Origin of the sequence: Erythrobacter ani (genome assembly GCF_019204025.1) — a bacterium.
Lineage (GTDB): Bacteria > Pseudomonadota > Alphaproteobacteria > Sphingomonadales > Sphingomonadaceae > Erythrobacter > Erythrobacter ani.
In genome coordinates this window covers 1023794-1079916 of sequence record NZ_JAGSPB010000002.1, presented here as the reverse complement: position 1 = coordinate 1079916, position 56123 = coordinate 1023794, and the positions used below count along the sequence as shown (strand labels likewise).

Annotated in this window: 55 protein-coding genes (2 of these 55 running past the window's edge); 16 read left to right on the top strand and 39 right to left on the bottom strand. The window is 60.2% G+C overall.

Features of this window, described 5'->3' with window-relative positions:
• On the bottom strand, window positions 1–284 hold the 5' portion of the coding sequence (locus tag KCG45_RS12225; RefSeq protein WP_218317476.1) for an SDR family NAD(P)-dependent oxidoreductase. Its footprint begins 463 nt before the window's first position; only the first 284 of its 747 coding nucleotides appear in the window; its start codon is at window positions 282–284; its stop codon lies beyond the left edge, outside the window.
• A 224-nt stretch (window positions 285–508) separates the two neighbouring features.
• On the opposite strand from KCG45_RS12225, the gene KCG45_RS12220 reads away from it, so the two are divergent.
• From KCG45_RS12220 to zapE, 3 genes are read left to right on the top strand one after another with little or no spacing between them, the layout of a single operon-like run.
• Entirely contained in the window at window positions 509–1291 is a 783-nt protein-coding gene (locus KCG45_RS12220; protein WP_218317475.1) for a succinate dehydrogenase iron-sulfur subunit, read from the top strand.
• Window positions 1292–1313: 22 nt separating this feature from the next.
• Window positions 1314–1802, top strand: a complete 489-nt coding sequence (locus KCG45_RS12215) for a PaaI family thioesterase (RefSeq protein WP_218317474.1) — start codon at window positions 1314–1316, stop codon at window positions 1800–1802.
• Window positions 1799–2914, top strand: a complete 1116-nt coding sequence (gene zapE, locus KCG45_RS12210) for a cell division protein ZapE (RefSeq protein WP_218317473.1) — start codon at window positions 1799–1801, stop codon at window positions 2912–2914. The genes KCG45_RS12215 and zapE overlap by 4 nt, the downstream gene beginning before the upstream one ends.
• Window positions 2915–2918: 4 nt before the next feature.
• Here zapE and KCG45_RS12205 read toward each other — a convergent pair whose 3' ends face one another.
• The 4 genes from KCG45_RS12205 to KCG45_RS12190 all read right to left on the bottom strand — a co-directional run bounded on the left by KCG45_RS12205 (window position 2919) and on the right by KCG45_RS12190 (window position 8099).
• Window positions 2919–3842, bottom strand: a complete 924-nt coding sequence (locus KCG45_RS12205) for a crotonase/enoyl-CoA hydratase family protein (RefSeq protein WP_218317472.1) — start codon at window positions 3840–3842, stop codon at window positions 2919–2921.
• A 222-nt stretch (window positions 3843–4064) separates the two neighbouring features.
• Window positions 4065–5177: an ExeA family protein gene (locus KCG45_RS12200; RefSeq protein ID WP_218317471.1), complete on the bottom strand. Its 1113-nt coding sequence runs from the start codon at window positions 5175–5177 to the stop codon at window positions 4065–4067.
• A gap of 136 nt (window positions 5178–5313) precedes the next feature.
• Complete coding sequence (locus KCG45_RS12195) at window positions 5314–6546, bottom strand: pyridoxal-dependent decarboxylase, exosortase A system-associated (protein WP_218317470.1); 1233 nt, start codon at window positions 6544–6546, stop codon at window positions 5314–5316.
• Window positions 6543–8099: an acyl-CoA ligase (AMP-forming), exosortase A system-associated gene (locus KCG45_RS12190; RefSeq protein ID WP_218317469.1), complete on the bottom strand. Its 1557-nt coding sequence runs from the start codon at window positions 8097–8099 to the stop codon at window positions 6543–6545. Before KCG45_RS12190 ends, KCG45_RS12195 begins: the two co-directional genes overlap by 4 nt.
• A 331-nt stretch (window positions 8100–8430) precedes the next feature.
• On the opposite strand from KCG45_RS12190, the gene KCG45_RS12185 reads away from it, so the two are divergent.
• Window positions 8431–8703 (top strand): phosphopantetheine-binding protein, encoded by a 273-nt coding sequence (locus KCG45_RS12185; RefSeq protein WP_439648927.1) that lies wholly within the window; start codon window positions 8431–8433, stop codon window positions 8701–8703.
• Between the two features lie 32 nt (window positions 8704–8735).
• On the opposite strand, the gene KCG45_RS12180 is transcribed toward KCG45_RS12185, so the two are convergent.
• From KCG45_RS12180 to KCG45_RS12155, 6 genes are read right to left on the bottom strand one after another with little or no spacing between them, the layout of a single operon-like run.
• The gene (locus KCG45_RS12180) at window positions 8736–9947 is read right to left on the bottom strand and encodes a class I SAM-dependent RNA methyltransferase (RefSeq protein WP_218317467.1); all 1212 of its coding nucleotides are present in this window, start codon (window positions 9945–9947) and stop codon (window positions 8736–8738) included.
• A complete protein-coding gene (locus KCG45_RS12175) occupies window positions 9944–11332 on the bottom strand; it encodes an NAD(P)H-hydrate epimerase (protein WP_218317466.1) in 1389 nt (462 codons plus the stop codon). Before KCG45_RS12175 ends, KCG45_RS12180 begins: the two co-directional genes overlap by 4 nt.
• 24 nt (window positions 11333–11356) lie before the next feature.
• Entirely contained in the window at window positions 11357–13078 is a 1722-nt protein-coding gene (gene ilvD / locus KCG45_RS12170) for a dihydroxy-acid dehydratase (protein ID WP_218317465.1), read from the bottom strand.
• A 41-nt stretch (window positions 13079–13119) separates the two neighbouring features.
• Window positions 13120–13845 (bottom strand): N-formylglutamate amidohydrolase, encoded by a 726-nt coding sequence (locus KCG45_RS12165; RefSeq protein ID WP_218317464.1) that lies wholly within the window; start codon window positions 13843–13845, stop codon window positions 13120–13122.
• Entirely contained in the window at window positions 13842–14654 is an 813-nt protein-coding gene (locus tag KCG45_RS12160) for a 4-(cytidine 5'-diphospho)-2-C-methyl-D-erythritol kinase (protein ID WP_218317463.1), read from the bottom strand. Before KCG45_RS12160 ends, KCG45_RS12165 begins: the two co-directional genes overlap by 4 nt.
• An 8-nt stretch (window positions 14655–14662) precedes the next feature.
• On the bottom strand, window positions 14663–16309 hold the full coding sequence (locus tag KCG45_RS12155; RefSeq protein WP_218317462.1) for an electron transfer flavoprotein-ubiquinone oxidoreductase: 1647 nt from the start codon (window positions 16307–16309) through the stop codon (window positions 14663–14665).
• 88 nt (window positions 16310–16397) lie between these two features.
• Here KCG45_RS12155 and KCG45_RS12150 point away from each other — a divergent pair, with 88 nt between their 5' ends.
• The 4 genes from KCG45_RS12150 to KCG45_RS12135 are packed head-to-tail and all read left to right on the top strand — an operon-like array spanning window position 16398 to window position 20638.
• Window positions 16398–17183 carry a uracil-DNA glycosylase family protein gene (locus tag KCG45_RS12150; RefSeq protein ID WP_218317461.1) on the top strand — a complete coding sequence of 262 codons (786 nt, stop codon included), beginning with the start codon at window positions 16398–16400 and terminating at the stop codon, window positions 17181–17183.
• On the top strand, window positions 17165–18946 hold the full coding sequence (locus KCG45_RS12145; RefSeq protein ID WP_255548156.1) for a lytic transglycosylase domain-containing protein: 1782 nt from the start codon (window positions 17165–17167) through the stop codon (window positions 18944–18946). Before KCG45_RS12150 ends, KCG45_RS12145 begins: the two co-directional genes overlap by 19 nt.
• A 12-nt stretch (window positions 18947–18958) precedes the next feature.
• Window positions 18959–19489 (top strand): molybdenum cofactor biosynthesis protein B, encoded by a 531-nt coding sequence (gene moaB, locus KCG45_RS12140; protein WP_218317460.1) that lies wholly within the window; start codon window positions 18959–18961, stop codon window positions 19487–19489.
• Between the two features lie 39 nt (window positions 19490–19528).
• Complete coding sequence (locus tag KCG45_RS12135) at window positions 19529–20638, top strand: PA0069 family radical SAM protein (RefSeq protein WP_369410785.1); 1110 nt, start codon at window positions 19529–19531, stop codon at window positions 20636–20638.
• Between the two features lie 10 nt (window positions 20639–20648).
• Here the strand turns inward: KCG45_RS12135 and KCG45_RS12130 are convergent, their stop codons facing one another.
• The 12 genes from KCG45_RS12130 to KCG45_RS12075 form a co-directional block, all read right to left on the bottom strand.
• On the bottom strand, window positions 20649–21098 hold the full coding sequence (locus KCG45_RS12130) for a hypothetical protein (RefSeq protein WP_218317458.1): 450 nt from the start codon (window positions 21096–21098) through the stop codon (window positions 20649–20651).
• A 97-nt stretch (window positions 21099–21195) separates the two neighbouring features.
• Window positions 21196–21633, bottom strand: a complete 438-nt coding sequence (locus KCG45_RS12125; RefSeq protein ID WP_218317457.1) for a DUF1330 domain-containing protein — start codon at window positions 21631–21633, stop codon at window positions 21196–21198.
• A complete protein-coding gene (locus KCG45_RS12120) occupies window positions 21630–22160 on the bottom strand; it encodes a GNAT family N-acetyltransferase (RefSeq protein ID WP_255548155.1) in 531 nt (176 codons plus the stop codon). The genes KCG45_RS12125 and KCG45_RS12120 overlap by 4 nt, the downstream gene beginning before the upstream one ends.
• Window positions 22135–23733: a long-chain fatty acid--CoA ligase gene (locus tag KCG45_RS12115; RefSeq protein ID WP_218317456.1), complete on the bottom strand. Its 1599-nt coding sequence runs from the start codon at window positions 23731–23733 to the stop codon at window positions 22135–22137. Before KCG45_RS12115 ends, KCG45_RS12120 begins: the two co-directional genes overlap by 26 nt.
• 165 nt (window positions 23734–23898) lie before the next feature.
• Entirely contained in the window at window positions 23899–24705 is an 807-nt protein-coding gene (locus tag KCG45_RS12110) for a helix-turn-helix domain-containing protein (RefSeq protein WP_218317455.1), read from the bottom strand.
• On the bottom strand, window positions 24705–28208 hold the full coding sequence (gene dnaE / locus KCG45_RS12105) for a DNA polymerase III subunit alpha (protein ID WP_218317454.1): 3504 nt from the start codon (window positions 28206–28208) through the stop codon (window positions 24705–24707). The genes KCG45_RS12110 and dnaE overlap by 1 nt, the downstream gene beginning before the upstream one ends.
• A 44-nt stretch (window positions 28209–28252) precedes the next feature.
• Window positions 28253–28606, bottom strand: coding sequence for a hypothetical protein (locus KCG45_RS12100; protein WP_255548154.1), 354 nt, complete (start codon window positions 28604–28606; stop codon window positions 28253–28255).
• Between the two features lie 44 nt (window positions 28607–28650).
• Window positions 28651–29130, bottom strand: coding sequence for a glutathione peroxidase (locus tag KCG45_RS12095; protein ID WP_218317453.1), 480 nt, complete (start codon window positions 29128–29130; stop codon window positions 28651–28653).
• Between the two features lie 18 nt (window positions 29131–29148).
• Window positions 29149–29673 carry a hypothetical protein gene (locus tag KCG45_RS12090; RefSeq protein WP_218317452.1) on the bottom strand — a complete coding sequence of 175 codons (525 nt, stop codon included), beginning with the start codon at window positions 29671–29673 and terminating at the stop codon, window positions 29149–29151.
• Window positions 29674–29785: 112 nt separating this feature from the next.
• Complete coding sequence (locus tag KCG45_RS12085; protein WP_218317451.1) at window positions 29786–30067, bottom strand: hypothetical protein; 282 nt, start codon at window positions 30065–30067, stop codon at window positions 29786–29788.
• 49 nt (window positions 30068–30116) lie between these two features.
• Window positions 30117–30797, bottom strand: coding sequence for an ABC transporter ATP-binding protein (locus KCG45_RS12080; protein ID WP_218317450.1), 681 nt, complete (start codon window positions 30795–30797; stop codon window positions 30117–30119).
• Window positions 30790–32028, bottom strand: coding sequence for a lipoprotein-releasing ABC transporter permease subunit (locus KCG45_RS12075; RefSeq protein ID WP_218317449.1), 1239 nt, complete (start codon window positions 32026–32028; stop codon window positions 30790–30792). Before KCG45_RS12075 ends, KCG45_RS12080 begins: the two co-directional genes overlap by 8 nt.
• A gap of 228 nt (window positions 32029–32256) precedes the next feature.
• Between KCG45_RS12075 and purF the strand changes: the two genes are divergently transcribed.
• The 3 genes from purF to KCG45_RS12060 all read left to right on the top strand — a co-directional run bounded on the left by purF (window position 32257) and on the right by KCG45_RS12060 (window position 34985).
• Window positions 32257–33744 (top strand): amidophosphoribosyltransferase, encoded by a 1488-nt coding sequence (gene purF / locus KCG45_RS12070; protein WP_218317676.1) that lies wholly within the window; start codon window positions 32257–32259, stop codon window positions 33742–33744.
• 3 nt (window positions 33745–33747) lie between these two features.
• The gene (locus KCG45_RS12065; RefSeq protein WP_218317448.1) at window positions 33748–34464 is read left to right on the top strand and encodes an SDR family NAD(P)-dependent oxidoreductase; all 717 of its coding nucleotides are present in this window, start codon (window positions 33748–33750) and stop codon (window positions 34462–34464) included.
• Window positions 34465–34637: 173 nt separating this feature from the next.
• Window positions 34638–34985 (top strand): PilZ domain-containing protein, encoded by a 348-nt coding sequence (locus tag KCG45_RS12060; RefSeq protein WP_218317447.1) that lies wholly within the window; start codon window positions 34638–34640, stop codon window positions 34983–34985.
• A gap of 21 nt (window positions 34986–35006) precedes the next feature.
• On the opposite strand, the gene KCG45_RS12055 is transcribed toward KCG45_RS12060, so the two are convergent.
• The 4 genes from KCG45_RS12055 to KCG45_RS12040 are packed head-to-tail and all read right to left on the bottom strand — an operon-like array spanning window position 35007 to window position 39829.
• Entirely contained in the window at window positions 35007–36203 is a 1197-nt protein-coding gene (locus KCG45_RS12055) for a serine hydrolase domain-containing protein (RefSeq protein WP_218317446.1), read from the bottom strand.
• A gap of 27 nt (window positions 36204–36230) precedes the next feature.
• Window positions 36231–37466, bottom strand: coding sequence for an SAM-dependent methyltransferase (locus KCG45_RS12050; RefSeq protein WP_218317445.1), 1236 nt, complete (start codon window positions 37464–37466; stop codon window positions 36231–36233).
• 53 nt (window positions 37467–37519) lie between these two features.
• Window positions 37520–38905: a cryptochrome/photolyase family protein gene (locus KCG45_RS12045; protein WP_218317444.1), complete on the bottom strand. Its 1386-nt coding sequence runs from the start codon at window positions 38903–38905 to the stop codon at window positions 37520–37522.
• A gap of 15 nt (window positions 38906–38920) precedes the next feature.
• Window positions 38921–39829 carry a metal-dependent hydrolase gene (locus KCG45_RS12040; RefSeq protein WP_218317443.1) on the bottom strand — a complete coding sequence of 303 codons (909 nt, stop codon included), beginning with the start codon at window positions 39827–39829 and terminating at the stop codon, window positions 38921–38923.
• Between the two features lie 97 nt (window positions 39830–39926).
• Here KCG45_RS12040 and KCG45_RS12035 point away from each other — a divergent pair, with 97 nt between their 5' ends.
• Together KCG45_RS12035 and KCG45_RS12030 are read left to right on the top strand one after the other, a co-directional pair.
• The gene (locus tag KCG45_RS12035) at window positions 39927–40874 is read left to right on the top strand and encodes an alpha/beta hydrolase (RefSeq protein WP_255548153.1); all 948 of its coding nucleotides are present in this window, start codon (window positions 39927–39929) and stop codon (window positions 40872–40874) included.
• Window positions 40867–41361 (top strand): RNA pyrophosphohydrolase, encoded by a 495-nt coding sequence (locus tag KCG45_RS12030; protein ID WP_218317442.1) that lies wholly within the window; start codon window positions 40867–40869, stop codon window positions 41359–41361. Before KCG45_RS12035 ends, KCG45_RS12030 begins: the two co-directional genes overlap by 8 nt.
• Window positions 41362–41370: 9 nt before the next feature.
• Here the strand turns inward: KCG45_RS12030 and KCG45_RS12025 are convergent, their stop codons facing one another.
• From KCG45_RS12025 to KCG45_RS11995, 7 genes are all read right to left on the bottom strand, one after another.
• A complete protein-coding gene (locus KCG45_RS12025; protein ID WP_218317441.1) occupies window positions 41371–42051 on the bottom strand; it encodes a glutathione S-transferase family protein in 681 nt (226 codons plus the stop codon).
• Between the two features lie 25 nt (window positions 42052–42076).
• Window positions 42077–42571, bottom strand: coding sequence for a tetratricopeptide repeat protein (locus KCG45_RS12020; RefSeq protein ID WP_255548152.1), 495 nt, complete (start codon window positions 42569–42571; stop codon window positions 42077–42079).
• Between the two features lie 62 nt (window positions 42572–42633).
• Complete coding sequence (locus KCG45_RS12015; protein WP_218317439.1) at window positions 42634–43812, bottom strand: RsmB/NOP family class I SAM-dependent RNA methyltransferase; 1179 nt, start codon at window positions 43810–43812, stop codon at window positions 42634–42636.
• Window positions 43809–44084 carry a hypothetical protein gene (locus KCG45_RS12010; RefSeq protein WP_218317438.1) on the bottom strand — a complete coding sequence of 92 codons (276 nt, stop codon included), beginning with the start codon at window positions 44082–44084 and terminating at the stop codon, window positions 43809–43811. Before KCG45_RS12010 ends, KCG45_RS12015 begins: the two co-directional genes overlap by 4 nt.
• Window positions 44085–44087: 3 nt before the next feature.
• On the bottom strand, window positions 44088–45542 hold the full coding sequence (gene guaB, locus KCG45_RS12005; RefSeq protein WP_218317437.1) for an IMP dehydrogenase: 1455 nt from the start codon (window positions 45540–45542) through the stop codon (window positions 44088–44090).
• A 109-nt stretch (window positions 45543–45651) separates the two neighbouring features.
• On the bottom strand, window positions 45652–47136 hold the full coding sequence (locus KCG45_RS12000) for a M28 family peptidase (protein ID WP_218317436.1): 1485 nt from the start codon (window positions 47134–47136) through the stop codon (window positions 45652–45654).
• Window positions 47133–47888 carry a 3-hydroxybutyrate dehydrogenase gene (locus KCG45_RS11995; RefSeq protein WP_218317435.1) on the bottom strand — a complete coding sequence of 252 codons (756 nt, stop codon included), beginning with the start codon at window positions 47886–47888 and terminating at the stop codon, window positions 47133–47135. Before KCG45_RS11995 ends, KCG45_RS12000 begins: the two co-directional genes overlap by 4 nt.
• A gap of 131 nt (window positions 47889–48019) precedes the next feature.
• On the opposite strand from KCG45_RS11995, the gene ypfJ reads away from it, so the two are divergent.
• Window positions 48020–48886, top strand: coding sequence for a KPN_02809 family neutral zinc metallopeptidase (gene ypfJ, locus KCG45_RS11990; protein ID WP_218317434.1), 867 nt, complete (start codon window positions 48020–48022; stop codon window positions 48884–48886).
• Window positions 48849–49385: a hypothetical protein gene (locus tag KCG45_RS11985; RefSeq protein ID WP_255548151.1), complete on the top strand. Its 537-nt coding sequence runs from the start codon at window positions 48849–48851 to the stop codon at window positions 49383–49385. Before ypfJ ends, KCG45_RS11985 begins: the two co-directional genes overlap by 38 nt.
• A 60-nt stretch (window positions 49386–49445) precedes the next feature.
• On the opposite strand, the gene KCG45_RS11980 is transcribed toward KCG45_RS11985, so the two are convergent.
• Both KCG45_RS11980 and KCG45_RS11975 read right to left on the bottom strand, forming a co-directional pair.
• Window positions 49446–51107, bottom strand: coding sequence for a M56 family metallopeptidase (locus KCG45_RS11980; RefSeq protein ID WP_218317433.1), 1662 nt, complete (start codon window positions 51105–51107; stop codon window positions 49446–49448).
• A complete protein-coding gene (locus tag KCG45_RS11975; protein ID WP_218317432.1) occupies window positions 51104–51508 on the bottom strand; it encodes a BlaI/MecI/CopY family transcriptional regulator in 405 nt (134 codons plus the stop codon). The genes KCG45_RS11980 and KCG45_RS11975 overlap by 4 nt, the downstream gene beginning before the upstream one ends.
• 123 nt (window positions 51509–51631) lie before the next feature.
• Between KCG45_RS11975 and KCG45_RS11970 the strand changes: the two genes are divergently transcribed.
• Window positions 51632–53182, top strand: a complete 1551-nt coding sequence (locus KCG45_RS11970; RefSeq protein WP_218317431.1) for an esterase-like activity of phytase family protein — start codon at window positions 51632–51634, stop codon at window positions 53180–53182.
• A gap of 2 nt (window positions 53183–53184) precedes the next feature.
• Here the strand turns inward: KCG45_RS11970 and KCG45_RS11965 are convergent, their stop codons facing one another.
• The 3 genes in view from KCG45_RS11965 to sdhD are tightly spaced (at most 60 nt apart) and all read right to left on the bottom strand, a layout consistent with a single transcriptional unit that may run on beyond the window.
• Entirely contained in the window at window positions 53185–54168 is a 984-nt protein-coding gene (locus tag KCG45_RS11965) for a C13 family peptidase (protein WP_218317430.1), read from the bottom strand.
• A gap of 60 nt (window positions 54169–54228) precedes the next feature.
• A complete protein-coding gene (gene sdhA, locus KCG45_RS11960) occupies window positions 54229–56070 on the bottom strand; it encodes a succinate dehydrogenase flavoprotein subunit (protein WP_218317429.1) in 1842 nt (613 codons plus the stop codon).
• Window positions 56070–56123, bottom strand: partial view of a succinate dehydrogenase, hydrophobic membrane anchor protein gene (sdhD, locus tag KCG45_RS11955; RefSeq protein WP_218317428.1) — the 3' end only. Its footprint extends 333 nt past the window's final position; 54 of the gene's 387 nt are visible here — the last part of the coding sequence; the start codon falls outside the window, past its right edge; it ends in the stop codon at window positions 56070–56072. Before sdhD ends, sdhA begins: the two co-directional genes overlap by 1 nt.

Genomic DNA, 56123 nt, shown 5'->3' with positions numbered 1-56123 from the left:
CCGCTTTCCAGCGTCAATACCCCAGTAGCGACAATGATCCATTCGGGCGGATCATCCTTCATCGATAGCGCGGCGGCCTCGATCGAGGATTCGTTGGTCAGATCGAATGCGAAAGGAGCGGCGCCGGATACACCGATGTCGGCACCGGAACGCGATCCGGCATGGATCGTCTCGCAGCCGCGATCCGCCAGTTCCTGGCACAGCGCCCTTCCTATCCCACCGGTGCTACCGAACACGGCGGCGCTGAGCGGCACCGCATTTCCCGATTTTCCTACTCGTTCCATGCTGGCTAGAGCGGGGCAATGCCCGCAAGGTTCCCCGAATACCTTTCTGCCCAGGACCGTGTAACATGCGGTCCATGTCTCACGCACCGCCGCGTTCATAGCTCAAAGCAAGGTGGGTGATGAGGATGCGTCAACCGCTGTCCCGAACGACGCAACACAGCGTCCCTTGCCTCGCGCACGCAAGGCGTTAGATAGGTTTCAAGCAAACACGGGATTACACTGACATGGCGACCTTCACCCTCCCCAAGAACTCGAAGATCAGCAAGGATGGCAATGTCCACAAGGCGGCGGATGCCAAGCGGGTCAAGAGCTTCAAGGTGTATCGCTACGATCCCGACACGGGGAAGAATCCCCGATACGACAAGTTCGAAATCGATCTCGAAGAATGCGGCCCCATGGTCCTCGACGCGCTCTTCAAGATCAAGAACGAGGTCGATCCGACCCTGACATTCCGGCGGTCCTGCCGTGAGGGGATCTGCGGTTCGTGCGCGATGAACATGAACGGCAAGAACGGCCTAGCCTGCACTACCGCTATCGAAGACCTCAAGGGCGAAATCCGGATCACGCCGCTGCCGCACATGGACGTGATCAAGGACCTGGTGCCGGATTTCACGCACTTCTATGCGCAATACGCCTCGATCCGTCCGTGGCTGCAAACCGTCACCCCGACCCCTTCAGGCAAGGAACGGTTGCAGACGCCGGAACAGCGCGAGCAGCTGGACGGCCTATACGAATGCATCTTGTGTGCCTGCTGTTCGACTGCCTGCCCTTCCTATTGGTGGAATTCGGACAAGTTCCTCGGTCCAGCAATCCTCCTTCAGGCTTATCGATGGCTGGCCGACAGCCGCGATGAAATGACCGGAGAGCGGCTCGATGCGCTGGAGGACCCGTTCCGCCTGTATCGCTGCCACACGATCATGAACTGCGCCAATGTTTGCCCCAAGGGGCTCAGCCCGGCCAAGGCGATTGCCGAGACCAAGAAGATGATGGCCGAACGCGCAATCTGATCGCAACGCGAGGCGTGGCAGGATGAGCGACCACGGCGCTCCCTTCGATTACCATCCGCTGACCGAGGCCGAGGCCGACGGAGAGAGCGGTTGGTACAGCTGGAACCTGGTCGACCGGACGCGGTACAACACTGCGGTACTCGGCGAATTGCGAGTCCGCGGTGAAGGCGAAAGGTGTAGGCTTCGCATGTTCCCGGAGCGCCGCCATACCAATCTCGGGGACAACATCCACGGCGCCGCCACGTTAGGCCTGATCGACATCGCGCTCTTCGCCACGATGCACGTCATCGGCAGCGGCAATGCCGGACCGTCGGTGACGGTCGAGCTTTCAACGCAGTTCGTCGGCGCAGGAGACCCGGAGCGCCCGCTCGACGCGGTGACAGAGATTGTACGCGAAACGGGCCGCATGCTCTTCCTGCGCGGTGAATGCGTCCAAGGCGATGACGTCGTGACGAGCTATTCCGGTATCGTGCGCAAGATGAAGCCGCGCCCGGTCGGGAAGCCGGAATGACCGGGCTGTTGGCACGCTATGAACAGCTGATTGCCTCTGACGAGCTACGTCCCGATCCGGATCAACGAAAGGCAGCAATACGGCTCGACACGCTTCAAAAAGAGCTTGAGGCGGAAGCGCCGGGCGGATTGCTCGGCCAGTTCTTCGGCCGCAAGAAAGAGCGGCCGCAGGGCGTCTACATGTGGGGCGGTGTGGGCCGCGGAAAATCGATGCTGATGGACCTGTTCCACGAAACGCTCGGCATCGAGGAAAAACGAAGATCGCATTTTCATGCATTCATGCAGGAAGTTCACGCGGAGATGCGCGAGGCTCGCAAGACTGTGAACGGCGATCCGATCCCGCCTGTGGCCGAAAAGATGGCATCTAACGTCCGGTGTCTCGCTTTTGACGAGATGGTGGTCAACAACTCCGCCGACGCCATGATCATGAGCCGTCTGTTCACGCAGCTCATCTGCAAACAGGGCGTATCGGTCGTGACCACTTCGAACCGCCCGCCGCAGGACCTTTATAAAGACGGCCTCAACCGCGAGCACTTCCTGCCCTTCATCGATTTGATTGGACAGGAACTGGACGTTGTTGGGCTCAACGGACCAACTGATTATCGGCTCGACCGAATTGGCGATCTCGCCACATGGCACACGCCGTTGGGCGATGCGGCAACCGAGAAAGTGCGCGATGCCTTTTTCCGCCTGACCGACTTCGCTCCGGAAGATGCCGAGCACGTACCTTCGGAAGAGCTGGCTATCGGCAAAAACCGGTCGGTCCATGTGCCCAAATCACTGAAAGGCGTCGGCGTTTTCAGCTTCAAGCGCCTATGCGCGGAGGCGCGAGGTGCGCCCGATTATCTCGCAATCGCACAGGCGTTTCACACCGTCATCATTGTCGGCATCCCGATCATGGGCCCGGATAAGCGAAACGAGGCGGCGCGCTTCGTCACGCTGATCGATGCTTTGTACGAGCACCGGGTGAAACTATTCGCGACCGCTGCGGCGCAACCGGATGAACTGTATGTAGCGGGTGATGGCAGCTTCGAATTCGAACGCACGGCTAGCCGTTTGAACGAGATGCAAAGCGACGCATACATGGCCCTCGGTCACGGAGCCGAATACTGAACCGTCAGGCGGCCGCGATGCGTTCTGCCAGCCTCGCCTGAGCGGCGACCAGCCTGCTCATCACCTTGAGGTCCTGCTCGCGCAGCTGCAATGCGGTATCGGCCCACATTTCTGTGATCCGGTTCAGCTCGGCGAGCTTCAACTGCCACACATGTTTGATGGCTCGGCGCGATCCGACGAGACCGGCGTGACGACGCTCCGACTTTTTGATGAAATCCCGCGTCGCATTAAGACCGTCACCCGGCTCCGCGAGAGCGTGAACTAGGCCAAGCTCATACATCTGTTCGGCAGTGAATGTCTCGTTGGAAACGATTATCCGGTCGGCCATTGCGCTGCCAAGCTTACGCGACAGCAGTGCATGAGCGCCCATGCCGGGATAGAGGCCAAACATGATTTCAGGCAGCCCGAAAGTCGCCTGTCGCTCAGCCACAATGTAATCGAACGAGAGCAGCGCTTCGAATCCGCCTCCTAGTGCGGCTCCCTGCACAAGTCCGACCGTGAGCATGGGGATATCGAGCGTGCGAATATTCCGATCCAGTATGGCGCAGCACCGATGGCCATATTCAACCAGGCCAGCACGATCCCGCTCGCGGATCAACTTCTGGAACAAATGAAGGTCACCGCCAAAGCAAAAGACATCATCGCAGCGACTGCCGAGCACCAGATACCTCAGAGGCACCTTGTCCGGTCCGAAACCATTCGCGATGAGGCGCTGCCAGCTCTCGAAATCATCCAGCATAGCCGGAGTGAAACTCGGCCGCCCGTCCGGGTTCATATAGGTCCACAGCGTTGCGGTGGTATCTTCATACAAGACGTCAAGTTCTTGTAATTCGAATATTTCTCCAGGAATTTCGGAATGCAGCGCGCTCTCGGCATACATTTCCTCATCCGCGGTCAATGGAACCGCCCTGCCAGCGCCGCTATCCATAACGTACTACTCCGAGACAACCCTGTTTAGACTGGCTTGTTTTACCCTCGCCAGCACTCGAACGGCCGTTTGGCTCCATTTGAGAGAAGGCTAGGCGAGACGGGAGTCGCTTGGCAATCAGATATTTACTCTTTGTTAGCCATAAGAGTCTCAAAATGGGCCAAACGATGCGAATTTGTCACGCATTGTTGCGCAGGCCGGGACAGGAACCGATTTTCAGATTTATGCGGCTTCGTGTGTATCTTCTTCTTCGAGCCATTCGATCAGCATCGTCAGAACATGGCGCAGCGATTGTTCCTGCTCCTCAAGCCGCCGCTCGACATTGGCGATAGCTGCTGCCAGCTCGTCATATGTATGATGTGCAATCGGCCCATTATTCGCGGGTCTGACAGGCTTTCCAACCTCCTGAAGCGCGGCAAGAGCGGTCTCGAGCTCGGCTCCGGCAACTCGTTGTTTCGCGCGTGGATCTTCGGGTCCGGCGTCCAAAATCGGGACGGCACCCGTGCCATCCTCATGAACCTGCGTGTCCATTTTCATCTCCTTGATCACTGCATTGAGCATTTCGGCTGTAAGCGCCTCGCTCTCTTCGATCGCCCCGACGAGGAGCAATCGGTTCATCATCTGGTTAATCCGCCGCATGCTCCCACGCGCGTGCGCGACCAGCGAATGCAACATTTCATCTTCCATTGCCGGGTGTCCGTCCCAACCCACCCGGCGCAACCGCTCATAGACAAAGCTTCGCGTTTCATCGGCATCCAGGGCTTCAAGCTCGTAGGACGCCACAACCTTTTGTTGCAGCCTTTGCGCTTCGCTTTCTGGTGGCAAGCCATCCAGGAACCCAGCTCGACCGAGCAGAACGCATTGCAGCAAAGTTTGGGTTCCCAGACGTAGTTCGGAAAGCTGACAGAGGCGCACGAACCCGGCCCTCGTCAGATCCTCACACCCGTCGACAATCAGGAGACAGCGCCGGCCTTCGCGCGATTCGTTCTGCAGAAATGTTTCAAGCAGGCCCCAGTCACCGCCCGTATCATCCCTCAGCGACTCTACTCCAAACGCCTGTGTGACCAACGTTACCGCGTTCTCGGCGCTCAGCGACAAGGCTCCGACTTCCGCGACCGCCAGTTCATTTGCCGCAAACCTGTCGAGGAGACGGTAGGCAAGCGTCGATTTCCCGCAACCATCATCTCCGGTGATGACGATGACGCCCTCTCGCTGGTCCAGGCCAAAGCCGAGATAGGACAGGGCCTTTGTATGAGAAGCGCTTTCGAAATAGAATTGAGGATCGGACGTCAGTTCAAAAGGGCGACCCTCAAAACCGTAGAATTGATGGTACATCGAAATCGGCTCCGTCGATCAAAACCTCCGGCGCGCGCGGAGTAGACGGGCCTGTATGCGGGGAAACTGCTAAATATTCGGTAAGAACGCGGCAAAGCCCGTGTCCGCCCGCACAAAGCGGTTGGATTCAGGTCGGTCAGACAAGGACTTCGCCTGCGCTGCCGTGCCCCAGAAAGGCTGAAGGCGACGCTGTTGCGCCATATGCCCCGGCGCAAAACACCGCGATCAGATCGCCGACATCACCGCGCGGTAGGTGCGCCAGATCGGCCAAGCGGTCTAGCGGCGTGCAAAGGCAGCCGACCACACTGACGACCTCGGCCGCGTCGGCATCAAACCGGTTCGCCACGGCGATGGGGTAGTTGCGCCGAACCACGGTTCCGAAGTTCCCCGAGGCCGCCAGTTGATGATGCAGTCCGCCATCGGTGACGAGATACGTCACACCGTGGCTATCCTTGCGGTCGATAACGCGGCACAGATACACCCCGGCTTCACCTACGAGATATCGCCCCAGTTCGAGGCATAGCTCAGCCTTTTGAAGGCTTGCCGGAAGCCCCTCGACTCTTTCGTGCAACGCTTTTCCGACCGAAGCCAGATCGAGCGGCTCGTCCCCTGGGAAATACGGAATGCCAAACCCGCCCCCCATGTTCAGTTTTGGCAATGGTTCGCCGATTGCCTGAGCGAGTTCATCAGCCAATTTCAGGACGTTGGACTGCGCTTCTATAATCGCGTCTGCGTTCAGCGCTTGGCTTCCTGTAAAGATATGCAGGCCGCGCCAATCGGCGCCTTCATCTAAGAGATATCGGGCCAGATCGGGCACCTTTTCGGCATCCACACCGAACGGCTTGGCGCCGCCGCCCATCTTCATGCCCGATCCCTTCAGCTCGAAATCGGGATTCACTCGAATAGCAATCCGCGGTCGCACTCCCAGGCGCCCGCCGATAGCCATCGCCCGCTCGCCCTCGCCCGAGGATTCGCAATTGAGCGTTACCCCGGCAGCAATCGCCGCCTCAAGTTCATCGTCGCGCTTGCCTGGACCCGCAAAACTGATGCGAGCAGGATCGATGCCCGCCTGCTGCGCGAGCCGCAGCTCTCCTGAAGAGGCAATGTCGAACCCGTCTACCAGCGGACGCATATGTTCGAGAACGGGGCGAAAAGGGTTGGCCTTGATCGCATAGTTTACGCCGATCCGATCAGGCAGAGCCTCACGCAATTGGCGTATCCGCGCGCTTATCAGATCGCGCGAGTAAACGAATAGCGGGGTTTCACCAGCGGCGGCGGCGATTTCGCTGGCCGTCTTGCCGCCAATCGAAAGCTGACCTTCGAGCGCGTAGTAGCCCTCCGGGATCGGCCCAACCGGTTTCGACTTCACGACGCGGCCCCGCTGCTGATTTCCCGAAGCAGCGATGTACGGTCAATCTTACCATTGGGGTTGAGAGGCATGGCGCCGCGCCAATGTATCTTTTGCGGTTGCATGAAATTCGGAAGCTCCTGCTTCAGCGATCTGGCGAGTTTTGCCTGCTGCGCGGCATCTGTCACCCCGCGAACGACCAAGTGGATAGCATGACCGAGCCGTTCATCCGGAACTCCCAGCGCCACTGCCTCCGACACCAGGTCACTTGCAATCGCCGCCTCCTCGATTTCCTGGGGGCTGATCCGATTGCCCGCGCTCTTGATCATGGCGTCACGGCGACCGACAAAGTGCAGCAAGCCATCGGCATCGCGCCGGACCCTGTCTCCTGACCAGACCGCTGTTCCGCCGTACCGCGAATGCTCAGGCGCAGGCTTGAATCGCACAGCCGTGCGATCAGGGTCGTTCCAGTATCCTTGCGCCACCAGCGGCCCGCAATGCACGAGCTCACCTTCCGCGTTTTCCAAAGCGGGTTTCCCCTCGTCGTCGACTACGAGAATTTCTGCGAATGGTATGGCCTTACCCATTGAAGTCGGGTGTTTTTCGACCAGGTTTGGGTCAAGAAACGTCGATCGGAACGCCTCGGTCAGGCCGTACATCGGGTAGAGATCCGCTTGCGGAAATATCGTTGTCAGATCGTTGACGAGCTCGGTCGTGAGCGCGCCGCCGCTGTTCGTGAGGCGGCGCAAGAGTGCACTCGCCCCGTCCGGCCAGTCCAGTTCGGTGAGCTGCACCCAGAGAGGCGGAACTGCCGCGAGCGTCGTGACACCGTGCGCGGCGCATGCCTTCGCGACATCGCGCGGGAAGAGGAAATCGAGAGGCACGACAGCGCCGCCCGCATACCAGGTCGAAAGGAGCTGGTTCTGGCCGTAGTCGAAGGAGAGTGGCAAGACCGCCAACGTCACATCGTCGCGGGCCATCTTGAGGTAGTGAGCAACACTGACCGCGCCGAGCCACAGATTGGCATGGCTCAACATGACACCCTTTGGCCTTCCGGTCGATCCGCTGGTGTAGAGGATGGCGATCAGATCGTCTGGATCAGCCTGCGAAGGGCCGATGGTCAGCCGGCCCTGCGCCGCCGCAGCCAGCGCAGCGCCTTCCTCGATCGCCTCGCAGTCATGGGGCAGATCACCGTCTTCGAGCGAGGACAGTCGTGCCTGCGTCCCGATCAGCATCGAGGCACCGCAATCGCCAAGGATATGCGCCGCCTGAGCGCGTTTGAGCAGCGGATTGATCGGCACATGCACAAGGCCAGCCCTCGCCGCCGCCAGGGGCAACAAGCAGGTCAGCTCTCCCTTCGCGGCCCAGCTTGCAACCCGGGAGCCTTTGACTGCAATTTCACTCGCCAACCAGCCTGCTAAGTGGTCGACGCGCTTTCTCAGCTCGTCATGGGTCAGGATCTCATCCCGGAGCAAAAGCGCCCGCGCACCGCCGCATCCGCTGGTTTGCGCCAGTTCGACAAGATGATCGAGCGGACGAGGAACAGGGTCGAGTGGCATCTGGCTTGTCGTCATGGATCTGGGCATCGGCCTTTTTTCGGTCTTTCCAGTGCGTATCACGGCAGCTTCGCCGCGTTGCAAGTCCTGAGCGAGACGGGCGGTCAAATGCTCTTCAGCTGCCCGTCACAAGCCAGGACGGGTGAGCGATTGCCTGTACCCGCAAGCTTGCGCCGAAGCGGGCGGCTGTTTAAGGCCGCCAACCAGAATTAGGCGTAAGGCGCGATTGACGCTACGCTAGGGCGCACATTGCTCAAGACGAGGGATGAACTTGATGGGCACAAATCCGGTGACCGCCGATCAGCCTGACGCCGTGACGCAGGGCTGCGATGGCGCGAGTTCTTCTGAGATCAAACCGAGCCGCGCTCAAATAGACGCCGACCTCAAAGCGATCCTGGTCGATGTCCTTGGTATCGATGCTGAAGATGCTGCGGAATTTGGCGATGAGACCGGTCTGTTTGGGCACCTGCCAGAGCTCGATTCGATGGCCGTCGCGGGGCTTCTTACTGAAATGGAAGATCGTTTGGATATTGTTATCGACGATGATGACGTCGATGGCGAGATGCTCGAAACGTATGGCGGACTGCTAGCTTTTGCCGAAGCGAAAATCGTGTCGGATTGAACTCCGCGCGATAGTGCACAGTCAGCCTAGATTTAGACCGTCACCGATCGTTCAAATAAACTGACCAGTTCGACATGCGTCGACCAGCGGAATTGTCCGACGGGTCGCAGCTTGGAGAGCTTGAATCCAGCATCCGTCAGTGTCGACGCATCACGGGCCCAGCTCGACGGATTGCAACTGACATAAACCACTCGCGAAACGCCGCTTGCCGCAATTTCGGCGATCTGGCTGCGTGCGCCGGCTCGTGGAGGATCGAGCACCGTAGCGTCGAAACGGTTCAGCTCCTGCGCCTGCAATGGATTGCGAAATAGATCTCGGTGCATGGCGAGCACACTTCCGCCTGCGGAACCACAAGCGGCCTTCAATGCGAGATGCGCCGCTTGGTCGGCCTCCACAGCGAGAACCCTGCGCCCTTCGCGCAGCGCAAAGGCGAATGTACCGAGGCCTGCGAACAGATCGGCGACCAATCGCGCGTCACCGACCCAGTCCGAGACATCGGCGATCATTCGCGCTTCCGCATCTCCGGTAGCCTGCAAAAACGCCCCTGTCGGCATCGGAACAGCGATGCCGGAAAGCGTGATCGTAACGGGCTCCGGTTCCCACACAGTCTCCGGGCCGTATCCCTGATCGAGCGAGAGTCGGGCAAGGCCCTGATCGCGCGCAAAATCGAGCGAAGCCTCGGTTGCCTCCAGGCCTTCAAGCGCAAAGTTGGAGAGGCCAATCTCGACACCCTGATCGCAAAGCGTCAACTGCGCGTCGATTGCCCCTCTCGCTGGTCCGAACTTTGCAATGAAACGCCGCAGTGGTTGGATCAACCCCGCCAATTGGGGCGCGACCACGTGGCATTCGACGAGATCGACGATCTTGTGCGATCCCGCCTGCTTGAAGCCGAGGACTGCGCCTTTTTGCGTTCGCATTCCGTGCATCGTCGCCCGCCGCCTTGCGCCTGGCGGCGAAAGATGGGTCGGAAGCACCTCGCCAATGGTCAATCCTTGTCCCTTTGCGGCATTCACCACCCGATCGCGGACGAACTGCGATAGAGCGGCTTCGTCGGCGTGCTGGAGCTGACATCCACCACACAGCGCGAAGTGCCTGCACGGAGGGTCGGCATGGTGCCCTCCGCTCTCGACGATGACCCCCTCGCTGACCAGATCGCCAGGTAACGCTCCGGACAGGTGGTTGCCATTGGCAGTCACGCCGTCGCCCTTGGCGGCTAGTCTAACTATTTCTTCAAGCTGGCTCACAGACAGGCCGCGTACCCACTTTGCACCGAATTGGCGAGTTCGGATGCAGTGAAAGGGGCTGGCGTCATGCGTGCAGCCTCTGCGTGGATCCAGGCCGCTTCGCACGCTGCCTCAAATGGCGCGCATCCGGCGGCCATCCGGCTAACAGCGATACCTGCTAGCACATCTCCGCTACCCGCGACCGACAGCCAGCTTGGCGCGGGCCGCGCGAGCGCCAGCTGCCCATCCGGCGAAGCAATGAGCGTGTCTGGTCCTTTCGCGCAGATGACCATTCCACTCGCCTTGGCCAATACTTGCGCGCGGGCCTTTCGCCCTTCGGCGATAACAGCAAAGGACTGGCACAATGCTGTCAGTTCGCCGTCATGCGGTGTGGCGAGCAGCCTTGCAGCGCCGGTCACCATCTCGGGCCGCAGCAACATAAGCGCGTCCGCATCGATGACGGCCGGAATGTTTGCGAGCAAGGTCGCGGCGAGGCGCTCTTGCGCTTTACCGCTCCTGCCAAGCCCCGGTCCCACCAAGACTGCACCGATCCGTTCATCGGAAAGGGCATCCGGCAGAGGCGAGCTGTCCTGTACCAACGTGGGCTCGCCCAAATGCTGCGCATCGCCGAGCAGCTTCACATAACCTGCGCCGCCTCGTTGCGCAGCTCTGGCAGAGAGCAATGAAGCACCTGACATTTCCCCGCCAACAATCGCTGCCAGGCCTCTGGTGTATTTGTGCGCGGTGCCTGCAGGTGCGACGAGCTCTGGTTTGGCGATGAGCTGCGCCGCTCCTTCAACGGCTTCCACTCCGATCGGGACGAGACGTTTCGACCCCATTACGCCGCGCGCTGGAAGCAGCCAGTGCGCAAACTTCCAGGCGCCCAAGGCCAAAGTCACGTCGAATGACGGGAGCCGGTCATTCAGCAATGCCCCGCTGTCGCTTTCGACACCTGACGGCAAGTCAACTGCGATCCGGATTGCGTGCCGCGCAGCAAGGTCGCGAAGAAGCAGGGAATGCTCGCCCGAGAGCGGGCGGGACAGGCCAGACCCGAACAGGCAATCGACGAAAACTTCCCCATCGAGCCCCCCGCCCGATGTCAGAACCTCCCCGCCCCATGCTTTGCGCGCCGAGATTGCAGCTTCTGTCGTGGGCGCAAGAGGAGCAACCACCTGCACCCGGTTGCCAAATTCGCGCAGACGTCGCGCAATGACATAGCCGTCGCCGCCATTGTTGCCGGGACCGCAGAGGACTGTGATCGAGCGAGCAGCGGCGATGCGCCTGACCCACTCAGCCGCGCCGCCTGCCGCTATTTCCATAAGGTCAGATATACTCGTCCCACTGTCGAAAACGGCCTGCTCGGCAGCCCGCATCTGCGCGACGGTGAGGACATCGCGATTGCTCATGAAGAAATGCCAGGCGAAAGCGCGTCAGATATCGGCAAATACATGCCTTTCGCTCTTTGCGCCGGGATGGGTAAGCGCGCCTTTGCTCGCCGGGCCGACATTCTGCGCATACCGCCAAAGCGCTCCCGATTGGTAATCGTTGGTCCGCGGCTTCCATGCCGCTCGGCGTGTCTCCAGCACGGCCTGATCCACGTCGAGGTCGATCGTCCCTTTTTCAGCGTCGATGGTGATCGTATCGCCGTTTTCGACCAACGCGATGGGTCCGCCGTCCGATGCCTCAGGCCCGACATGGCCGATGCAAAAGCCGCGCGTCGCGCCGGAAAAACGTCCGTCGGTAATGAGCGCAACCTTTTCGCCCATACCCTGCCCATAAAGCGCTGCAGTGGTCGCGAGCATTTCACGCATTCCCGGCCCACCCTTCGGTCCTTCATAACGGATGACGATCACGCACCCTTCGGCGATATCGCGGTTCTCGACGGCTTCGAAGGCGTCTTCCTCGCAATCGAACACTCGCGCGGGTCCGGAAAACTGAAGCCGCTCCATCCCGGCGACCTTCACTATTGCCCCATCCGGCGCGAGCGAGCCCTTGAGGCCAACAACCCCGCCCGTCGGCGTGATCGGTGCTTTCACGTCGTAAAATACCTTCTGATCGGGATTCCAGGTGATCTCCTCGATGTTCTCGCCCAAGGTTTTGCCCGTGACCGTCATCGGTTCGGGATCGAGGAATCCGCCATCGAGCAGCGTCTTCATTCCCATGTAAACGCCGCCTGCCTCGTGCATGTCCTTGGCGACGTATTTCCCGCCCGGTTTGAGATCGGCGATGTACGGCGTTGATTTGAAGATTTCTGCGACATCGAACAGATCGAAATCGATCCCTGCCTCACTCGCCATCGCAGGCAGATGAAGCGCTGCATTGGTCGATCCGCCGGTTGCGGCGACGACCCGAGCAGCGTTTTCAAAAGCGGCCCTGGTGCAGATGTCGCGTGGCCGAAGATTGATTTCCAGCAGCTTCATCACCTGCCGTCCCGCAGCGCGCGCAATATCCTCGCGCGATTTATAAGGTGCAGGCGACATATTGCTGTTCGGCAGGGATAATCCGATGGCCTCTCCAACACATGCCATTGTGTTGGCGGTGAATTGGCCGCCGCACGCCCCATGCCCGGGACAGGCAACCTTTTCGAGCGCGATGAGGTCTTGCAACGGACAATTTCCTGCGGCGTGCTGGCCCACCGCCTCGAATACGTCGACCACTGTCACATCTTCACCGCGATATGTTCCCGGCAAGATCGACCCGCCATAAACGAAGATCGATGGCACGTTGAGCCGGAGCATAGACATCATCATGCCGGGCAGACTCTTGTCGCAGCCGGCAAAGCCCACGAGCGCGTCGTAACAATGGCCTCGCACCGAAAGCTCGACCGAATCCGCAATGACCTCGCGGCTTACAAGCGAGCTTTTCATGCCCTGGTGGCCCATCGCGATACCATCAGTGACGGTGATCGTGTTGAAACGCCGGGGGGTTCCGCCGCCTTCGATGACGCCCTCCCGGCAGATGTTCGCCTGCGGATCGAGCGTGGTGTTGCAGGGCGCGCTATCATTGCCTGCGCTCGCGACCGCCACGAATGGCCGAGCGATTTCTTCCTCCGTCATACCCATCGCGTAATAGTACGAACGGTGAGGCGCGCGTTCGGGGCCGACCGAGACATGGCGGCTGGGCAGTTTGGACTTATCGAATGGCGAAGACATATTGTTTCCCGTACGCGTGGTTTCGGGAAACAGCACTGCCGTTAGTCGAGCGCGAGCGCAACCCTTCCGCAGACATCTGCGATCATAGCTGCGAATCGCGATTGCTCGGCGCGGGTTGCGATCAGATCCTGACGCACTTCTATCGCGCAATAGTACCGCCCATCCGCCTCCGCGTGGCGGTTCATCGTCGCGTTGAGCTGCTTGCCCGAATACGGCTCGTTATCGCCTACATTCAGGCCAAGCTCGCCGAACAGGCGAATGGCGTGACGTGCAGCGCGGTCGTCCTCATTGTAAAGCAGAGCGACTTCCCACGGCCGTTCGTCCGTCCCGTTCTGAAGCTTGGGCGTGAAGCTATGCAGCGAAATGATCAGCTTGGGTTCGGCGCCCTCGATCCACTTTTCCAGGGCATCGTGGTACGGGCGGTAATATTTCTCCAACCTCGCCTCGACATTCGCGCCGATATTGCCGGGGATGAGGTGCCCGTCGCTTTCGGTAGGCACGACATTCGGATGCTCCTCCTCGCGGTGGAGATCGACCACAAGACGGCTGACGCAGGCAAGATGTGCCGGGATGTCGTGACGGCGTGCCATCCGCTCGGCCACGCCGTTCACACCGATATCGACGGCGATATGATTGTCCAGCAGATCAGCTGCTATGCCGAGAGGGACGTCTTCGGGCACGAAATTGGATGCATGGTCGGCCACGCACACAAGCCCGCCGCGGCGCGGCGTACCGACCTGGCGGTAAGGATTGTCATCAAGGATCATCTCAACAACCCTACCATTTGCCACCACTCCGGTTCCAAATCGGCAAGTACGCTCGCCGCGCGGTCTCTGTGTTCGGGGCTTTCGTAGAGGGCAAAGCACGTCGCGCCCGACCCGGACATCTCGCACATCCAAGGATCGGTTTCGTTGAGCGAGCCGAGCACATCGGCGATCGCGGGGCAGATCTCAACGGCGGGCGGGCGCAGGTCGTTTCTGCCCTGCCGGGCGATTTCGCGAGCCGTCCCGGTCGGCAAAGCGCCGCGATCCTCGCCATCCCAGGCTTTGAACACCGGCCCGGTCAGGAGCGGGATGCGCGGATTGACGAGCAACACCGCCATCCCGGACATGTCATTGTCGACGGGTTCAAGCTCGGTCCCAGTGCCGCGACCGATCGCCATCTCGCTGCGCACGCAGGAGGGCACATCGGCGCCCAGACGCTCGGCGCGCTGCTGCCAATCATCGGGGAGTCCTTGGATCCGTTCGACGATGCGGAAGACCGCGCCGGCATCAGCGGAACCGCCGCCCAGCCCTGCAGCCACGGGGAGGCTCTTTTCCAACGTCATCTCGAGCCCGGCGCTGCGCGGAAGCGATGTCAGCGCGCGCATCACGAGATTGTCGAACGGATTGTCGAGCGCCTGCGCAAATTCGCCCACAGTCGTCAGCCGGTCGCGATCGGCAGGTTTTGCCGCCAACGTATCGCCCGCATCGACGAAGGCGAACAGCGTCTCTAGCTCATGATACCCGTCCTCGCGCCGCGCGCGAACATGCAGCGCGAGATTGATCTTGGCGTAGGCAGTTTCGGTGATCGCCAATTGCGGCGTCACATATTCGGATAATTCGGACCACCGCCACCTTCGGGAGTGACCCAATTGATGTTCTGATTGGGATCCTTGATGTCACAGGTTTTGCAGTGGACGCAGTTCTGCGAGTTGATGACGAATTTCGGCTCTGCTCCTTCTTCGGTGACCCATTCGTAAACGCCCGCCGGGCAATATCGGGTCGAAGGCCCACCATAGACCTCCAGCTCGCTTTCTTTTTGCAGCTCGAAATCCTCGACCTGCAAATGGACCGGCTGGTCTTCGGCATGGTTCGTGTAGCTGTACGCGACGTTGGTCAGTCGGTCGAAGCTGATTTCCCCGTCAGGCTTCGGATAGTCGATCTTGGGATACAGGTCAGCGCGGCCTGTCATCGTGTAATCCCGGTGATGATCCATGCTGATCGGCAGGCCGATTTTGAGGGTGCGCATCCACATGTCGACACCACCGAGCAGTGTACCCAAATCGCCGCCGTATTTTGCGACAGCAGGTTCTGCATTCTGCACCAGTTTGAGCTCGTCTGCGATCCAACTGGAACGCAGATTGCTCTCATAATCCGCTAGTTCGGTCCGCTCGTGACCCGCTTCGATCGCAGCCGCAATGCTTTCCGCAGCCAGCATGCCGCTTTTCATAGCGGTATGGCTGCCCTTGATCCGCGGCACGTTTACGAAACCTGCCGCACACCCGATCAAAGCTCCGCCCGGGAAAGCAAGCTTCGGTACCGACTGCCATCCGCCTTCGTTGATCGCGCGCGCGCCATAAGCGACGCGTTTGCCGCCTTCGAGATAGTCGCGGATTGCCGGGTGCTGCTTCCAGCGCTGGAATTCCTGATACGGAGAAACCCACGGGTTCTTGTAATCGAGCGCCGTCACAAAACCGAGTGCCACCTGGCCCTTCGCCTGATGGTACAGGAACCCGCCACCCCAGCTGTCGCTTTCGGTGAGCGGCCATCCCTGCGTGTGAATGACTCGGCCCGGCACGTGCTTCTTCGGGTCGATGTCCCACAATTCCTTGATACCAAGCCCATAGACCTGCGGCTGGCAATTCGCCTCCAGATCGAATTTTGCCTTCATCTGCTTCGTAAGATTGCCGCGCGCGCCCTCAGCAAACAGCGTGTATTTGGCATGGATTTCCATTCCGGGCTGATAATCCGGCTTTTGCGAGCCATCAGCGGCAATGCCCATGTCCTGGGTGACCACGCCGCTAACTTTGCCATCATCATCGTACATGACATCGCTGGCAGGAAAGCCAGGAAAAACCATAACGCCCAGCTCTTCGGCCCGTTCGCCCAGCCACCGCGTCATGCTGCCAAGCGACCCGGTATAACATCCGTGATTGCTCATCAGCGGCGGCATGATGAGGTGCGGCAGCGAAGTCTTTCCGCCTTTCGACAGCACCCAGTGCCAGTTATCCGTGACCGGTGTTTCGGCCATCGGGCAATCCATGTCGCGCCAGTCGGGGAACAACTCGTTCAACGCCTTGGGATCGACAACCGCGCCCGACAGGATATGCGCACCGATCTCCGACCCTTTTTCAAGCACGACGACTTCGAGCTCTTCATTGATCTGCTTCAACCGGATCGCTGCGGAAAGGCCCGCTGGCCCTCCGCCGACGATAACGACATCGCAAGGCATTGATTCACGTTCGGACATACGCTTTTCTTTTCCCGGATTACTCGCGTTTCTCTTGCATTCCACTTGCTAACTGGACCTTGCGCAGTCAAGACCTGCATTGGATAGGATGGACACCTCACCCCCCTCTTTTGCCCGCGATCTCGCGGCTGCCATGGACTGGTGGCGCGATGCCGGGGTCGATCACGATTTCAGTGATGACGTTACGGTTTGGTTGGATGACGCGGACCAAGCACCGGCCAAGTCAAAGCCAGAACCAGCGCAGGCAAGTGATAGCGAGCGCGACCGGGCGCAAAATACCGAAAAAGATGGGGCGGCGTCTCACCCCGCATCTCGAGCGGACCTGATCGGCGAGTCGCCGCCCGCGACACTCGAAGACTTCCGGAAGTTCTGGCTCGAGGCTCCCGGTCTCGACGGAGTGGGGCCGCGCGGGCGCATTGTCCCTCGGGGACCGGCGGAGGCCGATCTGATGATCCTCGTCGTCGACCCCGAGGAAACCGATCGAACCTCGCTCCTGAGCGGCCCGCAGGGACAATTGCTGTCGAACATGCTCACTGCGATGGGCGCAGAGGAAGAAAACACTTACGTCGCATCGGCGCTGCCGCGGCACACGCCAATGGCTGACACGGCGGCGATTGCGGGAACCGGCATGGACGCCGTGACAGCTCTGCATATACAGCTCGCGGCGCCGAAACGAGTGATCGCGCTGGGCAAAGACATCCTGCCGCTGATTGGCCACGACCGGGCGCAAGACATTACCTCTTTACGCAAAATCAACCATGAAACGGCAAACATGCCCCTAATGGTGAGCGAAGGTCTGGACAACATGATGTCGATGCCGCGGCTCAAAGCCCGGTTCTGGCGGAGATGGATTGAATGGTCGGCAACTTGGTGACGACGAAAATGCTGAAACCGTTGGGGATCGTGATTGGCGCTGCCAGCGTCTGCGTTTTGCCCGCAATCGCTTCGGCGCAAAGCCAAAGCATGGCCGCACATTATGGCAAGCAGGAAACGCAGGCCGCGCGCATCCCCGCTGTTCTGGACAACCGCGAAAAGGCGCATTTTCGCGACGTTTTTCGCGCAATAGATCTGGAAGACTGGGCACGCGTAGAAAGCCTCCTGGCCGATCAGCGTGGCTCGCTTCTCTATCAGACCGCGCTTGCCGAATATTACACGCATGCCAACAGCCCGATGGTCAGTGCCGAACAAATCGAAAGCTGGTTCGAGTTGGGCGTTCATCTTCCACAATCGGCGCAGCTTGGGCGGTTGGCGGCCAAACGCGGTGTTGAGCAGGTGCCGCGACTGCCGGTGGCACAGCGCTTCAGTCGCCAACCCGCCGCGCCAAAACGCATTCGTCCGCGTTCGGTCATGGACGATACGATGCCTTCCGAAATACGTGCGAGCATCCTCGACCGGATCAAGAATGACGATCCCTCCGGCGCACAAACGCTTCTCGCAGAGATCGACTACGCGCTCAGTCCGGAAGCGCGCGCCGAATGGCGCCAGCGTGTGGCCTGGAGCCACTACATCGAGAACAATGATGCGGCTGCCCTGCAAATGGCCCAGACAGTATCCGACGGTCGCGGCGCGTGGGTTGCCGAAGGCGAATGGGTCGCCGGTCTTGCCGCATGGCGTCTTGGTGACTGCCTCCTCGCTGCGGATTCCTTCGTCCGGGCAGCTGGCCAGTCGACCAATTCGGAGCTGACCTCGGCGGCGCATTATTGGGCGCACCGGTCGCTGATCCGTTGCCGCCAGCCTGGCGCGGCGCAGGAACATTTGGTGGCTGCATCGCGGTACGACGAAACGCTCTACGGCTTGCTCGCATCCGATCAGCTCGGCATCAATCTTCCGGCGACGGCAACACCGCAGGCTTTCACAAGCGAAGACTGGCGCTCGCTCTCGGACATATACAATGTGCAAATCGCGGCGGCACTGGTCGAAATCGGCCGACCAGCCCTCGCCGATGAAGTCCTACGGCACCAGGCGCGTGTCGGAGCCCCTTCCGATTACGAGGCCATGTCCCGTCTGGCGCGGGAGCTCGGTCTGCCATCCACTCAGCTTTTCATGGCGCACAACGCCCCTCGCGGGCAGAGCAGCGACCGCGCCTTGCGCTTCCCTGTTGCGCGCTGGCAGCCCGCGACAGGTTGGAAGGTGGACCCAGCCCTCGCCTTTGCGCACGCCTTGCAGGAATCCAATTTCAGAGCCTCCGCGGTCAGCCCGGCCAATGCACGCGGGTTGATGCAGATCACCCCGATCACCGTTCGTCAGCACGCCCCGCGGCTCAACATGAGCGCGCAATACGTCGATCTGAACGACCCTGAGGTGAATCTCGCATTTGGCCAGCGCAATCTCGAGATGCTCCGGGACACTGCCGCGACGCGTGACAATCTCCTTAAGATCATGGCGGCCTACAATGCAGGTCTCACCCCGATCACGCGGTGGAATTACGAAATCCGCGATCAGAACGATCCGCTGCTTTGGATGGAATCGATCCCTTATTGGGAAACGCGTGGTTACGTTTCCATCGTCCTGCGCAATTACTGGATGTACGAGCGCGCAGCCGGGGTAGCCAGTCCCAGTCGCAGAGCGCTGGCTCAAGGGCTCTGGCCAGCATTTCCCGATATGGCTAGATCGAGGTCCGCCCTTCTCGAACAGTAAAGGATAGCGCGCATGGCGATCGACGAGAGCAAGACCTTCACGCCGATCAATGTCGCGGTCCTCACCGTTTCCGACACCCGAACCGTCGCAGATGACACGTCCGGCGATATCCTTGCCGAGCGCGTTACGGCTGCGGGCCACACCTTGGCCGCGCGAGAGATCGTGAAAGATGATGCCTCGCTGCTCGCTGCGCAGATCGATACGTGGATCGACCATCCGGAAATCGATGCGATCGTGAGCACCGGGGGGACCGGGCTGACAGGCCGCGACGTCACACCCGAAGCGTTGGCCCGGATCGAAGGTGGGCGGGATATTCCCGGTTTCGGCGAACTCTTTCGCTGGCTCAGTTTCAAAACGATCGGGACCAGCACCGTGCAATCACGCGCCTGCGCCATCGTCGCGCGCGGAACCTACATCTTCGCGCTGCCCGGATCTAACGGAGCGGTAAAAGATGGCTGGGACGGAATCCTCGCCGAACAGCTCGACAGCCGCAACCGGCCCTGCAACTTCGTTGAGCTGATGCCGCGCCTTAAAGAGAAATAGCGCTTCCAGAATCGCACTGTTCTCTTTATGTTCCTGTACGTGAGAACACCGCCTGATTCCGAACACCCCGATTACGTCGCCGGACGCGGAGCCGCGTCCGCGCAGGTCCCTACCCGCTTCGGCTTAGCAAGCCGAGAGACGGATGGCGACTGGCGCGACCATGTCGCCGCTCTCGAAGGACCGCCTCCCAAACTGCGCACAACCGTGACCGAGGAAAAGCCGAAGACGATCCTCAGTTTCAACAAGTCGCCCGATGTGCCGTTCGACCGATCGATCAACGCCTATCGCGGCTGCGAGCATGGGTGCGTCTATTGCTTTGCGCGCCCGACCCACGCGTATCACGACCTATCTCCAGGCCTCGACTTCGAGACGCAATTGTTTGCCAAGCCCGGCGCTGCGAAGCTGCTGCGCGAAACTCTGGCAAAGCGTAAATACCGCCCAGCCCCGATCGCGATGGGAACCAACACCGATCCGTATCAGCCGATTGAACGCGATTACCGCATCACGCGTGATGTGCTGGAGGTGTGCCTCGAGACGCGGCATCCTGTCACGATCACGACAAAATCGGACCGGGTGACGCGCGATCTTGACCTGCTGACCGAGATGGCACGGCAGGATCTTGTCGCTGTTGCGATCTCGGTCACCACGCTTGACCCTGTCCTTTCGGGCAAGCTCGAACCGCGCTGCGCTGCGCCCTCTAAGAGGTTGGTGGCGCTCGGACAATTAGTGGAGGCAGGCGTGCCGGTGCATTGTTCCGTGTCGCCGATCATCCCGGCGATCACAGACGAGTTCATGGAAGGCATTATCGAGCGAGCAGCCGCGCTTGGCGTGCGCAGCGCAGGCTGGATACCGCTGCGCCTGCCGCACGAAGTCGCGCCGCTCTTCCGCGAATGGCTGGACGTCCATTATCCCGACCGCGCGGGCAAGGTGATGAGCATCGTCCGCTCGATCCGTGCTGGGAAGGACAACGATCCGAACTTCTTCAGCCGGATGAACCCGCAAGGGGTCTGGGCGGATCTGTTCCGTGCTCGGTTTCGGGTGGCGTGCAAACGCGCCGGAATTGGTACGGGCAGGAAATCGCCAAAGTTCGAGCTTGATTGCGGCCAGTTCAGACCACCCGAAGTCGGCGGGCAGATGCGGCTGCTGTGATCGACTAATTTCAGGGCAAATAGCCGCAGTCGAGCGGCGTATCGGGCGCCCTTGACACAGTCCCATCGCGAAGCTGTTCGAACGCGCGGGCAAACTTTCGTCGCTCATCGGTATTGATCACGATGCGCTCTAGGGCGTTACCTGTCTTGGATGCCCAACCGTATTCCAATCCGCGGCTTTTTTCGAACGCTGATAAGCATGTCACCCATAGGAACGTCAGTTTAGATGCTTTTTGAGCCACGGAGCGAGAACCTGTCCGTCCCGCCTCAAGCGTCAGTTCGATGGCATGCGCGCCACGAAGCTGGATCATCAAGAGCGCTGGATCATGCTCATAGGCCCTTATGACGTCCTTTGCGACCTCCGCACCAAGAGCGCCCGGTTTCGTTTCCGGCGCGGACGACGGTTCGGTGCAAGCACAAGACATCAACAGCGCGGCAGTTAATATACTCGTTTTCAGCATTGGTGAGAACATCCCTCGACATGGAGAAGCAGCCTTCGGTCAACGCGGGCCGATGTCAGGATTGGCCCTGTTTTCTACATTAATCTTGAATGCTTATTCACCCAAACGCCCCGCCCGCTTCTCCCGGTGCGAACCGCATCAGGCGGCTATCGGTCAGTGCTGCCGAGCGGTTCACCACCGCAATCTGATAATCCGGGTCCTTGATCATCTCGAAGAACGCACCGGCATTGGGATATTGCGCAACGAAGCCGTCGTGCCAGACCTTGTCGTCGGGTTCCGGCCCCGTGACCATCGTCTGGAAGGCGCCGCGCCATACAATCTCACCACCCACACGCCGAAAGATCGGACCTGACGTTTTTCCATATTCCTCATACGCCTGCCTGCCGGTCCAGCCATTGCCGTGATGCTCATGGCCTTCCGGATAGTCGGCGAGGTCGCGGTAACGCAGCAGATTGAGCATATGGATCGGCTCGTCCCGCGGCAGATCCTTGAATGCTTGAAAGTTGGCGGGTGACGGATCGATATAGATAGTCATTGGGCATCCTTCCGGGTGAGATCACGTTGCATGTAAACGGTGTCGAGCTTGCGACCGAATTTGCTGCCGACCTGCCGCAGGCGGCCGGCATGCTCGAAGCCGAGTTTTGTGTGCAGTGCAATCGACGCGGGTTCGCCGCCACCCACAACCGCAATCATTTGTTTGAACCCCGCGCTGCGCGCCGCCTCGATCAGGTGGCCGAGCAGCATTGTTCCGGCACCTCCGCCGCATGCATCCGGCGCGACATAGATACTGTCCTCGCAGGTCTGCGCGTAAGCCGCCCGCTCGCGGAACTGTGCGGCATAGGCATAGGCGATCACTTCGTCTTCGATCTGCGCGACTAGAAATGGCCAGCCTTTCCTCTCGAAGTGTGCGAGCTTGCACCGCCAAAACTCGGCATCGGGCGCTTCCGTGTCGAAAGTCCCGGTGCCGTGCGCAACATGATGCGCGTAGATTGCCTGGATGGCATGCGCATCCGACGTCTGAGCAGGCCGTATCCGGTCAGGCTTCAAGCTTGTAGTCTGCAAAGCGGTCGCGCAAATCCTTTTTCGAAATCTTGCCGGTGGCCGTGTGAGGAATATCGTCCACGAACTCGATCGCGTCGGGCATCCACCATTTCGCGATCTGCGGCTTGAGATAATCGAGAATGTCGTCGGCCGAACATTCCGCCCCATCCTTCTGTACGACGAACAGAACCGGACGCTCGTCCCATTTGGGGTGGTACATGCCCACGCAGGCAGCTTCCGCGACGGAGGGATGTCCGCAGGCTGCGTTTTCCAGCTCGACAGAACTGATCCATTCACCGCCCGATTTGATCACGTCTTTCGTGCGGTCGGTCAGCTGCAGCGTTCCGTCAGGGTGGATGATCCCGACATCGCCGGTGTCGAACCAGCCATCATTGTTCACCGCGTCCTTCTCAGCCTTGAAATAGCGCTTGATAATCCATGGCCCGCGGATCTGAAGTGCGCCCGAGGTTTTCCCGTCGCGCGGTAGTTCCGTGGCCATGTCGTCGAGATCGACGGTGCGGAGTTCCACACCGAAGATCGGGCGGCCCTGCATCGCGGTCTTCTGGACTTTTTCCTCAAATGTGAGTTCGTCCCAATCCCAGGTCGGGCCACCCACCGTGCCGATCGGCGAGGTTTCGGTCATGCCCCAGGCGTGCTGTACGCGCGTGCCGTTCTTCATCAGGCGTTCGATCATGAACTTGGGGCACGCCGATCCGCCAATAGTCGCAGCTTTCAGCGGCGGAAGATCAATCCCCTCCGCATCGCAATACTGGAAGTGGGCAAGCCACACGGTCGGCACGCCCGCGCTGTCGGTCACTTTCTCACGCAGCATCAGTTCGTGCAGCACAGCTGGATCGTTGACGGCGGAAAACACGAACTTGATACCTGCCATTGCGCCAGCATAGGGCAGACCCCAGCTTGCGGCGTGAAACATCGGCACGACCGGAAGCATCACCGACGACGCGCTGAAATTGAACGCGGCTGGCTGAAGTCCGGCAAGCGCGTGCATCATCGTCGATCGATGTTCGTATTGTACGCCCTTCGGATTGCCGGTCGTACCCGAGGTGTAGCAGATCATGCACGGGTCGGTTTCAGGCCCGGTATGCCACTCGTAATCGCCGTCCTGTTCCCCGATCCAATCTTCGAAGGCGGGAGCGTTTTCGTTCGAATCGTAACAGATGTAATGCTCGACCGTCGTCCAGCGGTCCTTCATCTTGTCGACGATCGGTTGGAACGCCGCATCGTAACAGAGCACCTTATCTTCGGCATGAGTGACGATGTATTCGAGCTGATCCTCGAACAGGCGCGGGTTCACCGTGTGAAGGACCCCGCCCATCCCTGCGACGCCGTACCAGCTCACGAGATGCCGTGAATGGTTCATCGCGAGGCTGGCCACCTTGTCGCCTGGCTTCAACCCAAGAGCCTTTAGCGCCTGCGCCATTTTTAGAGCGTCGCGGCGGATGCCTGACCAATCGGTGCGCGTTTCCGTACCATCGGCCCAGCGCGTCACGATCTCGCGCGAGCCCGCCTCGCGCGCGGCGTGATCGATCACGCTCGTGATCCGCATTGTCCAATTCTGCATGGCTCCCAGCATTCGGCCTCTCCTTCATCCCGTTTCGAGCATTCATGCCGAGCGGCAAGGGGATTGGCAATTGCTTGTTCGGGTTAGAGCGTTTGTTGAACGAGCAAAGGGGGCAGATTGCTCCGCCCCCCGCCCTCTCGGCATTCCATCGATCAAGGTCTCAGCGGCGAGCGCACACTACCGGATAAAATAACCGGCGATGTCGAAACCGCTTTCGTTCTTGATCAGGACCACTGTTTCCACAGCGATCAAATCACGCCCTGAGAACTTGGTCTGATATTGAAACACCTCGTAATCGCCCTCCGGCGCGCCTGGGAGTGTCGATAGCTGCTGAACCGATGCGAGACGGCGATCTTCCACCTGGCCAAGTGGCCCGCGCACCGGCTCGATGACAGCGCCCCATTCATCCGCAGTCGTTTCGGCCTGAAAGAAATCGCCCGCTTGCTGCCAACTGCCGTCCCAGTTGCCAGCGTCCACCTCGCTCAGGAAGGCATTTGCGCGGGAAACTGCTGCGGGTGTCGCATTGTCAGGCGATACATCCACGGCGGATTGCGATGATGCGGAGGTTTCGGCGGGTGCGATGGGTTTCTCCTCTTCTCCCGAAGTGTAAACAACGCCGATGATGGCAGCTGCAATAACGATAGACATGATTAGCATTCCTCCTGTGAGCCAGGCAAAACCGATCGGCCTGCCGGACTTTGTGTTGGTGAGGTCTGCAGTATCTGCGGCGCCGTCAGTTTCGGCGATACCGAAAGATGTGTGCGCAATATTATGTGGGTCCGCGCCCTCGGCGTCCCCCAAGATTCTTGCGGCCTCACGGCTGCTCGACACACCCAGCTTGCGCCGGGCATTGCGAAGGCGATCATTGATCGTGTGAACCGACAGATCGAGCTGGCGCGCGCTCGACTTCGCATCATGGCCGACGAGCAGCAGCCGCAACGCCTCCTTTTCCTTCTCGGTCAGGTCCGCAATGCCTGAATTCATCAAGCAACGAGCTTCAGGTTTGCGCGCCCGCGTATCGGGGAAAGCTCGACATTCTCGATGCCTTCGATCTCAGCGACCCGTTCGGCCAGTTCGCCGTTCAGCACGAAATTGCACCCGAGCCGGACCATCGCCCCATCGTCTGCCCCGATGATGAGCCGCACCAGCACCTCGCCGGGCGAAGCATCGCCGGTCGCGAGTTCAAGCTTCAGATCGTTGAGCGCCTGAATGCTCAGGATGTCGGCGCGCAGCAGCATTGGCGTGCTTCCGCTTACCGTAGCGAGCGGTTTGGCACCGCGCACGGTCAGGCGGGGCGGCTCGCCGGGATTGGGCGAATCGAGCTCAACCGTCAGCAACAGGCACTCACCGCTCTGCGCCCAAGCGTCGAATTGTGGCACGAGCGCTTCCTCAAAGCACGCAGCCGAGAACTGGCCCGACGTGTCCGAAAAATCCGCGCGAATGAATTCCGCGCCGCGCTTGGTCCTGCCCTTGTTAACGCCTTCCACCATCGCTGCGACAACGGCGCTGCCGCGGCCGCCTGAAGGTGCCCCCGCTTCCATGAGGCTCTGATAAGTCCGCGCACCTTGTGCGGAGGCGACATCGCGGAATTGCTGGACCGGATGGGCCGAAAAATAGAACCCGAAGTTTTCGCGCTCTTTGGCCATCTGCTCGGTGCGCGACCATTCGTCGGTCGGTTGCAGGCGCAGTTCCTCTTCCGGAGCGTTTTCGCCTCCGAACAGGCCGCCCTGACCGCTTGAGCGTTCGCGCATCGCAGCATCGGCGACCGCCAGCAACATGTCGGCATTTTCGAACAGCAGCGCCCGGTTCGGTTCCAGACTGTCGAGCGCTCCGGCGCAGATCAGCCCTTCAAGCTGGCGGCGGTTCATCGAGCCTTGCGGAAGCCGTTCGAAAAAGTCCTTCAGGCTTTCGAACGGGCCGCTCGCATGACGCTCCGCGACGATAGCTTCCATGGCCTTTTCGCCGACATTGCGTATGCCTGCCAAGGCATAGCGCACGCCGTAGCCGTGGTCGGTCTGCTCCACACTGAACCGCGCTTCGGACGAATTGATATCGGGCGCGAGCACTTCGATCCCGCCAGCGGATTCCTTGACGCCGGGTGCACGATATCGCCGCGCATCATCGACGAAAATGTTGAGCTTTTCGGACTGATGCAGATCGAAACACATCGAGGCGGCGTAGAATTCTTCGGGGTAGTGCGCTTTCAGCCACGCGGTCTGGTAGGCGAGCAAGGCATAAGCGGCGGCGTGCGATTTGTTGAAGCCATAGCCGGCGAACTTGTCGATCAAATCGAACAACTCGTTCGCCTGCTGTTTTTCAATACCGGAGACTTCCTTGCAACCTTCGACAAACCGCCCCCGCTGGACGTCCATCTCGGCTTGGACCTTTTTGCCCATCGCGCGGCGCAGGAGATCGGCATCGCCAAGTGAATATCCCGCTAGGATCTGCGCGGCCTGCATCACCTGTTCCTGATAGACAAAAATGCCGTAAGTTTCCGCTAGTATCTCCTCGAGCTTGGGATGCGGATATTCAATCGGGACCTCGCCCGCCTTGCGTTGGCCGAACAGCGGAATATTGTCCATCGGACCCGGTCGATACAGCGAAACGAGCGCGATGATGTCGCCGAAATTGGATGGCTTCACCGCTTTCAGCGTCCGCCGCATCCCTTCGGATTCAAGCTGGAATACTCCGACCGTGTTACCGTCCTGCATAAGGTCATAAACGGCCGTGTCGTCGAGCGGCAATGTGCCGAGGTCGATCTCGATACCTCGCAGTTCGAGCAGATCTGTCGCCTTGCGCAGCACCGACAGCGTCTTCAGCCCGAGGAAGTCGAACTTGACCAAGCCGCTGCTTTCGACGTGTTTCATGTCGAACTGTGTCACCGGCATGTCCGAGCGCGGATCACGGTAAAGCGGAACCAGCTGCGCCAGCGGACGGTCACCGATTACCACGCCCGCCGCGTGGGTCGATGAATTGCGCGGTAACCCCTCCAGCTGCATCGCCAGATCGACAAGCCGTTTCACTTCGTTGTCGTTGGTATATTCACGCTTGAAATCGGCGGCTCCATTGAGCGCACGGGGCAAGGTCCAGGGATCGGTCGGGTGATTGGGCACCATCTTGGTCAGCCGGTCCACCTGACCATAGCTCATCTGCAGGATCCGCCCGCAATCGCGCAGCACCGCGCGCGCCTTCAGCTTACCAAAGGTGATGATCTGAGCGACGTGGTCGGCGCCGTATTTCTGTTGAACATAGCGGATGACTTCGCCGCGGCGCGTTTCGCAGAAGTCGATATCGAAATCCGGCATCGACACACGTTCAGGGTTGAGGAAGCGTTCGAACAGCAACCCTAATTGGATCGGATCGAGATCGGTAATTGTCAGAGCCCAGGCTACGATCGAACCTGCACCGGAACCGCGGCCCGGCCCCACCGGAATGCCCTGCTCTTTCGCCCATTTGATGAAATCGGCAACAATCAGGAAATAGCCGGGAAAGCCCATGCCGACGATGATATCGATCTCATAATCAAGCCGGTCGAAATAGACCTTGCGCTTCTCATCCGACATCTCGCCATAGGGCTTGAGCCGCTCTTCGAGACCGGCACGCGATTCCTCCGCCAGCATTTTCGCCTCGCCTTCGAGATCGCCAGCGAGGCTGGGTAAGATCGGATCGCGGTAAGGCGGTGCGTACGCACAGCGCTGTGCGATGACGAGCGTGTTCGCGAGAGACTCGGGCAGATCGGCAAACAGCTCCTCCATCATCGCCGCCGATTTGACGAAGCCTTGCGCGTTCGAACGCGGGCGATCTTCGTTTTCGACATATGTCGAATTGGCAATACACAGCATCGCGTCGTGCGCGCTGTGCATATGCGGTTCGGCGAAATTCGCAGGGTTTGTCGCGACCAGCGGAAGGTCGCGCGCATAGGCAAGCTCGATCAACGCATCTTCGGCGCGCTCACATGCAGGATCGCCGCCGCGCGCAAGTTCAACATAGAGGCGGTCTGGAAACAGTTGCTGCAACCGGTCGCACACACCCTCGGCAGCGGAAACCTGCCCCTCGGCCAGCAGCCGAGTCAAAGTCCCTTCCCCGGCGCCGGTCAGCGCGAGCAGACCATCTGTCCGACCGTCAAGATCTTCCAGCGACACATGGGGTTCCAGTTCCAGAGGCCGGTCCAGATGCGCTTTGGAAACAAGGTGGCATAGATTGTCGTACCCTGCTTCATTTTGCGCGTAGAGCGGGAGATAATCGACCTGCTTACCTTCCTCGTCCCGCGCTACGCCAAGCAGCGTTCCGATGATGGGCTGCACACCTTCCCCCTTGCACGCGCCTGCGAACATCACCGCGCCATAGAGGCCGTTGCGGTCGCAAATCGCGATAGCGGGAAATCCGCGTTCCTTCGCCAGTTTGGCAATCGCCTTGGGATCGATGGCTCCTTCGAGCATCGAATAGGAGGAGAGAACACGCAGTGGAACGAATGGGGCGAATGGCATGGAGCCAATCTACGCCCGCGCCCCTCGGGTTCAAGGCCTCTCCATTACCTGCTTGGGGATATGCTGTGGGGCGACCGGCCCGAGGCAATCTTTCGCTTGGTGTCGCGTATAGCCGACGCGGAGCCAAAGCCGAGGAGGGAACCGACAAAGCCCCAAACCCAGACGGGAATGTCGTGACCGAAAATACCGAGATAAAGATAGGCGGAGATGAAGAAGAAACCCGCGGACATTGCTGGAAGGACGGTCGAGCGCACGGCTCGCGCATTCCTGACCAGCCATCCGATCGAGCCGAGGAAGAATGGTATCGCTCCGATATAGATTACCGCGAATATGTAAGGATTGACGCCGTATTCAGCGCCCAGACCAAGCACCCAAACATTCAGCGATTCCAGCATCATCTCGCCTCCTCTTTCAGGAGGGTTCGGCAGGAATGCGCGTTTGGTTACACCAGTTTCGCGACATCCTTTGCGATCAGTTTCGGCGTGTCCTGCGGGCCGTACCGTTTCACGACATTACCTTCGCGGTCGATCAGGAATTTGGTGAAGTTCCATTTGATAGAGGTCGATCCCATCAACCCCTTTTTCTCGGATTTCATCCAGTCGAACAGCGGTGACGCATCGGGGCCGTTCACTTCGACCTTTTCCATCAATGGGAACGTGACACCGAAATTGACCTTGCAGAATTCGGCGATCTCATCGGCATTGCCCGGTTCCTGCCCGCCAAACTGGTTGCACGGGAAGCCGAGAACCTCGAAATCCTTGTCCTTGAACTGCTGAAATAGCTCTTCGAGACCGTCATATTGCGGAGTGAAGCCGCATTTGCTCGCTGTGTTTACGACCAGCAAGACCTTGCCCTTTTTTGTTGCAAGATCGAGCTCTTCGCCGCGGTTCGTCGTAACGGTGAAATCGGCAATGGTGGTCATGTGCAGTCCTTGAAACAATCAGGGCGCAGTCTTGCGCCGGTAAGTCAGATCGAAGCTCGTTTGCCACGTCTTGCCATGATCCGTCGAGCCTTCGCCGAATTGGCGGACGCTTCCATCGTCCTGGAGCGAGTATGTCATTCGCGTCAGGACATCCTGTCCTGCGGGTCCGATACCGTCCCAATATCCTGTCAGGACCATTGTTCCCTCGACCGGGCCGCCGGTGAAATCCACCCGCTTGCCATCACTCCCGACCCAGACCTGCTCCCACCGGCCCGACTTGTGATTGACCACACTTATGCTGGTCCCGCCGCCTCCGCGAAGAGGCATCCATGTTTCCCTGACAACGCAGCCGCTGGCGATTCGCTCGATCCGACTGTCGGCCACCTTGGTTTCGCGGCCGGTGGGGTAGACGTCCCATTCGCCGACCCAAAGATCGAACGCTCCATGCACCTGGCTCTCACAAGCAGGCGGTGGTGGTGGTGACGACGCCGGTTCAGGTGCCGTGGCCGACTGAAGCGCGAGGACAAGCGGTGCAATGATCATAAGAAATCCCCCAAGCAATTGTCGGAAGCCCTAGCACAGCGACTAAATATGTGCAGGTCGGATCGGCAAACGACCTACAAGCATCTGCTCCGGGCTCTTGGACGGTGGAGAGCTAGTCCGCAGCCGGGAAGTCATCACGCGCCGCAAGTTCGGTGGCTTCGGCCGCCGAATATTCGCGATCACCCAGCTTTTCGATGACGTATTTGCCGCGCTCGTCTTCAGGAAGCATCGTGACGTGGCGGATCATTTCAGCGAACGTTCCCCGGCGCAGCGCCTTCATCCCATCAAGCACCCCATCGCCATCATCGGCGGCATGCAATGCAGCGCGGTCTTCCCACGCGTGCTCGCCTGTTTCGAGTGGAGTGCCTTTATAAGTGCTTGGATGGTCTGCCATTAAATCCTCCTTCTGCCCCCTAACGGTCAAAAGGAAGGATGGGTCCGAACTAGCTCAAAACCCCGTCATGGAGTCGAACAACGCGGTCCATGCGGCTTGCGAGGCGTTCATTGTGGGTCGCTACAAGCGCGGCGCTGCCCTCACCCCGCACCAGTGCCAGAAATTGGCCAAGAACCGTATCGGAAGTGGACTCGTCGAGGTTGCCAGTGGGCTCATCGGCGAGCACAAGCGTGGGCTGGTTCGCAAGCGCGCGCGCCACCGCGACGCGTTGTTGCTCTCCTCCTGAAAGCTGGCTGGGCCGATGTGTCAGGCGATGGCCTAGGCCGAGACTGGTGAGCAGGCTCTGCGACCGTTCCAGAGCCGCATCACGTGCCGTCCCCGCGATCATCTGCGGCATCACGACATTCTCGGTCGCGTCGAAATCGGGAAGCAGGTGGTGAAACTGATAGACGAAGCCAAGATGCTCGCGCCGTACCCGGGTGCGCTGGTCCGCTGGCAGCGTCTCGGCAGCCTCTCCGGCAATCGCAATCGAGCCATCGAAACCGCCCTCGAGGAGGCCGACCGCTTGAAGCATGGTGGATTTGCCCGAGCCGGAAGGCCCAAGCAGCGCAACAATCTCGCCCGGCTGAATATCGAGATCGACCCCGCGCAGCACTTCGATGCGTTGTCCGCCCTGTTCGAAAGTGCGTTTCAATCCGCGAAGGGAAACGATGGGACCGCCACTATTCATAACGCAACACCTGAACCGGATCGGTGTTGGACGCTTTCAGCGCGGGATACAGCGTCGCCAGAAAGCTCAGTCCGATGCCAAGCGCTGTGATCCCGATAATTTCCAGCGGTTCAACCCGCACCGGGAGCGATGTGAGGAACCGGACACTCGGATCCCAGATTTCGACGCCGGTCAGGAATGCGACACCGTCCACGATCGGATTGCGAAAATAGAGCAGCAGGAAACCGAGAGCCAGTCCGGCGAGCGTTCCCATCGTCCCGATGGTGGTGCCGGTGGTCACGAATATCTTGAGCAGACTGCGCCGCGTTGCACCCATAGTGCGCATGATCGCGATGTCGCGCGTCTTCGCGCGGACCAGCATCACCAGGCTCGAAAGAATGTTAAAAGACGCCACCAGAACCATGAAACTCAGTACGAAAAACATCGCCACACGCTCGACCTCGAGAGCTTCGAACAGCGTCGAGTTGATCTCTTTCCAGTCGGCAATGGCCGCCCGCCCGACCAGCGTATCACGCACGGGTTCGAGGATTTCGCCCACATTGTCGGGGTCGGTCACTGTCACTTCGATCAATCCGACCGTATCTCCCAGCAGCAACAGCGTTTGCGCATCCTCCATCGGCATGATGACGAATGTTTCATCGAAATCGTAAAGCCCGATCTCGAATATCGCCCCGACTTCGTATCCGACCTGGCGGATCGATGTTCCGAAAGGGGTCACGCGGCCCTGAGGGTTGATTACCGTGATCGTGTCACCGACCCGAGCACCGATATTTGATGCAAGACGTGATCCAATCGCGACCTTTCCGCTCTCGGGCACGATATCCGCGATATTGCCGAGCAGAACCTTGTCGCCAAGATCAGCGATGTCTTCAGCCGTGTGACCGCGCACGAAAATGGCGACCGCCCTGCCATTGAAACTGGCGAGTAATGGTTGTTCGATGAGCGGCGAGGCGCTGATAACGCCCTCGGTCGAGCGGACCTGCTCCAGCGTGGTTTCCCAATTGTCCAGCTTACCGCCATAAGCCTGCACGACCGCATGGCCGTTGAGGCCAGCAAACTTGTCGAGCATCTCGCCCCGAAAGCCGCCCATTACGCTCATCACAAGCACGAGCATCGCGACCGAGAGCATCACTACGCCAACCGAAATTCCGGCGACAAGCGCGATGAATGCCTCACCCTTACCCGGCCACAGGTAACGCTTGGCAATCATTCGTTCGAAAGGTGTAAGCATGCAGAAGTCGCGCTGGCCCAATGGTTCTGAACGCAGCCTGTAGAGACGACGCCCCTCACGCACAATCCGCCTGTCGTTCGATCCTGTTAGTAAAGCGCCCTTGCCGGAGTGGTTCCTTTCCCACCAGGAGAAATGGGGGCACATGCCGCCTGACCGCCCTTGTAATTGACCCGTAACATCGCCATTGAGCACGCACTCACCCGGGCAGCGCAGCGGACAGGTCTGGCGATGGCACACACGCTCTCCAATTTTACGCATCCTTATCTTGATGCAGACGGCGACAAGCTGCGCGAGGAATGCGGCGTGTTCGGCGCGATCAACGCCGCCGATGCCTCTGCTGCCACTGCTCTGGGCCTGCACGCGCTCCAGCATCGCGGTCAGGAAGCGGTCGGTATCACCAGCTATGACGGGACCGAGTTTTATTCGCGGCGCGGCCTCGGCCATGTCGCGGAAAACTTCTCATCGTCCGAAGCGATCGCCGAACTGCCCGGCCATATGTCTGCGGGCCATGTCCGCTATTCCACCACCGGCGGCGCTGGGCTGCGCAATGTGCAGCCGCTCTATGCCGAGCTAGCCAGCGGCGGGTTCGCAGTGGCGCATAATGGGAATATTTCCAACGCCAGGGCTTTGCGCAAAGATCTCGTCGACAAGGGATCGATATTCCAGTCCACGTCCGACACCGAAGTGATCATCCATCTTGTCGCGACGAGCCGATATCCGACTATTGCCGACCGCCTGATCGATGCGCTCCGTTTGGTTGAGGGTGCGTACGCGCTGATCGTCATGACGCCCGAAGGGATGATCGCATGCCGCGATCCCCTGGGTATCCGTCCGCTCGTCATGGGTAAGATGGGTGACGCGGTTGTCTTCGCCAGCGAAAGCGTTGCCTTCGATGTGATTGGCGCGGAACTGATCCGAGAGGTCGAGCCGGGTGAATTGCTGCAGGTCGATTTTTCGGGCGAAATCAAGAGCGTCCATCCATTCGGCAACCCTTCACCCCGCCCCTGCATATTCGAACACGTCTATTTCAGCCGTCCGGACAGCATCTTCGCCGGGCAAAGCGTTTACGAAGCGCGCAAGGCCATCGGGACTGAACTCGCCATCGAGGCGCCGTGCGATGTCGACCTCGTGGTACCGGTTCCTGATAGCGGTGTCCCCGCGGCCATCGGCTACGCGCAGCAATCGGGCATCCCGTTCGAACTCGGCATCATTCGCTCGCATTATGTCGGGCGGACATTCATCCAGCCATCGGACAGCGCGCGCCATTCCGGTGTGAAGCGCAAGCATAATGCCAATCGCGGACTGGTCGCAGGCAAACGCATCGTGTTGATCGATGATTCGATCGTCCGCGGCACCACAAGTATGAAAATTGTCGAGATGATGCGTGAGGCCGGTGCAAGCGAGGTCCATTTCCGCGTCGCAAGTCCGCCAACGGCGCATAGCTGTTTCTACGGCGTCGACACCCCCGAACGCTCGAAACTTCTCGCCGCGCGCATGGAGCTTGAGCCGATGCGCGAATTCATCAAGGCGGACAGTCTGGCGTTCATTTCCATCGACGGCCTGTACCGCGCTGTTGGCGCGAAAGGCCGCGACAAGTCTTGCCCACAATTCTGCGACGCCTGCTTCACCGGCGACTATCCGACATCGCTCACCGATCTGGGCAGCCCGGACCAGAAAACCGCCGAATTACCTTTCGCAGATCCCAAGGCTGCCTAAATCATGACAGACACGAAACCGTTCGAAGGGCAGACCGCCCTCGTCACCGGCGCGAGCCGAGGAATTGGTGCAGCGACCGCAATCGCTCTCGCCGAGGCGGGCGCGCACGTCATCCTCGTGGCGCGCAAGGTCAAGGCGCTGGAAGAGGTCGAAGACCGGATCCACGCGGCCGGCGGCACGTCAACGATTGCGCCGCTCGACCTGACCGAAGCAGACGCTGTGGGCAGGCTCGCAGCCGCCATTGCCGGGCGGTGGGACACGCTGGATATTCTTTGTCTGTCAGCAGCCTATTTGCCGGAGTTGACACCGGTTTCGCAGTTCGACCCGAAGCAGTTCAACCAGGCCGTCATGACCAATTTCGTGGCGACGCAGGCTGTTCTCGCTTCGTTCGACCCCTTGCTGCGGCGCGCCAAGAATGGCCGCATCATCGGACTGACCTCCAGCGTAGGCGCAGGGCCCCGCGCCTTCTGGGGTGCCTATGGTTCGACCAAGGCTGCTTTTGACAATTTGCTGGAAACCTATGGCGCAGAAGTCGAAAAACTGAGCCCGCTTCGCGTTGCAATTGTCGATCCGGGTGCGACCAGGACGGAAATGCGCGCGCGCGCCTATCCCGGTGAAAATCCCGAGACGGTGAAACCGCCCGAAAAAGTGGCCGAACGGATCGTCGCGCTTCTGCAGGAAGATTTCGCAACCGGGCACCGCGAACGCGTTGAGGGGTAAAGCTGACGTCATTCCGACGACGCGGCCTCAGAAAGTCACAATCCTAACGATCGGTTAACCATTATCTGCAAGGTAGTGGAAAGGCCGCATGGTCGATGCCGCTCTTTGACCAACTTACCAAAGACCAAACGGCGAAGAGACCAACCGCTGATTGAATGAGGCTTTGTAAGGCTATGCCGAGCGAACACGATACATACAGGGTTGCAGCGCAGGAAGATCGCTGCGCGCCGCGCACCAAGCTCACGATCCCCGCCACATTGCGGGCTTCGGGTGGCCGTGCGTTTCAAAGTGTGGTCCAGGACCTTTCGATTTCCGGCTTCTCCGCCGCATCGATCAACCGCATGCACGAAGGCCAGGTCTGCTGGCTGACGTTGCCGGGTCTCGAATCGCTCCAGTCCGAAGTGGTCTGGTGGGACAACTGCATCGTCGGCTGCGCATTCACGGAGCTGCTCAGCCCGATCGTGCACGACAACATCCTGCAGCGCTACAGCAACACCGGTATCATCCGCACCGCCATTTGAGCCGCCGCACAAGCGGCGCGATCAGTCGCTGGCCGCGGCGATCTTCTCGACCACAGCACGCGCCAACGCGCGATTATCGCTGGATGTCGCTTGCGGCCAGTTGCTGACGATGGCCACGACCAGGTTCCTTTCAGGAACGATCGTGATCGCCTGACCGAATATCCCCTGAGCGCCGTAATTGCCGCCGGGGAAGGTCCACCACTGATAGCCATATCCAAACCCGGTATCGCCGAAATCGACTTGCGAGTCGCCCGCTTCGGCAAACCATCCGTCCGGCACCTTGCCCGCACCGCCTTCCAATGCGAACTGGCCCATACGCGCGTAGTCTGACAGTCGCAGCGACAGGCAGCACCCACCGATGTTCCCGCCGCGCGGATCGATCATCCAGAACAGCCCGCCTTCAAAGCCTGCTGGCTCGACGATCTTTTCCTGCGCATATTCCGCCAGCGGCAATCCGACCGCGTTCTCGACCAGAAGCCCGATCAGATTTGTCTCGCCGGTTTTGTAGACCCATTTTTCACCGGGCTCCGCTTCGCGCTCCAGCGTTTTCATCTGCGCAACAATCGCGTCCGGCCCAAACTCCACAACATAGCGGTTCATCTGCGCCACATCGCTGTTTGGGTCGGTATAGTCCTCGTTCCAGGCGACACCGCTCGTCATGGTTGCGATCTGCCGGACCGTCACGCCGTCATACGCCGAACCGGCAAGCTCTGGAATGTATGCCGTCACCGGGTCATCGAGGCTCGCGATGAATCCATCGGCAAGTGCCGCGCCAAGAAGAGTGGACGTGAAGCTCTTGGCCACCGAGAAGCTGGTCCAGCGATCCGCTTCACCCAGACCGAGGCCATAGTTTTCGTACCGAACCCTGCCATCCTGCAGAACCATCACCCCGGCAGCGCTCGTCTGCGATATCAAGGCTTCCAAATCACTCTGGATTTCGGCGCTCAGCGGTTGTCCGACCGGGAGCATGCGCGTTTCCGAAGCGGCGGGCACCTCATGCCCCGCAAACCAGCTCTCCATATCGCGGAACCGCTGCGACCGCTCGGCATCGTCCCAGAAAAGCACCTGCAATTCGGACTGGTCTCGCTCCGGAGGAGTGACCAGTTGCACCGGTTGCAGCGGCTCTGCGGGCACTGCCACGCCGGGCGCCACGCTCCCGGTACAAGATACGAGCACGAGAGCAGTTGCCCCGATAAAGACCGTATTGCGCAGCTTCATTCTTGTCCTCCCGCCGGATATCCCAGCTCAATCCTTGACCAGTGTCACCTGATGCACGTCGATATTGCCTGAGAGAAACCCGCCCTCACAGTATGACAGATAATAGCGCCACAGGCTGATGAACCGGTCATCGAATCCGTGAGGCAGACGTCCCTCGGATACGGCACGATCGAAACTGTCCTTCCATGTCCGCAGCGTAGCCGCATAATCGCGACCGAAATCGGTCTGATCGGTCCAGCGGAGCCCCCGCTGCTCCGCGAGCGCGCGGAATTCCGAGGTCTTGATCAACATGCCGCCGGGAAAAACATAAGCTTGAATGAAATCGGCCGATTGCGCGTAGGTTTCGAACAGATCGTCCGCCATCGAGATATACTGAATCGCAGCGCGCCCTCCGGGTTTGAGGCTGCGCGCGACGCAATTCATGAAATCAGGCCAATATTCGCGGCCCAGCGCCTCGACCATTTCGACGCTGGCGATGGCATCGAACTGGCCGCCCACATCCCGGTAATCCTGTTTCCTGAATTCGATCGCCGGATCGGAGTGCGCGCGGGCAAATGCAAGCTGCTGGTCCGAGAGGCTGATAGCGGTGACCTTCGCCCCGCCCTCTGCGAGCGTACGCGCCATCGAGCCCCAACCGCAGCCGATTTCAAGCACGGTTTCGGACCCCGCCACCCGGTCGGCGATCGCTGCGAGCTTGCAGGCTTGCGACGCGGCAAGGTCGCCTCCGGTCAGCCCTAGCCCGCTTGAATAGGTCATGCTTGGATCGAGCCAGGCGCTGTAAAAGTCGTTTCCGAGATCGTAATGCGCGGCAATGTTGCGCACCGATCCAGCCTTGCTGTTCTGGTTGAAGCGATGCGCCAGCGCTGCGATCCAGCGGAACGGGCCGATGCTGCGCGCGGTGTTTCCCAACGAGCGAGCGTTGGCGCCGAACAGTGCGAAAAGGTGGGCGTAATTGTCCGCCTCCCACTCGCCGGCTTCGTACGCCTGATACCAGCCTACCGACCCATTCGTGGCGAGCCGGATGAGCGCACGCCAATCTTTCAAGTGGATTTCGACATCGAAGCCCTGGGCTCTTCCGCCCAGGACGCGCATGGTGCCATCGGGCAGGTGCGAAGTGAGCGAACCGGTTTCAAGCCCTGCGTCGACCCGGTCGAGCATCGTCTTGAATCCGGGAGCGAAAAGTCTCGCCAGAAAACCGGGCTGCGGCGCAAAACGCGCGCCGCCCGCCAATAGCGGTTCACCTCTCATCCCCTGCGCGCTCATCGCAGTCTCTTAATCGGAGGAATCATGATGGGGCAAGGCGCAAGGAGCCGGTGCTAACCGTTTTTCATCGCTCGATAGGCCTCCAGCGCGCGCTCGCGCCCGGCTTTGTGGGGGATGAGCTTGTCCGGATAGTCCCCGCGCTTTTCGTCGGGGGGATCATGGATGTCGGCGTCGGACAGATCATTCAGTTCAGGCACGTATTCGCGGATATAGCCCGCCGCATCGAATTTCTCTGACTGGCTGAGCGGCGCCATGATCCGCACGAACATGTTGGAATCGACGCCTGTCCCTGAAACCCACTGCCAATTCGTCGCATTGGAGGCATAATCGGCGTCCACCAATGTATCCCAGAACCACTGTTCTCCCCGCCGCCAGTCGATCAGCAGATGCTTGATGAGGAAACTCGCCGCGATCATCCGGACGCGGTTGTGCATCCATCCGGTCTGCCACAGTTGCCGCATCCCTGCATCCACGATCGGATAGCCTGTTTGCCCCTTCTGCCACGCACGAAGATCGCCCGCAGCTTCCTCGTCCTTGTCAGGGTTACGCCATGCGATCCGGTCGTAATCCTCGCGGTAATTCTCGCTTGGATAGGCGGGGAATTGCGCGATTACATTCTGCGCATAATCCCTCCAGACCAGCTCGCTTTCGTAGGTTTCCCAACCGTCGGAACGCTTGTGTTTCAACGCGTGCCATATCTGGATCGGAGAAATCTCACCGAAATGCAGATGCGGCGACAAGCGCGACGATCCGTCGATCGAAGGTAGATTCCGCTGGTCGTCATAATCCGCGACATCGTCCTCCCATTCGGAGAGGCGGGTGTGCGCTGCATCTTCGCCAACCTCCCAGAAATCGGCAATCCCGCCGGACCAATCGGGCTTCGTCGGCAACAGGTCCCAGTCCGAAATGACATCGCTATCGGGCCAGTTCTCGGGCGAAGAAATCGTCTCCGGTTCGGGCACGGTGTCGCGAGGGGGAAACTTCGCTTTGCTCGATTTGTAGAACGGTGTGTAGATCTTGTACGGGTCGCCCGATCCGGTGGTGATGAAACCGGGCGGGAAGATGTAATTGCCGTCGTAGAGCTGCAGGTCGAGCTTCTCGTCAAGCTTGCCCTGGGCCTTGCGCCACCACGGTTCGTAATGACGGTTTGCGTGAACAGTGCCTGCGCCGACTTCCTTTGCGACCTTGCACAGCTCCTCGACCGCATCGCCGCGCCGCAGAATGATTCGGGAATTGCGTTTGCCAAAGCTTTTGCCAAGGCTTTCGAGCGAATGATGCAGCCACCACCGCGACGCGCCGCCATAGGCGTGGTGGTCGGCAGCTTCGTCATCGAGCACGTACACCGCCACGACAGGACCTTGTGCGGCGGCGGCATGAAGGGCGGGATTATCGGCCATGCGCAGATCGCGGCGCAGCCAGAGAATTTGCGGTTCGCTCATGTGAGAAAGAGCGCGTTAGTCGGCGGGGAGTTCCTTGCATTCGACATCGGGCAGCGCGACCGAGAAACGCCCGCGAGCGCGCGGATCGTAAAAGCGGGCATCATAGAGAATGACCGAACCATCTTTTGCGCGCACGCCAAAAGGCGCTCGCGACCATAAGAGGAAGGCATCTGCCTGAGATGAAAGCTCGGTTTCTTTCACAAAACCAAGGCTGCACTGTCCGACTAAATCGCCATCAATCCGGTAGGCGCCGCGACGTTCGCGTATAATGGTCTCTCGCTCCCAGGAATTGATAACGAGGGGGCTCTCAATCGAGGCTAATCCGGTCCGCGCGAAAGTCGCCTCTTCGGCAATCTTCGTGATGAGGCCATTTGCAGCGACATAGACAGACCCGATGATGATCCCGATCCACGCGGCCCGCTGCCAGTTTCCGCCCCGCTTTTCTCTCCGACGCGACCACCAGACACTGCCGATCAGGATGGCCCAAAGCCACACGTCGATAATGAACAGCGTGTCGCCGTAGAACCACCGTGAGGAAAACGGTTCGAGCAGCCGGATGCCATATACGTTGAACCAGTCGAAGACAGGGTGGCTGAGGCATCCGATCAGGGACAGAGCAAACAGCCATCCGAAATGCACCGGCAGGCGCTTTTCGGGCCGCTTGCCGCGCTTTGCCTGCCAGCGGTCGAAGCCCCAAAGCAAACCGGCGAGGATCAAAGGCAATAGCACCATGGCAGGCGGACCATGCGTGATCCCGCGCCGAAACCCGAGATGCTCGGTTCCCTCCAGCCAAAAGAAGCACGCTGCATCCACATCGGGCAGATTGGCCCCGATGATCAGCGCGGGCATGCCCAGGCCGGTCTTCTTCTTTAGGCCCGTTTGTCCAAGAAGCGCGCCGACCAGGCTGTGTGTCAAATTGTCCATGCCGGGCCGCCTAACCGCCGCTTGCCATCAATGCGAGTGGAAATGCAGCGCAACCCGGCCTATCGCACCGGCATACAAATTGGAGAACCCTGGCAAGATGAGCGAAACCGGTCCGTACGTCCGCCCCGACATGAAGGCATTCATCGATGCGCTCAAAGCGATGAATGGTCCAAAAATCGCCGACATGACGCTGGAAGAAGCGCGCGCGTCCTATGTCGCCTTGCATGGTATGGCAGATCGGCCCGCACGCGATCTAACAATGATCCGCGACCTCTCCTGCCCAGGGCCCGCCGGCGACATTCCTCTGCGTCTGTACGACACGCGCGAAGGACGCGATCCTGGCCCGGTCATCACCTTCTACCACGGCGGCGGGTTCATCATCGGTGATCTTGAGACGCACCATGCGCTCTGCACTGAAATCGCCATGCTTTCGGACCTGCCTGTTGTCGCGGTCGATTACCGGCGCGCACCAGAGGCCCCGTTCCCACAGCCGATCGAGGATTGCGAAGCGGCCGCGCGCTGGATCGCATCCAGCCCATCCGAGCTTGACCGCGCGGTGACTGGCCTGATCACGATGGGCGACAGCGCAGGCGGCAATGCGAGCATCGTGATTGGACAATCGCTCGCCGCAGACCCGGCGGATGTACCGATAATCCTGCAAGTGCCGATCTTCCCACTGGCTAGCGATGCTATAACATCGGAAAGCCTCGAGGAATTCAGCGACGGGTTCGTGCTGACGAAGGAGACGATAGAGTTTTTCGACGCACAATATGCGGCGGACAAGAGCGATAAGCGTGCGATCCCCATCCTCGGCGATCATTCGAACGCTCCGCCAACCGTGCTCGTTACTGCCAGCCTTGATCCGATCCGCGATTCAGGGCGCGACTACGCCAAGGCGCTCGCCGACGCGGGCCGCGATTTCGTGTTTCTCGAAATGAAAGGCGTCACGCACAGTTTCACCAATTTGCGGCAGGCCGTCCCAAGCACGCAAGGTGACGTCGAACGGATAGTCGCGGCAATGAAATTCATGCTGGACAATGGCTGAGATGGCGAGGAACGCGAGCGAACTGCCGTATCGCCCTTGCGCGGGGTTTATGCTGGTCAACAGCGAGCGGCGCGTATTCGTGGGTGAGCGCATCAATCCGCGCACGCACGGTTTCTGGCAGATGCCCCAGGGCGGGATCGATCCCGGCGAAGACCCGCAAACAGCTGCTTTGCGCGAGCTGGAAGAGGAAACGGGGATCGCTGCCGATCTCGTCGATATCGTCGCCCCCGCATCGAAACCGCTGCATTACGACCTACCGCCCGACCTGCTTGGGAACGTCTGGAAGGGCAGGTATCGCGGCCAGATCCAGTATTGGTATCTTGGTCGGTTTCTGGGTGAGGATTCCCACATCGACCTCGAAACGCATGATCCTGCAGAATTTCGCGCGTACAGATGGGTCGAACCTCAGCTGCTCCCGGACCTCATAGTCCCGTTCAAGCGCGACGTATATTCAGCGCTCGTTGCCGAATTCGTACCGCTGATCTGAGCGCCGGGATCAATTCTCGAAGCGAAAAGCTATCCGCGGCCTGTCGTCTTTTGCGCGCGCAGCTATGAAAGACGGCATCGCCTCGATCCGGTCGAACCAAGCCGAGATATTCGGATACTTGCCATCGAACGTCCCTTTGTCGCGGGCAGCATACATCGGGTAGACCAACGTTATGTCAGCCGCGGTAAGGGTATTGCCGCCGAAGAAAGGCTGCGTCCCGAGGTCTTTTTCCATCTCGCCAAACAGCGCATCGATCCGGGGATTGACGAACAGCTTGCGCACCTGCCCGAAAATCGCCTTGAGCAGCGCACTGATTGGCCAAGGCGTGCGTGTCTCCAGCAGGTTCAGCACCATGGCAACGCCCTGTATCGACATCAGCGAACCTTGGGCCGCGTGAAACCAGAACAGGTGCCGCGCACGGTCCGGATGCCCGGCGGAGGGCCTTAGGTCGCTGTCGGGATATGCGTCCAGCACATGATCGATGATTGCATTGCTTTCGGCGAGGACGAGATCCCCATCGGTCACCACCGGCGCGGTCCCCAGTGGCGACAGCGCTTTATAATCGTCCGGGGCCAGACTGGTCTCCGGATCGCGGTTGTAACTCTTCAGCTCGTATTCCGCGCCGAGTGCCTCCAGCAGCCAAAGGATGCGGAAGCTTTGTGAATATTCGAGGTGGTGGAGCGTCAGCATGATTGTGGAAGGCCCCCCATTGTGCCTAATTGCTGGTCGGCCCATCCTGGGGCGTTTCCGCGGCGAGCCGCGCTGGTGGTCCGGCGTCGATGACACCTTGCAACGAAACCGTCTCCGGGCAGTTGGCGCCGCACAGACTTTCAAGCCGTGCGAGATTACGCTTGGCCTTTTCAAGCGCGCCTTTCTCAACCAACGCTTCGCCTTCGCCCGAAATGGCGGCGAAATTGTCCGGATCGCGGATCAGAGCTTCGCGGTAAAACCGGATGGCCTTGCCCTGCAGGCCGTCCTGCCTGGCGGCGGCCGCCAGCTCTAAGAAGATCGGCGTATAGGCTGGATCGACGGCAAGAGCCGCTTCAAACGCATCGATGGCAGCTTGCGTATCGCCTGCACTCAGCAGGGCGCGGCCTTCCATGATAAGTGCCGCGGCTCGCGGATCTGCGTCCGGATCTTGCGCTGTGGTTACGCTCGCGGTCGTGACCAGAAATAGCGACAAAGCAGCGGCAGCTGGCGCGAAACGCATAATTTGCTCCTTGAATGCAGCAGGCCGGGAGGTGGCGGACTGGGCCATATAGCCCGTGGCTATCACGCTGAACGGAGAATGGCGACAAAAAACCCGTCCGTGCCGTGGTGGAACGGATCGAGTCGGATGCCCTGCCCGCGAGGGGTTCCAAGCGGCAGTTCAGGCTGTTCCGCCTGCCAAGCTGGGTTGCGCTTGAGGAAGGCATCGATCCTGTCCGAACCTTCGGCATCGAGCAGCGAGCATGTGATGAAGGCGATCCTGCTTCCGGGCTTCGTCAGCTGCGATGCGATATCCAGCAACTGGTCCTGCAAATCTGTATATTTCTGGAGCAAATCCGGCGTCAGCCGCCACTTCGCCTCCGGCTTGCGCCGCCATGTGCCCGTGCCCGAACAGGGCGCATCGACCAATACGAGATCGGCGGAACCGCGATGATCCGACAGCGCCTCAAGTTCGGCGTGGGGGTTCATCAGCAGTGTCTCGATAATCCCGGCCCCGGCCCGTTCAGCGCGTGGAGCGAGTTTGGACAGCCGCCCGCGATCAGTGTCGCTGGCGAGCAGTTTTCCTTCATTGCGCATCGAGGCAGCGAGGGAGAGTGTTTTCCCGCCCGCTCCTGCGCAAAGATCGATCACGGTCTCGCCGGGCATGGCGCCGGCAGCGAGACAGGCCAACTGGCTGCCGTGATCCTGCACTTCGATTTTGCCTTCGCGGTATTCGGGCCACTGCTCGACCGCCGTGCCCGCAGGGAAGCGCAGCGCCTGGGGGGCTGCGAGCGGTTCGCCGCGCTCGGGAAGTTCGAGGCCCTCTCTGTCGGCCTTGAGAGCATTTACCCGAATATCGAGCGGGGCCCTCCCCAAGAGGCTGTGCGCGGCATCACCTACGACACCCGATTCCGCTAGCTTGCTCACCAGCCAATCAGGCGCGATTCCGCTCGCCGCTCTCGGTTCGCCTTCGTGTATCGGTTTCGGTCCGTGCCCTTCCCCGTCGAACAGTACCGAGAGTGCGGCATCGGTCTGCGCCAGGCCGAGCATCGCCGCCCTCCCGCTCTCGGGCACTTCACCGCAATGCCGGATCGCGCTGTAGACAAGCTCTCTGACCGCGCGCCGGTCTTTCGATCCGGCGTAGCGCCGCTGCTTGAAATATTTTGCGATCAGCCGGTCCGCAGGAGCGCCTTCGCGCCGTGCCGCCTCGATCACTTCGTCGAGCAGCTCGATGGCCGCCTGCACGCGAGCCGAAGGAGTCACTGTGACCGGTCTTCGCGGTTTCCGCGCTGCTGATCGAGTTCGCGCAAGAGCGCATCATATTCGCCGTTCTCAGGTACGCGCTCGCAAAATGCTGCGAAACTCGGAGCATCTCTCTCATCGGCAGCAATACGCTCCCGAATGATCGTCTCGCCTGCCTGCCTGCACGCCGCTTCGCTAGCGTAAAGCGCAGGATGGCGCGACAGGACAGGTCCGGACGCGGTGTCATCACGAAGATCCAGGATGAACAGCATGAAGGGTATGAACAGTTCCATCGCCTAGCGCGTCGGGTAGTTCGGCGCTTCGCGGGTGATCGCGACATCGTGGACGTGACTTTCCGAAAGGCCCGCATTGGTGATGCGAATGAATTTCGCATTGCTCCGCAGATCCTCGATCGTGGCCGATCCTGTATAGCCCATCGCCGCCTTCACCCCGCCGACCAGCTGGTGGATCACATTCGCTGCTGGCCCCTTGAATGGCACCTGCCCCTCGATCCCTTCGGGCACGAGTTTCATCGCCGACACGTCTTGCTGGAAGTACCGGTCGGCGCTGCCGCGCGCCATCGCTCCGACACTACCCATGCCGCGATATGCCTTGTAGCTGCGCCCTTGGTAGAGAAATACCTCACCAGGGCTTTCCGCAGTCCCGGCAAGCATCGAACCGATCATGACAGAGCTTGCTCCGGCAGCGAGCGCCTTGGCTGCATCGCCGCTGGTGCGCAGACCCCCATCGGCGATCACTGGCACACCCGATTTTGATGCCTCTTCGGCGCTTTCCATGATCGCGGTGAGTTGCGGCACGCCGACACCGGCGACGACCCGGGTCGTGCAGATCGAGCCAGGTCCGATGCCAACCTTGACGGCATCAGCCCCTGCATCGATCAACGCCTTGGTCGCCTCTGCCGTCGCAACATTGCCTGCGACGACCTGGACCGAGTTGGAGAGTTTCTTCACCCTCTCAACCGCGCGTGCAACATCGATGTTGTGCCCATGCGCCGTGTCGATGATGACAACGTCCACCTCGGCATCGATCAAAGCTTCCGAGCGTTCGAAGCCCTTGTCGCCAACAGTCGTCGCAGCCGCAACGCGGAGGCGCCCCGCACTGTCCTTCGTCGCGTGAGGGTAGGTTACCGCCTTTTCGATATCCTTGACCGTGATCAGCCCGATGCATTTGAAATCATCATCGACCACCAGAAGCTTCTCGATGCGGCGTTTATGCAGCAGCCGCCGCGCATCTTCCTGCGATGTGCCAAGCGGCACCGTGGCGAGGTTCTCGGTCGTCATGAGTTCGCGCACGGGCTGAGCCGGATTTTCCGCAAACCGAACATCGCGATTGGTCAGCATCCCGACCAGCTTGCCATTGCCATCTGTCACGGGGATGCCGCTGATCCGGTGCTGTTCCATCAGCGCCTGCGCATCGCCAAGCACCGCCTCCGGACCAATTGTGATCGGGTTGACGACCATCCCGCTTTCGAAGCGTTTGACGGCGCGCACCGCCGCACATTGATCCGGCAGTTCGAGATTGCGGTGAAGCACGCCGATTCCGCCCATCTGCGCCATGGCGATGGCCATGTCGGCCTCGGTCACGGTATCCATCGCGGCCGACAGGATCGGGATGTTCAGCCCGATATTCCGCGTCAGCCGTGTCTTGGTATCGGCCATGCTCGGCAGTACGCTGCTTTCCGCAGGGCGCAGCAGCACGTCATCGAATGTCAGACCAAGAGGGATGTCCATATGCGCCACTTTCAATTTCAGGCAGGCCGTCGTCGGGCGGGAGAATCGTGGCGGCCCATTTAGGCGCGCTTTTCGCTAAGCGCTAGGGCTTCGGCAGCCGCTATCGACGTTATTCGCCGCGGGCGGGCGCATATGCGGCAGTGCTCGCAAACCTTCGGACCAGTTCTTCATGCAGAAGCAGGTCGTCGATAGCGCCGCCCAGTTCGATCTTATCCAGCTCATCCCCCGCCTGGTGGTAGTCGGAAGCAAGATAGGGACCGAGTGTTATCTCAGACCCGAATGCGGTCGAAAGGAACACTGCCGGTACGCCCTCCTGCAGCAGTGCCCAACCGTCCTGCCGCTGCACGAATTGTTCGGCGAAAGAGCGATCGCCGAGCTCTCGCCCGGAACTGGCTATGACGTCCAGGATCACAGGATCGAGCGGTGTTCGACCCTCCCCCACAAACCCGACTTTGCTGCCGGCCGGAGCAATGGCGACGGTATCAAAATTGAAGGCCGCGACAATCGTATCGAGCGGCATGGGCGGCGCTTCGGTAAACGCCTGTGCGCCGAGCAGCCCGGACTCCTCTCCGCTCGTCGCCACGACATAGATGTCGCGGTCATGCGGTCCGGCCGCGACAAGCCTGCGAGACAATTCGAGCAAGCTCGCAACTCCGCTCGCATTGTCGACGGCCCCGTTGCAGATGCGGTCTTGGGCCTCCGCTATCCCGCACTCTCCAAGATGATCCCAATGCGCCATCAGCACGATTGAACCGGAATTCGGCACAGTACCCGGAATCTTGCCGATGACATTGTGGCTGGTGAATTCAGCGCGATTGGAATTCGCCTCGACCGTCGCGGCCGCATAGAGATCTATTGGTGAGAAATCGGCGCCGTCCGCCAGATCGACCAAAGCTGCCCAATCATCCTTGCCGAGAGCCTCTGCAATCGCGGCATGGGTCGTGAACCCGGTGAGAGCCGATCCGTTTTCGCTCGCGAGCGATATCTGCTCATTCGCAAAGACGCGGTTCACGCTGGCGATTGCATCATTGTCTTCCACCACGGTGATGATGGCGGCGGGACGTTTTTCGAATAGGATCGCCCGGCGCTCAGGGCTCACTCCCGGCTCACCCAGCATGACCACGACCTTGCCGGTGACATCATCGTCGGGAACGCTTTCCGCTTCCCTGCCAACGAAGACCACCTGACCGTTTTCAACAAGCTCGCGCCTACGTGCGGAGAACGCAACGGCAGTTGCTGGATCAAGTTCGATGGTCTCGCGGCCAACGGTTATCGCGATCCGGCTCGTGAAAGGTTTGCTGCTGACGAGTTGAATCGGAGCACGCCATGCGCTGCCCGGGTCGTTGGTGCCAGAAGTCAGCCCGATCGCCTCCATGCGCTGCGTGATGTAGGCGACGGTGCGTTCCTCACCAGCAGTTCCGGGCTTGCGTCCGCCAAAATCGTCACTGGCCAGAACGGCAATGTCCTGCCTCAGGTTCTGCTCGATCGCCAGGCGTTCGTGCGACGGCACGCTGGCGATGGGCGCGCCCGCGCATCCGGCAAGCATCATTGCCGCCGCAAACACCAGCCCCCATTGCGCCCCAGTTCGGATCATTCGGCGGTCCAACCCCCATCGATGCTCCAGTTCGCGCCGGTGACGTTGCCAGCCTCCTCGCGGCACAGGAACGTCGCCAATGCGCCGACTTCATCGGGCTGCACAAATTTCTTGGTCGGCTGTTTTGCGAGCAGGACATCGTTGATGACCTCTTCGCGCGAAAGGCCCCTTGCCGCCATGGTGTCGGGGATCTGCCCTTCGATCAGCGGAGTCCAGACATAGCCGGGGCTGATACAATTGGCGGTCACACCGGTCTGTGCAAGCTCAAGCGCGATGGTTTTCGTAAACCCGGCAATCGCATGTTTACTAGCATTGTAGGCGCTCTTGAACGGGGAAGCGGTGAGCGAATGCGCGCTCGCCGTGTTGATGATCCGGCCCCAGCCCTTCTCCTTCATTCCTGGCACTGCAAGCCGTGATGTGTGGAAGGCCGCCGTCAGATTGAGCGCAATGATCGCATCCCATTTGTCGGTTGGGAAATCCTCCACGGGCGAAACGTGCTGCATGCCTGCATTGTTGACGAGAATGTCGACTGTGCCGGTTTCTGCCATCATTGCCTCGATAGCGGCAGGATCGAGCAAGTTGGCGCCGTTGAAATCCGCGTCCAGTTCCTGACGAACCTTTTCAATCTCATCGGCGTCGCCAAGCCCGTTCAAAACAATCTCTGCCCCCTCTGCGTGCAAACAGCGCGCGATTGCGAGACCGATACCTGAGGTTGAACCGGTAATAAGTGCACGTTTGCCTTTGAGGAACATCGGTAACATCCGTGAATTGTTTGACTATCGAGCCTTCGCCGCTTGCGTGATCGGTGTCCAGAGTTTTTGAACGCCGCTATCTCAAGTCAATCATGTTCACGGGGAAGGCTGAACACCGGGGAGAATATCAGATGCGGCTCAATCCATTCGACACGTCCAAGATCAAGGTTCGCGGCGGAGGTGGAGGTGGCGGCATGCGCCGGGCTGGCGGCGTGGGCTGCGGGACGATCGTCATTGCGATCATCGGCGCGGTCGTATTCGGTCTCGACCCGATGCAGACGATCGGTGTCGTCGAAGGGGTGCAGCAACAGACGGCGCCGCAGACGCAGCAGGCAAATGTCAGCGAAGAGCAGCTTTGCAACAGCAGTGCCTACGCGACGGAGGCCTGCAATGCCCTGCAAAGCCTCAATGAAACCTGGCAGCCCGAATTCGCGCGCGCCAATGTCGGGTTTCAGCAACCGGAACTGGTCCTTTATCCTTCGGGCCGGGTCGCGACACAGGGATGCGGGACCGCCTCCTCGGCAGCTGGACCGTTCTACTGCCCGGCCGATTACGGCATCTACATCGACACGTCATTCTACGATCAGCTCGCCCAGATGTCAGGCACGGGCGGCGATTTTGCGCGCCTGTATGTCATCGCTCATGAATACGGGCACCACATCCAGAATCTGACCGGCCTGGCTGGTCAAGTTCGCAGCCTGCAACAGCGTAACCCCTCGCAGTCGAACGACCTGCAAGTGCGCATGGAACTTCAGGCGGATTGCTATGCTGGTGTCTGGGCCGGGAAGAACCGAAACCGCATCGAACCCGGCGACATGGAGGAAGGCCTGCGGGCCGCCAGCGCCATCGGCGATGACACGTTGCAACGCCGGTCAGGTCAGCGCATAAACCCGGAGAATTTCACTCACGGTACAAGTCAGCAGCGCATGAGCGCGCTGCGGCGCGGATTGGAGACGGCAGATGACAGCGCGTGCGACACATATTTCGACCTGCGTTAAGGCAGGTCTGGCATCCGCCGCGATCTGGCTGCTCCCCGCCTCACCGCTTGCGGCACAGGTTCAGCAGGAAGAGCCCGATGCCGAAGAAGTCGCTCGCACCCCGCTGACCGATCTCAACATCGATCCGGAAGATATTCCGGAGGTCCTGATTGAAGCCGAGGCCAACCCCTATCTTTCCGACGGGCTGGTCAGCTGCAATGCCATCGTGAGCGAGATTGCAAGGCTCGATAGCGTGCTGGGTCCGGATTACGACCTCATCGGCTCGGGAGATTCCGGGCTGAGCCGCGGACAGGTCGCGCAAAGCGTCGTCGGGTCGTTCATTCCCTTTCGAGGGATCGTTCGCGAAGTCTCCGGCGCAGCGGGCGATCAGCGTAAAGCGCGATCCGCGGCCACGGCAGGCATGGTTCGGCGCGGTTTCCTTAAAGGGATCGGGCAGGAACGCGGATGCGCCTACCCTGCAAGACCGCGAGCGGAACAGATCGAGGCGACCGAGCAATAAAGAAAAACCGGAGCGGTTTGCGCACCGCCCCGGTCGTCGACCTTCAAACGTGGTCTAGGTTCAACCTTCGCGCGCGTTTTTCTTCCAGTCCCTGATCTGGCGATCGAGCTCTTTCAAAAGGTTGCTGCGCATCTCGCCCGTGATCTCCGGGTTTTTGGCGATCGCTGATCGCGCTTCCTTGAGACCTTTCAAGGCGTTGGCCATTATATTGGCCTGGCAGAGATAGACTTTGTTCCTGCCGCCTCTGCCTTCGACGAAGGTGGCAACCTCATCCGAATCGCCCCGGCATTGCATCTTCACAACGGTCCGACCCTTGTGGTTGCCCGAGTGGTTCATTTCGACCAGCGCAATCTCGGCCTCTTTGATCGCCTCTTTGACTTCCTCGTCGACCTCTTCGAGTTCCACGCGAAGTTCTGCCAGAGTTTCTTCGAGTGCCTCTTCCATCTCTTCAGCTTCAAGCTCGCCGTCATGCGAAGCCGAGTGAACCTTTATGACCTTGTAATCGCTGCCCGGCTTCTTTTCGTCCTTGGACTTGCTGATGACCTTCACTGTTTTGGCCTTCTCGGTCGCGTCACCGCCTTCGACGCCGGTGTCGGGATCGACCACGATGATCGTCGGTGACGAAACAGCCGGAGCAACAGGCGGCACAGGAGGCGCGGGCGGAGGAGGCGGTGTCGGCGCCGACGGGGCCGCAGGCGGCGGCGGCGGTGCAGGCTGATCGGCTGCGCTGTTTTCGGCGTAGGTGACCGACGCAGTGAGTGGCAGAGCCAGAACGGCCGCCCCGACGAGCAGTCGGCCGGCCATCCGGCGGCGAGAAGAGGTATCGGACATTTTCAGGCTCCTCAAACGGTGAATTATCGATTTGTCGCCAAGCACCGGGCATGCCATCGGCGCAGCCAGAGCGACATTAGGGCCAACGGCTGTGCTGGCGATGAGACTGGCGTAGGTCGCGCGCTCTTCGATCGGTTTTTCGGCAACCACTCGCGCATCGCACGCGGCCTCCTGATCGCGCCGCATCGCCAGCCAGCCATAGTGGCTCAGCGGGTTGAACCAGTGCAGCGCGAACAGGGGCTGGACGATGATATTGATCAGCAGATCATTGGCCCGGTGGTGCGACAGTTCATGAGCCAACGCGAGATCGCGCGCCGCCCTGTCATCGAGAGCCATGAAACCTTCCGGCAAGGCGATCACGGGATCGATCACGCCAAATGCAAGCGGTGCCTGTGTGCCGGGTGTTTCGACGAGCCGGATCCTCCCCGAACGTCCCATTTCCCGCGCGTCTCGCAGCAGATCTGTACGGAGTTCGAAATAACTGGCAAAACGCTGCCATAAGAAGACGGCAGCGCCGGCCAACCACACCGTGCATCCTACCTCAACCCAGGGGACTGCGAGGAGAAAGGATGAAAAATCGAACGATGTGAGAGGACCGGTCGCTGCCAATCCTGCATCCGGGAGTGAATCCGAGCCCGACTGTGTCGCAACAGAAGCATCGGCACCCTGATCCAGGATTATCAATGTCCCCGTTTCGGCAGGCGCTGCGTCTTGCGGAGCCAGCCAATGGGGCAATGTTATGGTCGGAAGGACCAGGCGTAATGCCGGCAAGATCCACAAGGCGTAAGCCACCTGCGGACCGAACCACCGCGCAACCGGACGCCTGACGATCAGGACGAATGCAATAAGCCCCGCCGTCCAAAGGAGTGTTTCGAATAGCCACTGAGTCATTGTTTCAGCTCCTTCAAAAGAGCTTCGATCTCAGCCAGGTCATTCTCGCTTAAAGCTTCGGATTCGGCGAGATGCGCCACCAGCGAGGCGGCTTTACCTCCGAACAGCCGATCGACCAGGCGGCGGGATTCCCCGCCGACATAATCGGAGCGCGCCATCAATGGGCTGTAAAGAAAACGGCGGCCATCGGGCCGCGTCTCGATCGCTTGTTTCTGAACCAGGCGAGACAGCAATGTCTTGACGGTCGGAAGACTCCAACCGCGCTTGCCGCAGATTTCGTCGCAAACTTCGGCAGCGGAAAGCGTGCCCCGATCCCACAGCACTTCCATGACGGCGTGCTCTGCTTCGCTGATACGTTCGGGTCCGATAGTCCCGGAAGATGTGTCTTCTGACTTACTCAAGACGGCCTCCCAACTGCTTGATTACACCTGTAGTCACATCGACTACGTCTGTAAACCTGAAGCGCAGATGAATGCGCGCATTGCGCCCTTGCTCTTCGCCGAGCGAACGATATCACCGGACGAATGACATGGAAGCTTTCAGCCCTTGCCGCCCTCACCCTCTCTTGCCCCCCCACTGCCGCAATGGCCGAAGAGATCCTGCCGGAAACAGCGCCCATTGCGCTGAATTCCAACGACCCAGCGATGGAGACTGTCGGTGATCTGGTCTTCATGGGCGGCGTCGAGCTGGAGCCGGGCGAAGCTGAAATCGGCGGCATCTCCAGCCTCGATTGGGATGAAGGGGCTTTCTACGCGGTCATCGACGATGGACGCTGGATCAGGCTCACGCCGGACGAGATTGATGGCAAGCTCGTCGATGTCATCGCCCTCGAGACCGGAACACTGCGCGATCTTGATGGCAAGAAACTCCGGAAGAAACGCGAAGCGGACGCAGAGGCGTTGACGCGATCTGCGGATGGCGCGTGGCTGGTCGCTTTCGAGCATGATCACCGGATCTGGCGTTATGAAAGCCTGGACCAGCCGCCGACGAGCACTCAATTGCCGATTGCGGACCTCGCTTTCGGCGCGGAGGCGAATGCCGGATTGGAAGCGCTCGCGCTATCGTCGGACGGATTGATCGCTTGCGGGGAGTGGACCGGCACCGACATCCCCAATTGCATGCGGGAGCGCGGCGGCGGGCTCGTCAGTTTCGAGATCGATCCACCGGGACCATTGAAGGAGCGCGGCGGTGTGCCGACTGATGCTGACTGCGCGAGCGACGGCACCTGTTACATCCTGTTCCGCAGCTATTCGCGTGAGCTTGGCAATGCCTCGGCCATCGTCGCGATCGATGCCGACAATACCACAAAGACCCTCGCGACCATGCTGCCACCAATGACACTCGACAATTTTGAAGGGCTGGCCGTGCGCGAAGAGGCTGGACGGACGTATCTCTACATCGCGTCCGACGACAATTTCTCCGATAACCAGCGCACTCTCCTGATGAAGTTCGAGGTGGCCTCAGCGCGAAAGGATATGCCGCTCGACACGCCGCCCACAACAACCGGGACAGAACCACAATACGATACCGTCAGCGTTGTCATCGAAACCCAGATGGGTGACATCACCGTCGCGCTTGAAACCGAACGTGCGCCGATCACGGCGGCGAATTTCCTGCGCTATGTCGATGAAGACCGATTCGATGGAACGGTGTTCTATCGCGCGATGTCGCTCGACCGGGAGCCCCGGCCAAACGGTTTGCTGCAAGGAGGCACCCAGTTTGATCCCGCGCGCATTCTGGACGGGATCCAGCACGAGCCAACCAATGTCACCGGCCTCAGTCATACGAGCGGCGCGCTGTCGATGGCGATGGGTGAACCAGGCACGGCCAACGGCGATTTCTCCATCATGCTGCAGGACCAGACAGGTCTCGATGCGCAGCCCGGATCCGACGATCCCGTCTGGAAGAATGGCTACGCGGTGTTCGGTTACGTCACCGATGGGATGGACGTGGTTGCAGCGATCCATGCCCGCCCGACCGATCCGGATGCGGGCGAAGGTTGGATGAAAGGCCAGATGCTGGCCGATCCCGTAACGATCATAGATGTGCGGCGCGTGGCCAGCACTGCCGAGTAAGCCTAATCCCCGACCGCCGGGCGTCCGACCGGCGCAGTCGCCACCGATGGTATCCTGTTTTCGAGGTCGCCCAGCCACGCGCCGACATTCGCGCCCACGGAGACCTGTGGAAGCGACGCTGTCAGGCGGCCTTCAGCTTCCCATAAAGCGATCTGACGGGTGGCTTCGCGGGCGGCTTCGGACAGGCTTTGCGGCTTACGCAGCGCCCGGTTGATCAGGGCGTCGCCGTAGAACGTCCAATCGTTCTCTGCTTCGCATCCGAACGAGGTGCGCTGAGCAGCAGCGGCTGTCAGGATCGCGGTGTCAGGGCTCGCAAGCTCAGGCACGAATACACCTGAATAACACGCGCTGATGATGAGTAGGCGGCGTTCGATACCGAGCTCATCGAGCACAGCCTTGAATCGGTTCGGCGAGAATATCCCGTAACCCTGATCGCCATAATGATTGACCAGCCCCACCTTGGCACCGTGGCTGGTGCTGTAGAGCACGAGTACGTCCTCAGCGGGATCCATCATTTCGGCGATGTGCGCGAGACTGAGGATCAAGCTTCGGATCGAACCGCGAGCCAGATCGTCGCGGGTTCCATCTGCCCCGGCTAGCGTGAGCGTTCGCCCCTCACCTCCATATCGGCGTGACAGCACCCTGCCCGCCTCGCGTGCTTCGCGAGCGAAGACGGGATCGCTGTCGAGCGCCACAGCGATCACATAGGCATCGATTGTGCCCGGACGCTGGGGTGCGAGACCATCCAGCGCTGCGGAAAGCCGCCGGTTTTGCTCCAGCATTTCCTTTGCCGGGATGCCGCGCTGCATGTGCGGCGCAAGTTCGAAGCTCTTGAGAGCCTCGTCCCGATCTTCGCCGATGGCCAGATTGGGAAACGGCTCGGTGTGTTCGGGCGGCTGAGTGCGTGTACCGGCTCTGTCCTGCGAAAGCGCAGGGACAGAGGCCAAAGCAAGCAGTGAGAGCCCGAAAAGAGCGCGCGTTATCATGAACCGAAGCTGCCCCGGACGGTTTGTCCGGTCAAGCGGCGAGATCGGCCATGAAGGGAATTAGTACACGCGCGCTTTTGGTTCGATATAGGTCGCATCGTCGGTCAACGTGTATTCGTGGACCGGACGGTAATCGATCTGGATGTTCGATCCGCTCCCACCCCAGCCTTCGAACCAGGCGACCGTGTGTTTCATCCATTCTGCGTCGTTGCGATCGGGAAAATCCTCGTGCGCGTGGGCACCGCGGCTTTCCTTGCGGTTCGCTGCCGATGCCATGGTGACATTCGCCTGTGCCATCAGGTTGTCTAGCTCGAGCGTTTCGATCAGGTCGCTGTTCCAGATCAGCGATTGGTCGGTGACGTGAATGTCCTCCATCCGCTTGTTCTGGTCGGCCAGCTTCTGCACGCCTTCGTCCATCAGCTTCGTATCGCGGAACACGGCGGCATGCGCCTGCATCGCTTTTTGCATGTCGGCGCGGATCGCCGCTGTTGGGGAGCCACCTTGCGCATATCGGAAGTGGTCCACCCGGCCGAGCGCGAAATCGGCGCTGTCGGCAGGAAGTTCGGGCTGGCTTGCACCGGCTTTCACATTGTCCTTGAGATGCAGGCCGGTCGCGCGGCCGAACACCACGAGGTCGATCAGCGAGTTCGAACCGAGGCGGTTTGCACCGTGGACCGAGACACACGCCGCTTCGCCCACGGCGTAGAGTCCGGGAACGACCGCATCGGGATCGCCATCGCGCAGCGTCACGACCTGTCCGTGATAATTGCAGGGGATGCCGCCCATATTATAATGGACGGTCGGCGTCACCGGCAGCGCTTCGCGCGTCAGGTCGACGCCGGCGAAGATCTTCCCGCTCTCTGTGATGCCGGGCAGCCGCTCTGCAAGCACCTTCGGATCGATATGATCGAGGTGCAGGTGGATATGATCGCCTTCAGGCCCCTGCCCGCGCCCTTCACGCATTTCGAGCGCCATCGAACGGCTGACAACATCGCGAGAGGCCAGATCTTTCGCGCTCGGAGCGTAGCGTTCCATGAAGCGCTCGCCTTCCGAGTTGGTCAGATAACCGCCCTCACCGCGTGCGCCTTCGGTAATGAGGACGCCCGCGCCGTAAATGCCGGTCGGGTGGAACTGGACGAACTCCATGTCCTGCAGCGGCAGACCTGCGCGCAGCACCATGCCGCCGCCATCGCCCGTACAGGTGTGTGCCGATGTCGCGGTGAAGTAGCAGCGGCCATAACCGCCGGTTGCCAATACCACGGACTGCGCACGGAAGCGGTGGATCGTGCCATCGTCGAGACACATAGCGATGACCCCGACGCACTTCTTCACGCCGCCCTCTTCGGACATGATGAGGTCGAGCGCGAAGTACTCGATGAAGAAATCCGCATCGTATTTCAGGCTCTGCTGATAAAGCGCGTGCAACATCGCGTGGCCGGTCCGGTCAGCCGCGGCACAGGTGCGCTGCACCGGAGGCCCTTCGCCCATATTCTGCATGTGGCCGCCGAAGGGACGCTGGTAGATCGTGCCATCTTCGTTGCGTGAGAAGGGGACGCCCGCATGTTCCAGCTCGTAGACAGCCTGAGGAGCTTCGCGAGCGAGGTATTCGATCGCATCCTGATCACCCAGCCAGTCCGACCCTTTCACGGTATCGTACATGTGCCAGGTCCAGTGATCGGGCGTGTTGTTGCCGAGGCTGGCCGCGATGCCGCCCTGCGCAGCAACCGTGTGCGATCGAGTCGGGAAAACCTTGGAGATGTTTGCAGTGCGAAGGCCGGCTTCCGCCGCGCCCATCGTTGCGCGCAGACCCGATCCGCCTGCACCCACGACCACTACGTCGTAAGTGTGGTCGATAATCTTGTACGAGCCCTTGTGGGCGCCATGGGACTCAGTGGTAGCCATCAGGCCTGACCTCCAAATGCGAGACTGGCGACACTGAAGACAGAGAAGGTCCC

What these genes read in the sequence shown, in the direction of transcription:
- KCG45_RS12220 (WP_218317475.1), top strand. Translation starts at nt 509, where the DNA reads ATGGCGACCTTCACCCTCCCCAAGAACTCGAAGATCAGCAAGGATGGC.
- KCG45_RS12215 (WP_218317474.1), top strand. Translation starts at nt 1,314, where the DNA reads ATGAGCGACCACGGCGCTCCCTTCGATTACCATCCGCTGACCGAGGCC.
- zapE (WP_218317473.1), top strand. Translation starts at nt 1,799, where the DNA reads ATGACCGGGCTGTTGGCACGCTATGAACAGCTGATTGCCTCTGACGAG.
- KCG45_RS12205 (WP_218317472.1), bottom strand. Translation starts at nt 3,842, where the DNA reads ATGGATAGCGGCGCTGGCAGGGCGGTTCCATTGACCGCGGATGAGGAA.
- KCG45_RS12200 (WP_218317471.1), bottom strand. Translation starts at nt 5,177, where the DNA reads ATGTACCATCAATTCTACGGTTTTGAGGGTCGCCCTTTTGAACTGACG.
- KCG45_RS12190 (WP_218317469.1), bottom strand. Translation starts at nt 8,099, where the DNA reads ATGACGACAAGCCAGATGCCACTCGACCCTGTTCCTCGTCCGCTCGAT.
- KCG45_RS12175 (WP_218317466.1), bottom strand. Translation starts at nt 11,332, where the DNA reads ATGAGCAATCGCGATGTCCTCACCGTCGCGCAGATGCGGGCTGCCGAG.
- ilvD (WP_218317465.1), bottom strand. Translation starts at nt 13,078, where the DNA reads ATGTCTTCGCCATTCGATAAGTCCAAACTGCCCAGCCGCCATGTCTCG.
- KCG45_RS12165 (WP_218317464.1), bottom strand. Translation starts at nt 13,845, where the DNA reads ATGATCCTTGATGACAATCCTTACCGCCAGGTCGGTACGCCGCGCCGC.
- KCG45_RS12155 (WP_218317462.1), bottom strand. Translation starts at nt 16,309, where the DNA reads ATGTCCGAACGTGAATCAATGCCTTGCGATGTCGTTATCGTCGGCGGA.
- KCG45_RS12150 (WP_218317461.1), top strand. Translation starts at nt 16,398, where the DNA reads ATGGACACCTCACCCCCCTCTTTTGCCCGCGATCTCGCGGCTGCCATG.
- KCG45_RS12145 (WP_255548156.1), top strand. Translation starts at nt 17,165, where the DNA reads ATGGTCGGCAACTTGGTGACGACGAAAATGCTGAAACCGTTGGGGATC.
- moaB (WP_218317460.1), top strand. Translation starts at nt 18,959, where the DNA reads ATGGCGATCGACGAGAGCAAGACCTTCACGCCGATCAATGTCGCGGTC.
- KCG45_RS12130 (WP_218317458.1), bottom strand. Translation starts at nt 21,098, where the DNA reads ATGCTGAAAACGAGTATATTAACTGCCGCGCTGTTGATGTCTTGTGCT.
- KCG45_RS12125 (WP_218317457.1), bottom strand. Translation starts at nt 21,633, where the DNA reads ATGACTATCTATATCGATCCGTCACCCGCCAACTTTCAAGCATTCAAG.
- KCG45_RS12115 (WP_218317456.1), bottom strand. Translation starts at nt 23,733, where the DNA reads ATGCTGGGAGCCATGCAGAATTGGACAATGCGGATCACGAGCGTGATC.
- KCG45_RS12110 (WP_218317455.1), bottom strand. Translation starts at nt 24,705, where the DNA reads ATGAATTCAGGCATTGCGGACCTGACCGAGAAGGAAAAGGAGGCGTTG.
- dnaE (WP_218317454.1), bottom strand. Translation starts at nt 28,208, where the DNA reads ATGCCATTCGCCCCATTCGTTCCACTGCGTGTTCTCTCCTCCTATTCG.
- KCG45_RS12100 (WP_255548154.1), bottom strand. Translation starts at nt 28,606, where the DNA reads ATGATGCTGGAATCGCTGAATGTTTGGGTGCTTGGTCTGGGCGCTGAA.
- KCG45_RS12095 (WP_218317453.1), bottom strand. Translation starts at nt 29,130, where the DNA reads ATGACCACCATTGCCGATTTCACCGTTACGACGAACCGCGGCGAAGAG.
- KCG45_RS12090 (WP_218317452.1), bottom strand. Translation starts at nt 29,673, where the DNA reads ATGATCATTGCACCGCTTGTCCTCGCGCTTCAGTCGGCCACGGCACCT.
- KCG45_RS12085 (WP_218317451.1), bottom strand. Translation starts at nt 30,067, where the DNA reads ATGGCAGACCATCCAAGCACTTATAAAGGCACTCCACTCGAAACAGGC.
- KCG45_RS12080 (WP_218317450.1), bottom strand. Translation starts at nt 30,797, where the DNA reads ATGAATAGTGGCGGTCCCATCGTTTCCCTTCGCGGATTGAAACGCACT.
- KCG45_RS12075 (WP_218317449.1), bottom strand. Translation starts at nt 32,028, where the DNA reads ATGCTTACACCTTTCGAACGAATGATTGCCAAGCGTTACCTGTGGCCG.
- purF (WP_218317676.1), top strand. Translation starts at nt 32,257, where the DNA reads ATGGCACACACGCTCTCCAATTTTACGCATCCTTATCTTGATGCAGAC.
- KCG45_RS12065 (WP_218317448.1), top strand. Translation starts at nt 33,748, where the DNA reads ATGACAGACACGAAACCGTTCGAAGGGCAGACCGCCCTCGTCACCGGC.
- KCG45_RS12060 (WP_218317447.1), top strand. Translation starts at nt 34,638, where the DNA reads ATGCCGAGCGAACACGATACATACAGGGTTGCAGCGCAGGAAGATCGC.
- KCG45_RS12055 (WP_218317446.1), bottom strand. Translation starts at nt 36,203, where the DNA reads ATGAAGCTGCGCAATACGGTCTTTATCGGGGCAACTGCTCTCGTGCTC.
- KCG45_RS12050 (WP_218317445.1), bottom strand. Translation starts at nt 37,466, where the DNA reads ATGAGCGCGCAGGGGATGAGAGGTGAACCGCTATTGGCGGGCGGCGCG.
- KCG45_RS12045 (WP_218317444.1), bottom strand. Translation starts at nt 38,905, where the DNA reads ATGAGCGAACCGCAAATTCTCTGGCTGCGCCGCGATCTGCGCATGGCC.
- KCG45_RS12040 (WP_218317443.1), bottom strand. Translation starts at nt 39,829, where the DNA reads ATGGACAATTTGACACACAGCCTGGTCGGCGCGCTTCTTGGACAAACG.
- KCG45_RS12035 (WP_255548153.1), top strand. Translation starts at nt 39,927, where the DNA reads ATGAGCGAAACCGGTCCGTACGTCCGCCCCGACATGAAGGCATTCATC.
- KCG45_RS12030 (WP_218317442.1), top strand. Translation starts at nt 40,867, where the DNA reads ATGGCTGAGATGGCGAGGAACGCGAGCGAACTGCCGTATCGCCCTTGC.
- KCG45_RS12025 (WP_218317441.1), bottom strand. Translation starts at nt 42,051, where the DNA reads ATGCTGACGCTCCACCACCTCGAATATTCACAAAGCTTCCGCATCCTT.
- KCG45_RS12020 (WP_255548152.1), bottom strand. Translation starts at nt 42,571, where the DNA reads ATGCGTTTCGCGCCAGCTGCCGCTGCTTTGTCGCTATTTCTGGTCACG.
- KCG45_RS12010 (WP_218317438.1), bottom strand. Translation starts at nt 44,084, where the DNA reads ATGGAACTGTTCATACCCTTCATGCTGTTCATCCTGGATCTTCGTGAT.
- guaB (WP_218317437.1), bottom strand. Translation starts at nt 45,542, where the DNA reads ATGGACATCCCTCTTGGTCTGACATTCGATGACGTGCTGCTGCGCCCT.
- KCG45_RS12000 (WP_218317436.1), bottom strand. Translation starts at nt 47,136, where the DNA reads ATGATCCGAACTGGGGCGCAATGGGGGCTGGTGTTTGCGGCGGCAATG.
- KCG45_RS11995 (WP_218317435.1), bottom strand. Translation starts at nt 47,888, where the DNA reads ATGTTCCTCAAAGGCAAACGTGCACTTATTACCGGTTCAACCTCAGGT.
- ypfJ (WP_218317434.1), top strand. Translation starts at nt 48,020, where the DNA reads ATGCGGCTCAATCCATTCGACACGTCCAAGATCAAGGTTCGCGGCGGA.
- KCG45_RS11985 (WP_255548151.1), top strand. Translation starts at nt 48,849, where the DNA reads ATGACAGCGCGTGCGACACATATTTCGACCTGCGTTAAGGCAGGTCTG.
- KCG45_RS11980 (WP_218317433.1), bottom strand. Translation starts at nt 51,107, where the DNA reads ATGACTCAGTGGCTATTCGAAACACTCCTTTGGACGGCGGGGCTTATT.
- KCG45_RS11970 (WP_218317431.1), top strand. Translation starts at nt 51,632, where the DNA reads ATGACATGGAAGCTTTCAGCCCTTGCCGCCCTCACCCTCTCTTGCCCC.
- KCG45_RS11965 (WP_218317430.1), bottom strand. Translation starts at nt 54,168, where the DNA reads ATGATAACGCGCGCTCTTTTCGGGCTCTCACTGCTTGCTTTGGCCTCT.
- sdhA (WP_218317429.1), bottom strand. Translation starts at nt 56,070, where the DNA reads ATGGCTACCACTGAGTCCCATGGCGCCCACAAGGGCTCGTACAAGATT.